Genomic DNA, 55144 nt, shown 5'->3' with positions numbered 1-55144 from the left:
ACGCGCTCGCCCCGGTCGGCCTCCTCGGGGCCCTGCGCTGGCTCGCCCGCGCCTGGCTCGTGCTGCTCTCGGCCCTGCCGCAATCCTGGCGGATCCTGAGGTCCTCCGATCTGCCGGCCCGCCGGACGCGCCTGGGCGCCGTGATGGTGCTCCTGCGCATCCGCGGCTTCCGCTTCGCGGAGGCCCACCGCCTCGCCTTTGGGCTCAGCCAAGAGGTCGTTCGATGAGCGAAGATCGTTCGATGAGCGAAGATCGTCCGATGAGGGATGTCGCGGTCGCGATCGTGGGCTATCGCTGCGCGGAGGCCATCCGCGCCTGCCTGGCTCAGCTGGACCGCTCCACCGTGCCGGTCGGCGCGGTTTGCATCTGCGAGAACGGCGGGCCGGAGGCCTTCGCGGAACTCGCGGCCGCGTTGCGCACCGAACTCGCCTGCACCGAGGCGGGGGCCGATCCCGGCGCGCCGCCCCCGGCCGCCGAGAGCCTCGTCCTGCGCCCCGGCCGGCCCGGCGGCGCGATCGGCGCGGTGCGGCTCTACCGGGCTCAGGGCAATCTCGGCTACGCCGGCGCCGTCAATCTGGTGATCGCCGCGCTCGCCGAGCGTCCGGACTGGACGGCGCTCTGGGTGCTCAACCCGGACACGCTGCCGACGCCGACCGCGCTCGCAGCCGTCCAGGCCCGCGCGGAGGCGGGCGGCTACGGCATCGTCGGGAGCCGCCTCGTGATCCAGCGCTCGGGCCGGGTCCAGCTCTACGGCGGGCGCTGGCGGCGCTGGCTCGGGCGCGGCTACAATATCGGCCTCGGTGCAGCCGCGGAGGCGCCCATCGACCCTGCGGCGGTCGAGAGCGCCCAGCACTACGTCTCGGGCGCCGCGATGTTCGTCAGCCGGGCCTATATCGAGGCGGTCGGCCCGATGCGCGAGGATTACTTCCTGTATGCCGAGGAGGTCGATTGGTGCCTGCGCCGCGGCACCTTCCGCCTGGGCTACGCGCACGATTCGGTGGTGCTGCACGACCACGGCGCCGTGATCGGATCGAGCGTCGACCGGCGGGCGCGCACCCCCCTGTCGGTCTTCCTCGACGAGCGCAACCGTCTCGTCCTGACCCGCCGCTTCTATCCGCTGGCCTTCCCGGTGGCCGCCGTGATGGCGCTGCTCTTCACGACGCAGTACCTGCGGGCCGGCGCCGTCCGCAACTTCCGGGTCGCGCTCGCCGGCTGGTGGGCGGGCCTGCGCGGCGAGACCGGATTCCCGCACCATCTCGGCCCGGTCCCGCGGCCCCGCTGAGCCGCGGCCGCGGGACCAGAGTGAGTCCCTATCGCCGTCCGCCCGCGACCCGCAGCGCGCGCGCAGGGGCCTGCGCGCCGTCCTCCTCGAACAGCTCGGCGAGCTTCTCGGTCATCGCGCCGCCGAGTTCCTCCGCGTCGATGATCGTCACCGCGCGGCGGTAGTAGCGCGTCACGTCGTGGCCGATGCCGATGGCGAGCAGCTCGACCGGCGAGCGCGTCTCGATGTCCTCGATCATCCAGCGCAGGTGCCGCTCGAGGTAGTTGCCCGCATTGACCGACAGGGTCGAATCGTCGACCGGCGCGCCGTCCGAGATCACCATCAGGATCTTGCGCTGCTCGGGCCGGCCGAGAAGGCGCTTGTGCGCCCAGTCCAGCGCCTCGCCGTCGATGTTCTCCTTGAGCAGCCCCTCGCGCATCATCAGACCGAGGTTCTTGCGCGCGCGGCGCCACGGGGCATCCGCCGCCTTGTAGACGATGTGGCGCAGGTCGTTGAGGCGGCCCGGGTTCGGCGGCTTGCCGGCGGCGAGCCACGCCTCGCGGCTCTGGCCGCCCTTCCAGGCGCGGGTGGTGAACCCCAGGATCTCGACCTTCACGCCGCAGCGCTCCAGCGTGCGGGCCAGGATGTCGGCGCAGGTCGCCGCCACCGTGATCGGTCGCCCGCGCATCGAGCCCGAATTGTCGAGGAGCAGCGTGACGACGGTGTCGCGAAAATTCGTGTCCTTCTCTTGCTTGAAGGAGAGAGGCTGGAACGGGTCGATCACCACGCGCACGAGCCGGGCCGGGTCGAGCTGGCCCTCCTCCAGGTCGAAATCCCAGGCGCGGTTCTGCTGGGCGAGAAGGCGCCGCTGCAGCCGGTTGGCGAGACGGCCGACCACGCCCTGCAGGTGCGAGAGCTGCTTGTCGAGATAGGTGCGCAGCCGCGCGAGTTCGTCCGGGTCGCAGAGATCCTCGGCGTGGATGACCTCGTCGAAGCGGGCGTTGAAGATCTTGTACTCGGGGCCCCGCGGCGTGTTGTCGGCCCGCTGCGGCGGGCGCCAGGACTCGCCGGCCTCCTCGGAATCGGCCTCCTCGGCCTCGTCGGGCAGCTCGCCGGACGGCGCGTCGGCCGCTTCCTGCGTGCCCTCCTCGATCTCGTCGGAGGCCTCCTCCGAGGTCTCGATCTCGGCGCGGTCGCCCTGGGACTGCTCCTCGGCCTCGCCCTCCTGCGGGCTCTGCTCGCTGTCCTGGGCCTCGCCCTCCTCGTCGGTCTCGTCGTCCTCCGGATCGAAGGGCGTCTCGTCCGCCATGTCGAGGGAGGAGAGGAGGTCCCGCACCGAGCGGGCGAAGGCGCGCTGGTCCTCGATCGAGCCCAGGAGCCCGTCGAGGTTGCGCCCAGCCTTGGCCTCGACGTGGTCGCGCCAGAGATCGACGATGCGCTGCGCGGCGGCCGGCGGCGCCTGCCCCGTGAGCCGTTCGCGCACCATCAGCGCGACGGCGTCCTCCATCGGCGCGTCGGCCCGGTCGGTGATGGTCTCGTACTTGCCGCCGCGATGATAGCGGTCCTCCAGCATCGCCGAGATATTCGAGGCCACGCCCGCCATGCGGCGCGCGCCGATCGCCTCGACGCGGGCCTGCTCGACCGCGTCGTAGACCGCGCGGGCGGGCGCGTTCTCGGGCGCGAGGCGGCGGTGCACCGCGACGTCGTGGCAGCCGAGCCGGAGCGCCATCGAGTCTGCGTTGCCGCGCAGCACCGCCACGTCGTGGGCGGAGAGCTTGCGGGGCGGCTCGGGGAGCCGCGCCTTGTCCCCCGTCAGCGCCGGCCGGTCGGTGGCGTAAGTCACCTCGATCTCGGAGCGGCGCGCGATGGCGCGCAGGCACCCCGCCACCGAGCGCTTCAGGGGCTCGGCCACGGGCTCGCGGCGCTCACCGGGCTTGCGGTTGGAGATGGACATGCGGGGCTACCGATCGGCCTCGTACTCGAAGGGACGGTTCAGGATGTCGTCCCAGCTGTGGGGACACTCCGCGGGCAGGGTCTTGGGGGAGCGCCGCATCTCGCGGGCGGCTCGCAACCGGGCGAGGCGGAAGCCGTCCTCGATCGCCTCCCCGACGCGCGCCTTGAGACCCGGGTTCCGGCGCAATTGCCTTTCGATCCGCACCCGCTGCTCGGCGATGGTCAGGGACCAGCTCCGGGTCCGATGCTCGGGCCGGTGGTCCCATTTGAGGGCGTGGGCCAGAAGCACGTCGATGGCGCTCTCGAGCTTGTCGTACTGCTCCGACCCCACGTCGCTCAGCTCCTCGGCGATGTTGTCGAGGTCGAGCGCCTCCACCCGGCCGGCGCGGAGCAGCGCCACCTGCTCCTGGACCCAGGTGTAGAGGTCGTCCGCGCAGCGGGTCCGGCCCTCGGCGCGCGGGGCCGCCGTGGCGTCCTCGCAGGTCGGTGCCGGATGCGCCATCGCGTCCTCCATCAGGTCAGCTGAGCGCGACGTTCACCGCGCTCTCGGGCAGGTCCTTGCCGAAGGCGCGCTGGTAGAACTCGGCCACCAGCGTCCGCTCCAGCTCGTCGCACTTGTTCAGGAAGGTGACCCGGAAGGCGAAGCCGATGTCGCGGAAGATGTCGGCGTTCTCCGCCCAGGTGATCACCGTGCGCGGGCTCATAACGGTCGAGAGGTCGCCGTTCATGAAGGCGTTGCGGGTGAGATCCGCCACGCGCACCATGCGGTTGACGATGTCGCGCCCCTGCTCGCCCTGGTAGTGCGTCGCCTTGGAGAGCACGATGTCGACTTCGCGGTCGTGCGGCAGGTAGTTCAGCGTGGTGACGATCGACCAGCGGTCCATCTGGCCCTGGTTGATCTGTTGGGTGCCGTGATAGAGGCCGGACGTGTCGCCGAGGCCCACCGTGTTGGCGGTCGCGAAGAGCCGGAAGGCCGGGTGGGGCCGGATCACCCGCTTCTGGTCGAGCAGCGTCAGGCGGCCAGAGACCTCCAGCACCCGCTGGATCACGAACATCACGTCGGGGCGCCCCGCATCGTACTCGTCGAAGACGAGCGCGACGTTGTTCTGCAGGGCCCAGGGCAGGATGCCGTCCTGGAAGGCGGTGACCTGCTTGCCGTCCTGCAGCACGATCGCGTCCTTGCCGACGAGGTCGATGCGCGAGACGTGGCTGTCGAGGTTGATCCGCACGCAGGGCCAGTTCAGCCGGGCGGCGACCTGCTCGATATGGGTCGACTTGCCGGTGCCGTGGTAGCCCGTGACCATCACGCGGCGGTTCCGGGCGAAGCCCGCCAAGATGGCGAGCGTCGTCTCACGGTCGAAGATGTAGTCCGGGTCGAGATCCGGCACGTGCTCGTCGGCTTCCGAGAAGGCCGGCACCTTGAGGTCGAGGTCGATGCCGAACACCTCGCGGACCGAGACGTGGCGGTCGGGCATCGCGGCGGGCTTGTCGTCAGAGAGCATACGGGACCTCGTGGGGGCGGGCTCCGACGGCGGGTGCCGGATGACCTCGCGGATTCTCGGACCGGGCGGGCCGCGGAGATCCGCGGTGCCGGCCTTCCTTAGCCGTCGTCGCGCCGGACCGCCAAGGGGGCGGCGGCACGCGGGACGCGACGTCCGGGATCACCCCCATATAGGGAGCCTCCCGGCATTGTCCGCCCGCGCCGCGCGGGAAGGCGTCGCGCGGTGCGTGCATCGATCGTGCCGGAGCCCGCCCGCACGCCTTCCGGCTCAGCAGAGCCCCGCGCCGCGCAGGACGTCGTGGGCGCGGATGATGTCGCGCAGGCGGTCCTCGAAGGAGCGGTCGCCGCCGTTGGCGTCCGGGTGGAAGCGCTTCACCAGCACCTTGTACTGCGCCTTGATGGCGGCGGCGTCGGCGGTCTCGTCGAGGCCCATCACGTCGAGCGCCTTGGCGACCGCGGGCGAGCGGCGCGGGCGCTGGGGCTCGGCCGGCGCGCGGCGGCGGGTCTCGCCGAGCCCTTCCGCCCGCAGGATGCCCAGCGGGTCCACATAGGCCCAGTCGCGCTGCGGCTCCGATTTCGGGTCGGCGCCCGGCTTGGCCGAGCCCGCCCGGTTGACGCCCATCGCCCAGGTCGGCCGGTGCCCGATGATGGCATCCTTCTGGTAGGCCTGGACGGCGGCGTCGTTCATGCCGTCGAAGTAGTTGTAGGTCGCGTTGTAGGCGCGCACGTGGTCCATGCAGAAGCGCCAGTACTGGCCCTCCGCCTTGCGCCCCTTGGGCGCGCGGTAGAGGCCCGGCCGGCCGCAGCCCGGCGTCTCGCAGACGGGCCCGGTCTCCTTCGCTTCCTCGCAGGAGGGCTTGATCCGGATGCTGTCGAACAGGCGCGAGTTGAGATCCATGACGGGGCGATTATGAGGGGGCGGACCGGAGACACAAGGCCGGCGGGCCTGATGACGCATGCGGTGGATCGGGCTTGACGGATCCGCCGCCGGCGCCTCCGCCGGGAATCGAGGGTTTTCAGCCGATGGCGACGTTGCGGGACTGGATCGAGGAGACGCTTCGGACGCAGCTCGCGCCGACGCGGCTCGAGGTGGTGGACGAGTCCCACCTGCACGCGGGCCATTCCGGCTGGCGCGAGGGGGGCGAGACGCATTTCCGCCTCGACGTCGTCTCGGCGGCCTTCGAAGGCAAGAGCCGGGTGGACCGTCACCGACTGGTGAACGGGCTCATGGACGATGCGTTCAAGCGCGGGCTGCACGCCCTGGCGCTCCGGGCGCGCACGCCCGGCGAGGCAGCCTGAACGGGCTTTCCGGCCCAACGGAGATATGGCGATCGTGGCCCTGGTCTGCACCCCTCAGATCGCCATCGACGAGGAGGAACTGGAGGAGACGTTCGTGCGCGCCTCCGGTCCGGGTGGGCAGAACGTCAACAAGGTCTCGACCGCTGTCCAGCTGCGCTTCGACGCCCGACGCTCGCGCGCCCTGCCCGATGCGGTGGCGGTGCGGCTGATGCGGCTGGCCGGCCACCGGCTCACCCAGGACGGGGTGATCGTCATCAGCGCCCAGCGCTTCCGCAGCCAGGAACGCAACCGGGAGGATGCCCGCGAGCGGCTCGCTGCCCTTGTCGCGGAAGCCGCCGTGCCGCCGACGCCGCGGCGAGCGACCCGGCCGACGCTCGCCTCCAAGAAGCGGCGCCTCGAAGCCAAGAGCCGCCGCGGCGCGGTCAAGCGCATGCGCGGCGGCCCGGGCGAGGATTGAGCCCGCGCGAGGGTTGCCCGCCGCGGGTCTCGCCTCAGGCGAGCGCCTTGGCCTTCGCCACCGGCTTGGCGCTCGGCGCGGCATCCGGGGCCGGCGAGACGCCCGAGACGAGTTCGCTGCCAGGCCTCGCGATCGTCAGGACCAGGGCGACGACGGCGAGGAGCGCCGCCACGGCCGCCGGGAACAGGAAGGCGGCCTCGCCGTAGCGCAGCTGCAGCACGCCGCCCAGGATGGCCCCGGCGCTCAGGCCGGCCCAGAGTGGCGCCTGGATCCAGAACGACGCGGCGACCGAGCCCATCAGCAGGTTGGCGAGGCCGGTCCCGAAGCGGACCACCGCACCAGTGACGTAGGTGAGCGCGAGGCTGCGCCCGCCCTCGTCCTGCAGGATCGCGTTCTGCAGACCGAGCGCCAGGATGATCGGGTAGGCGTGCAGCGGGTAGGCGAAGGTGCCCCAGGGCATGAGGAGGCCCACGGCGAGCAGCACCGCCTCGATGATCAGAAGCGCGGCCAGCCGCCAGCGCCCGAACAGGGCCGCCAGCAGCGTGCCCAGGAAGGCGCCGAAGCAGAACACGATGATGGTGCTGGCGACGCGGGTGACGTTCTCCCAGTCGCTGTTGGCGACCGCGACGCCGAAGCGGGTGGTGTTGCCCGACATGAACGACATGAAGAGCTGGGAGAATTCCAGGAAGCCGATCGAGTCGGCGCAGCCCGCCAGTGCCGCCAGCGCGACCGCGAAGGGGATACGCGTGGTGGGGCTTGCGGGGAACGACTTGTCCGCCGGCGCCTCTTTGCGCGTCTCCGTCATGCAATTTGTCCTTCGTTACACGTCCTTGGGGCCGCGTAATAAGCGCGGAAGACGGCGAAGGTTCAGTGTTCGTCGGCACACAACTCACTTTTGCGCAACACGATAATCCGGCCCGGAACATCCCGCCCCCGCTCGCGCCGGATCGCCGCAGGCACGCGCACAGCGGTCGCGAGGCCGGCACCGCGTGCCGCCGCCTCCACGTGGGCGTCGGCGTGGGCGAAGCGCCCGTCCGCGCCGAGGCGCACGCCCTCCGCCCCGGCCTCGTCCGGGGACTGCACCGTGAAGACGGCGAGCCCGGCCGGGCGCAGCACGCGACTGATCCCAGCCAGCACGGGGCCGAGGTCGGCGAGGTAGATGAACACATCGGCCGCGAGGCAGAGAGCGGCGGACGCACCGGGCTCGGCTTCCAGGAAGGCCGCGAGGTCGCCTTCTGCCAGCCGGTCGTAACAACTCTTGGCGCGGGCGAGCCGGAGCATCGCGGGCGAGAGATCGACGCCCGCGAGATGGCCCGCCCGGTCGCGGATCGCCGCGCCCATCAGGCCGGTGCCGCAGCCGAGATCGAGCACGGTCTCGAAGCGCGTGGGCGCATCCGGCAGTGCGTCGAGGGCCTGCCGCAGCAGTGCCGGGCCGCAATAGCCGAGCCCATCGACGAGGTGGCGCTCGAAACGGTCCGCGTAGCCGTCGAACAGGGCGCGCACATAGGCGCCCGACAGGCCGGCGGCGCCCCCATCGAGCCGTGCTCGGTGCAGGCCGGCGCCGATCCGGTCCTCCGGGTCGAGCCCGCGGGCGGTCTCGAAGGCGTCGAGCGCGGCGCGCCGCTGGTCCTCTGCGCCGGTCGCGGCGTGCAGGGCCTCGCGGGCACGCCCGAGCAGCAGCCAGGCCGGGGCGTAGCGCGGCGCCCGCTCGATCGCCTGCTCGGCCATCTCGGCGGCGCCCGCCGCGTCGCCCTCCGCCAGGCAGGCCTCGGCGTAGACGTAGCGGCGGTCGGCGAGAAGGTCGCCGGAGGAGAGCTGGGACATCGGTCGCGCTGAACGGGTGGATGGGCGCCCTATATACCGGCGCCCGGATACGGACCATCATGACGCTCCGCGCCAGCGACCTCCTCACCCTCACCCGAGAGGGCCTCTACTGCCCGCTCGGCGACTTCCACGTCGACCCGACCTGGCCCGTGCCCCGCGCGCTCATCACCCACGGCCACGCCGACCACGCGCGGGCCGGCCACGGCCGGGTTCTGGCGACGCCCGAGACATTGCGCATCATGGCGGTGCGCTACGGCGCGGAATTCTGCGGCACCCGCCAGGAGGCGGCCCTGGGCCGGGCGATCCGGATCGGCGAGGTCACCGTGCGCTTCGCCCCCGCCGGCCACGTGCTGGGCTCGGCCCAGATCGCGATCGAGCGGGAGGGCGTGCGGGTCGTGGTCTCGGGCGACTACAAGCGGGCGCCGGACCCGACCTGCCTCCCCTTCGAGGTGGTGCCCTGCGACGTCTTCATCACCGAGGCGACCTTCGGCCTGCCGGTCTTCCGCCACCCCGACACCCGCGGCGAGGTGCGGCGCCTGCTCGAATCCGTGCGGCTCTTCCCCGAGCGCGCCCAAATCGTCGGCGCCTACGCGCTCGGCAAGGCGCAGCGGGTGATGGCGCTGCTGCGGGAGGAAGGCTGGGACCGGCCGATCCACCTGCACGGGGCGATGGAGAAGCTGACCGAACTCTACAAGCAGGAGGGCGTGCCGCTCGGCGACACACCGAAGGTCGTGGCGGCCGAGCGCAAGGACCTGCACGGCGCCATCGTGCTCTGCCCGCCCTCCGCGATCCAGGATCTCTGGTCGCGCAAGTTCCCCGATCCGGTGACCTGCTTCGCCTCGGGCTGGATGCGGGTGCGGGCCCGAGCGCGCCAGAAGGGCGTCGAGCTGCCGCTGGTGATCTCCGACCATTCCGACTGGCCCGACCTCTGCCGCACGATCCGCGAGACCGGGGCCGGCGAGGTCTGGGTCACGCACGGGCAGGAGGACGCGCTGGTGCACTGGTGCGGCACGCAAGGGATCCGCGCGAAGCCCCTGCACCTGCTGGGCTACGGCGACGACGGCGAGGCCGAACCCTCCGCCGGTCCCGAGGAGGCGGCCGCGTGAACGCCTTCGCCGAACTCCTCGATCGCCTCGCCTACGAGCCGCGCCGGAATGCGAAGCTGCGCCTGCTGCAGGACTACTTCGCCCGGACCCCGGACCCCGAGCGCGGCTACGCGCTGGGTGCCATGACCGACACCCTGAGCTTCCGCGAGGCCAAACCGGCGCTCATCCGGGCGCTGGTGGAGGAGCGGGTCGATCCGGTGCTGTTCCGGCTCTCGCACAACTACGTGGGCGACCTCGCCGAGACGACCGCACTGATCTGGCCGTGGCCGGACGCGGGGGAGGCAGGGCTCGGCCACAACAACCCGCCCCCGCCGACGCTGGCCGAGGTGGTCGAGACGCTCGCCACCACGGCGAAGAAGGACCTGCCCGGTCACCTCGCCCACTGGCTCGACGCGCTGGACGAGACCGGGCGCTGGGCGCTCCTGAAGCTCGTCACCGGAAATCTCCGGGTCGGCGTCTCGGCGCGGCTCGCCAAGACGGCGGTCGGCGCGCTCGGCGGCCACGAGGCCGACGCGGTCGAGGAGGTCTGGCACGGGCTCGCGCCGCCCTTCGCCGGCCTCTTCGCCTGGGTCGAGGGCCGGGGCGAGCGCCCCGAGACCCTGAATCCCGCTCCGTTCCGCCCGCCGATGCTCTCGCACCCGATCGAGGAGGAGGCCGACCTCGACCGGCTCGACGCCCCTGACTTCGCGGGCGAGTGGAAGTGGGACGGGATCCGGGTTCAGCTCGTCGGCGGCCGCGACCGGGAGGGCGGCCAAGTTGCCCGGGTCTATTCCCGCACGGGCGAGGACATCACCGGAGCGTTCCCGGACCTCGCCGAGGCGATCAGCTTCACGGGGAGCCTCGACGGCGAGTTGCTGATCCTGCGCGACGGTCGGGTGCAGAGCTTCAACGTCCTGCAGCAGCGGCTCAACCGCAAGGCCGTCACCCCGAAGCTGCTCGACGAGTTCCCCGCCCATGTGCGCGCCTACGACATCCTGGCGGCGGACGGCGTGGACCTGCGGGCCGAGCCGTTCGAGACCCGGCGCGCCCATCTCGAAGCCTTCGTGGCGCGGCTCGACCACGCCCGCATCGACCTCTCGCCGGTGGTGCCCTTCGCGAGCTGGGCGGAGTTGGCGGCCGCTCGCGCCGATCCCGCCTCGGTCGGCGCCGGAGAGGACGCCGACGCGATCGAGGGCGTGATGCTGAAGCGGCGCGCGAGCCCCTACCTGCCGGGCCGCCCCAAGGGGCCCTGGTGGAAGTGGAAGCGCGAGCCCCACATCGTCGACGCTGTGATGATGTACGCCCAGCGCGGCCACGGGAAGCGCTCGTCCTTCTACTCGGACTACACGTTCGGGGTCTGGCGGGAGGGCCCGGAGGGCGACGAGCTGGTGCCGGTCGGCAAGTGCTACCATGGCTTCACGGACGCGGAACTCGCCAAGCTCGACCGCTACGTCCGCAACCACACCACCAAGCGCTTCGGCCCGGTGCGCGAGGTCGCCTACGGCCGCGACGCGGGGCTGGTGCTGGAGATCGCCTTCGAGGGCGTGCAGCGCTCGACCCGGCACAAGTCGGGCGTGGCGATGCGCTTCCCCCGGGTCAGCCGGATCCGCTGGGACAAGCCCCCGGCCGAGGCCGACCGGATCGATGTGCTGGAGCGCATCCTCGCCCGCGGCGAGCGCGAGATCGCGCCGGGCCAAGCGCTGGAGGAGACCCGATGAGACAGGGCCGGATCGGCGGGATCGAGGATTTTTCCGCGGGCGAGGTGCGGCGCCAAGCGAGTGCGCGCCTGACCATCGCCACGCAGGGCCAGGGCTTCACCGACGTCACCGAGGCGGTCGCCGCCTTCGTCCGGCAGAGCGGCATCCGGGACGGGCTCGTCTGCGTGTTCTGCCGGCACACCTCGGCCTCGCTGACGATCCAGGAGAACGCCGACCCGGACGTGCAGACCGACCTCCTGAGCGCGCTCGACAACCTCGCCCCGCGCGGGGCCGGCTACGTCCACGGCGCCGAAAAGCCAAACGCATTACAAAGTCGGACGCGCTACACCCACACGGCTGAAGGCCCGGACGATATGCCGGCCCACATTCGCACGATGCTGACCGATTCGAGTCTGTCGATTCCGGTGTCCGGTGGGCGGCTCGCGCTCGGCACGTGGCAAGGCATCTACCTCATCGAACACCGGGACAGACCGCATCGACGCGAGATCGTGCTGCATGTCATAGGTGCGTGAGGCTGATCGGTACCGCTCGCACCAAGATCGTCGCTACCGAAGCGAAGCTCTTCATCCGCTTCTCGGACGGTCGGCGCATCGAGCGTCCCAACGGCCTAACCTCCGCCCCCAACTAGCGCTTCGAGCCGAACAACCCGCCGGAGGACGTGCGGCATCGTGGCGCAGGCCGCACACAGTCCAAACCGATCACTCCACTGGTCCCCTGTCCGAGCCGGAAGCCCGCTCAGCCCGCGAACGTGGACGATCTCGTCCACCTCGAACGCTGGATCAGCTACAAGAACATCGGCAACTATCTGGAGAAGGAAGCCCGCGCGATCTTCGCGACTTTTGGCAACTCACCAACAACAAGCCGTGGTCCGAGTGCGACCGCGACGACGGGCGCAAGCTCGTCACCTACCTGTTCGAGATGAGGACGGACAAGAGCGCCACAGTTTTGAAGAAGGCTGGGCACCTCTACGCGGCATCGAATCTTGCCATGTCGGAGGGCAAGCTGAAGTTCAACCCGTTCAGCAGCATCATCCCGAAGGTGCGGGACGCGGAGAAGCGACTGCCGGTCAGCAGCCACGACATGACGGTAATCCGCGAGGGGCTGCACACCTTGAAGCCGGAGGAACGCCTCCCCTAAATGCTCTGCGCGGCCATCGGCATGCGGAGGAGCGAAGCCTACTCGATCAAGACCGAGCGTATCGTAGGCGATCTGCGCTGCGTCACGATCGGGCAGAAGACCGAGGCGTCCGAGCGCGAGATCCCCCTTCCCTCAGTCGTCCTGCCGTTCCTACCGGCCAAGATTACCGGGCCGCTGTTCAAGAAGGATCTGAAGAATCCCGGTCGCGAGACGCTGCGGTCGATCCGCCGGCTCGGCATCAAAGATCCGGACGCGTGTATCCACGGCCTGCGACACCGCGCGGCAGATCGGCTCCGCAACGCGAAGGTCAACGAGCAGCGCTGCCACGACTCAATGCGCTTCGCGATTCTGGGACACGAGAACAAGACCGTCGTGGAGAGCTACGGCAAGGGCTACCCGATGTGGGAGATCATCCCCTGGATCGATCAGATCGGGTACTGACGCGATCAACTTGACATCCTTCGTCTTTGACGCACATTGAGGGCGCATGTTGTGGATAACGTACAGATTCAATTTGACTTAACCACCAATTGGGCTGTGCTCTACTGCGCATCTGTGTGAGCCTTCCTTCGTGTTCGAAACACGACAGGAGAATCACGATGAACCAGCAGACCCTCAACACCCTTCAGACTTTGATGCCGAACGCCGTCCCGGCGCAACACTATATGGGCGACTTCGACAAGGCTCAGATGCACATCACCTCGTCCTTCGATCAGAAGGACGCTAAGGGCCTAACCACTACGCTCGCGGTGTTGGAGAGGTACGGCAAGAACGCCGTGGCGGTGCACCTAATGCCCACGGGCTTCGGCGGCTACTCCCTTGAGGTGCTGTTCGATGACGAGGCTGGGCACGATCCAATCGTCATGTGGAACGCGCTCATCTCCCGGCGTCCCCCGAAGCGAGCCGCGTGAAGCGCCGCCCTTCGACCCCGCCCAACGCTTTCGACATAGCCCTGATCATCGAGAGCGTCGAGGCGGCGATTCGAGCACACCGGATTGGCGACCATGGCGAGGCCGAGCGCCTGATGGATCATGTGGATCGTCAGGTGCGGGTGATGATTCTGAAGCTGGAAGCGCGAAATCTACAGTGATCAAGGCGTCTGTTTTATCGCGCCAGATATTCCTCTTGCTACAATCTTGACGATAGAACTGTATTGCTCGATTATAATGCCGCTCGTCAAAAGCCGAGAGCGCCTATGTGCAAACCGTCCGTCACGGCGGAGGAGCAGATCGCGATTCAGCGGGAAGCTCTTCGCGGAATCCTTGACACTCTCCAGAATCTCGATCCGGAGATGACCTCTCACGCGGAAATGGAGCGCTGCAAGAAGGTCATCACGCGGCTGCGCGCAGCCGTTAAGGCTCTGGAGGCGCCAGAGATTTTTGCTGCACCTACTGAGGCTTCCGTGAATGTGCTTGCGGATGCCATAACCGCCAAACGCCTTTCCATCGTGAGGCAACAGGAGGAGCAGCGGGAGCGGCCTGAGCCAGCACCAAGGAGGTGAGGCCGAACCGTTAATACATTTCAGCGGATCTGGATCTCCACTGTAAGCTCGGCAGCAGCGTGCTGCGACGCTTTGAGTTTTACCGTCTTGCGCGGACGACATAGAGTCAGCCTTCGAAAAATTCCTCATCGAGCCGCCTTACTGTCAGGGCTTCCTCCACTCGGCATCCCACGCTGTGTAGGATCATCAAGCGGGCAAGCTGCTGACCATCAATCAGCACGATCCGCTTACTCAGTGGCCGCCGAGGTATCAGAACAGCGATCTGGTAACCATCTGATTCCAAAAGGGATGCGGCCACCAAGCTGATATGAGATTCTGTGCGACTCGGTGGATTGTGGAGATCTGCTTGGTCGAACCTGCCGCTCTGCGACGTGTGCCGCGCTCTTTCGACGGCCCCTGCCTCGACGCTGCCTGCAAGCTTGATGCGGCTGCTCCGGGCTTCCTGAATCACCTGCTGTATGCGTCGAATCTGCGACGCGCTGCGACCTTCGCGACGCTCATCCAGATCGATTTCGAGCGCCCGGCCGCGATGGCAGAACGACTGCGGCCGTTCGCACCGGCCACTTGCCTGCCAGAGCTTGATCCCTGTGCTCAAGTCGTCCGTGCGTTGCTGATCCTGCGAGAGCGAGAGATCATAGCTGCGCTGTTTGGATCGGTGCCGGATGGATTCCTGGGTCTACTCGGACGCCTCGGCAGCCAGCCACTTCCCGATCCTGCCCAATACGCGCTCCTCCACGACCTCTTCGGCAACCCGGCTCATCAGGCTCGTGCCAAGTTACTGCGCCAGATTCCTGGCCTCGTCTCTCCGAGCAAGATCGTGGCCGCCGCGCACCTCGATCCGGTGCTCCTCCACCCGGCCATGCTCGCCCGCATGTCCGACATAGAGCGTGTCACAACAGCGAATGCGGCTGTGGCAGTCATCCGCTCGGTGGTGCCCGACGCGACCGACGAAGCGCTTCGCCAATCGCTCGATGGGCTCAGTGCAACCGGCCCAAGCCTGGGGGAGTGGGCACGCGGCTGGCTGCGGCGGCGGATGTCTCGCGTTCCGGTGGAACCGCCTATCCCCGCCAACGATCCGGAACTTCGCCTGATTCAGGGGCGTGAGATGGCCGATCTCGGACGCCGGTTCCAGAACTGCGCCGCCGATCGCGTCGGCTATGTCGCCTTGGGTAGCCGCCTCTACTACGAGTGGATTGGATTCGGGGAGCCTGCTGTAGCGGAACTACGAAGCTTGAGCGGCTCAAACGGCATCTACTTCGTCATTGAGGATCTGAAGGGCACGCGCAACAGCGAGCCTGACGCCGAGGTCGCCAAGGCAATCTGCAAGCGTTTTTCGGATGCAGGTGTGCTCACCTATCGTGATGAAGCCAAAGGACACGGCTTCGGAAGCGCTCTGCGCCACCTCCTCGGTGTCTGGGAATGCGAGTTCATCGAGCCGGATGCCGACATTTCTAACCTGCTGGATGAGGCTGCCTGATGCAGGAAATCCGTGACCGACAGGGCCATCTCCTGGGTACCCTCGATGACCGGGCTCTGGCCGACGCCATCGTGGCCCGGAATCGTCAGGGCCATATCGTTGCCATCTACGATGCGGCGTCCGACACGACGCGCCTGCCGAACGGCCATATCTACGGATCTGGGAATCTGCTCGCTGCTTTTCTCGTCTCCGGTTGCTGATTCAAGCACCCGGCATTTCATCTGTCTAGAATCTCGTGAGGAGCTTCGAAGGAGGCGACATGGCCGACCGGTTCGGGGTGGATCAGGCAGCAATCCTCAGCAGGATCTTCGACCGAAACGCCATCCGCCGCCAAGCGCTTCTGCCACCTCTGAACATCCGTGCGGTCTTCGAGCATGAGGTAGAGACCGCCCGGTGGCGAGCGATCTGTGACGCACATTACGCCCACGTTCGGGCAGAGGTGCTGGCGCGACTCCGGGAGCGCCACGGCTTAGATTTCGGGAACAGTGCCGGCGGACGTTGGGCCGTGGAGTTCCGCACTCGCCGCGCGTTGCATGAGCGGTTCTGGCTATGAGCCTGTTCTTTTCAAAAGCGCCGCATCGACAGCCATGACCTGCATCTAAACGCGCCAAACGCGCCAAAGTGTCTCGATTTGCTGGCCGCGTGACCAGATCCGTTTTCCGAACTTACAAATCTGAGCATATCTATTTACGCCTCCCCGGCACTCGAGGACGGAGAGACCAAATTTACGGCGCACCGCACATTCGGCCTAGCGATCGACCTTGTACATCGTGGTGCGATTCAGCTAGGTCTGTAGCCGCTTTCCACCATGTTGCAACACAGTGCGCTGAGCCAGGACCGATGAATCGCAGCCAAGCAAGACAGAGACTTCGGCAAAATTACCGCTGCAACTCTTCTATTTGATTTGGTACAGGCGGATCGGTATGATTAGTCCGGATGAGGCAATCAGTAGGGCAGCAACAATCTTTGAGATTTTTCAGAGAAAGGGATGGTTGAAGGGTGAGCAGCCACGGGTTGACTTGAAAAAAAGCTTCAAGAACTTCTGCACCATCGCAAACAAACTAAGCACTGAACAATTCGAAATGCTGTCAATCATGCTTAGAAATTATACTAAAATTGAATACGAGTCATATGTCCCAAGTATGATCATTGCACTTGACCAAGTTAAACTCAAATTTTCTGAAGGGACAAAATTCCGAGTAATACCTCTACTTGCGCCGAATGATGTCGGTAAAAGCAAGAGTGGCGCTGGCGTTCTATATTATTTCGAACACATCGTTTGGCCTCGATCGGAAGTTTTTTCAGAATACAATCTATCCAGCTACACGTCTGCATCCAAGCTTCCAAAGTTGTCGGGAAAGGGGGCGGCTCGCGTAACTTTTGTCGTTGACGATTTCATCGGAAGCGGCGGCACGGTAAAAAGGTTCCTAGACGAGTATGAGGCAACATATCTCGCACAAAATGAGAGTGTAATTTTCTTGTCTGTCGCGGCCATGCGGGCCGGACTGGATTATGTCCAGTCCAGGGGCTACAGCATCTTCACTGACATAATCCTGCCTAAAGGCATAGCTGATTGCGAGCACTTTCCCGACAAGGATCAAGCTTATGGGCTGATGGATCAACTTGAGGCCATGATATCGCGAGAAGAGAATTACAGATACGGCTACGACAAGTCTGAGGCACTGGTTACCCTAGTAAGAACACCAAATAATACCTTCCCGCTATTTTGGTTTCCGCGTGCCGCTGATGGCACCTCCTGGCCAGCACCCTTTCCAAGGTAGAAGCAATCATGTCCGTGCGACTTGCGAATCTGCTGCGCAAAATTCAACAAGGGAGAGCAGCTTCTGTTCTCCAAGAAGATGGAGAGCTTCTATATCAGGTTGCCCAACTCGTTACAGAAGCGTTGCAGAGGGATCTTGTTCGCTACGATGAGACTCGCCGCTTACGCCTGACTGGAGCCGGCAAGCAGTTCTTGTTTGACGCGGACCGAAGACGTGAGGGTGGGGTCAAGGGATGGATCGACCCTATGGACGAGCAACGACAGGCTACGCTTAGCGAGGGAGATATTTACATCCCTAGCAGGAGCGTGATAGCGAAGCTGCGTGAACGCTGATGGAAGACCACGTGGGCAACCACAGGAGCGGCGAGTCGCCGTTCTGGAGTGAACTGGCTTTCTAGCAGGGTGCCAGACTGATTTTGACCGGAGGTCAAAAGTCAGCCAGGCACCGCTCGGCTAAAGCCTCGCGAGCAATGTGAATATTACATTCACATTGCTGTTTATCGAATGATCAGTTCCATCAGGCACGTGAAACAATCTTCGAATTATGAAACTGAGTGGCGGCGTTATGCCGCCGCTTTTTTGTCTGCTGCAAAAGCAAAAAAATTGAGTCAAGATGACATCGATGCTTGCTTGCAATATGCGAAGCCTTTAACCCTTGGTGGCTTTCCTGTCATATACGATACCGACCATTTCTGCGGTTTGGTCGGATACACACCACACTATGTGCTTGGAGCTATCAAAAGCACAGATAGGTACTATCGGCAGTTCTCCATCAAAAAGAAATCTGGAGGAGACCGCACGATCCTCGAGCCACTACCGAGTCTGAAAGAGATTCAGCACTGGATTCTAAGGAATGTACTTGAGCGCGTTGCAATACACCGCGCTGCTAAGGCATTCCAGAAAGGGACCTCAATAAGAGATAACGCTCGGTTTCATCGCGGTCAAGCCTGCGTCTTGACCATTGATATCAAGGATTTCTTTCCAAGCATCGGAATCAACCGGGTCTTTTCAGTTTATCATAGAATTGGCTATAGTAAGCAAATATCCAGCCTTCTTGCTGATCTGTCCTGCTTCGAACTTAGTCTTCCACAGGGCGCTCCTACGAGCCCGTACATATCAAATTTGATTTGCCGCTCACTAGATGAGCGTTTCTTTGCGTATGCACGGAGCGCAAAGCTCCGATACACAAGATATGCTGACGACCTGACCTTCTCAGGGGCAGACATCGGGTCGTCTTTCGTATCAAATGCGTACGAGATAATTAGGGAATACGGTTTTGAGCCTAACCTTTCGAAAACTCGACTCCTCCGGCAGCATCAGAAACAGATGGTTACAGGTGTTGTAGTCAATTCGAAGTTGCAAGCTGACCGTGCCTTGCGTCGGCAGATAAGACAATACGCCTACTACATAGAAAGATTTGGGCTTGAAGGTCACGCTGCAGCGACTAGCGTGCAGCGTCGGAATTTTGAACGGCACCTCATGGGCCTCGCTCAATTCGTGTGCAGCCTTAACCCCTATGATCGAGATGCGCGTAACCTCATCGAACTTTTAAAGATAGATTAATTTTAAATTCGTATTGTTCGACCAACCACAGTAGTTCATCCGTCTTTAATTTTTGCCAGCAGATAAATTCATTGTAGGAATAGTTACAGATTGGATATTATCTATCGCAACGCAGCTACGCGCCTCCGAATCGTCACTTTTGAGCAATTTCCAAAACGAGTGCGCCAGTAGGCCAAGGCCAATTGGCAAAATCCATTCAGATCCACTTCACCACCGCGAAGCATGCCACACACGTTGAGCTTGAGCATTGGCACGGTTGTGCCAGAATCTCTTGAATCTGTGTGGCACGGAGGATTCCGGATGCTGATTGGCCTCGCCCGCACTTCGACCCTTGAACAGGAAGCTGGTCTTGAGGCGCAGAGGCGGGCGTTGCTCGCTGCCGGCGTCGGGAGGCTGTTCGAGGAGCAGACCTCGGCCGTTGGGCCTCGGCCTGGACTGGAGCAAGCGATCGAGTGGTCCCGTGAGGGCGACACCCTGGTCGTCACGGACCTGAGCCGGATCTCACGGAGCGTTCCCGACTTCTGCCGAATCCAGGCCCGCCTGGGGCAGAAGGGGGTAGAGATGCGCGTTCTGAATCTCAGCCTCGATACCGCGACGCCGACCGGTAAGCTGATGCTGAACCTGCTGGCCAGCATCTCGCAGTTCGAGCGCGAGATGATGCTGGAGCGTCAGCGGGAGGGAATCGCGAAGGCCAAGGCGGAGAAGAAGTACCGGGGACGCGCACCCACCGCGCGCGCGAAGACCCAGCAGGTCAAGGAGCTTGCCGCTGCTGGTATGAAAAAGGCAGCCATCGCCAAGGAGCTTGGAATCGGGGTGCGCAGCGTTTTCCGGATTCTCAGACCAGTGATCGCGGCGAATAGTCGAAACATCACCTGAGATCCTGATGCCGCGTAACGGCTTAGGCAGAGAATTTATGATGCAATACTTGCTTTCTCAGAATTCTTTCCTGCGGTCTTTGATAATATTCTTGCGCAGGTAGTGCGAGCTAGTACCTATTTTACCGTTTTTCAAGTTCCACCTGTACGGCAGAATGTCGCCTGTAGCCGCAGGGGCTGCAAGGGAGTTCCGAAATGCCTGTTGAGATCACTTTCGGCGGCACTTGCCGGGATGCTAGCCTGCTTCCTCAGGATGAGGCTGGACTAAAATCATTCTTCGACACAGACCTAGCTCCGGCTATATTTCAAGATCTGAAAAAGAACTTCTTGATGGTCATGGGTCAAGGCGCCGACACAACAAGAAATTTCCCTGGCGTTGTAGAAGAGAGAGGCTGCGAAGTTAGTGGATCAGTTATAATCAGAATATAGTTCAAGGTATGTTCTGATACACCTCAGATATAGTAAAAGTTCTTGCCAACCATTAGGGCATTCGGACGACGTTAAACTCGTTGATACTGAGGACATGCTATGGCTAAACGAGCGCTGATGGTTGGCATCAACACCTACTCAAATCGGAGCTTCGATTTGAAGGGCTGCCTAAATGATATCGACAGCTTGAAACGTCTTCTTGTCAGCGGGCCTTACAATTTCAACGTTGATGATATCGAATCTTTGACGGATACTTCTGCGACGAAGCAATCTATATTGAGCAGACTAGATTACATGTTGGGAACGGCCAGTCCGGGCGACACATTGATTTTTGCATTTTCCGGCCATGGAACTCAGGCGGCATCGCAAGATCAGTCGGAATCAGACAAAAAAGATGAATGTTTAGTTCCCTATGAGGGCACATTCACATCTCTCATCAGGGACAACGATTTGCATGGTATGTACAACAAGTACATTGATAGTCGGATCAAGTTCACCGCGATTTACGACATGTGCCATTCCGGAACCATGATAAGAGAACTCGATGTAATAAATGACAATATTGTAGAGGTCGTTAGCAACCGATGCTTGGATGTTTTCGATCTTAAGGGGCGTCCAGCGAGAGATAAAGAAATAGGTCCATACAATATTCTTTCAGCCTGCAAGGACAACGAAACTGCAGCAGATCTGCGCGCAGTTGGGCCGAGCAAACAGTCAAGAGGCGCCTTCAGCTACTCTCTGCATAATTTTCTGTCTTTGACGCCTGATCTACCCGTCGCTATCGCAGATGGTCAAATATTAGATGGTATAAAAGAAGTCAGCGATCACAAACAAAACCCACATTACGTTGTATATGACATTAACTCTCCTTTGATTAGATACTGAAAGCTTGACAGCTTGCTACGAAATTGATTCTTGCATGCCGGTTCCCTAACGTGCATGTTGGGATACCCCTGCTAGGTAATTTGCTGGATGACTTCGCCTCGCAGTGCTTCGGGCTGAGGAATCCCCGAGAACAGCCGATTCCCGACCGCAACCGAGGGGACGGCACGGATGCCCGCCTCCTGCGCCTCGCGCAACGCCGCATCGTGGCGCTCCGCGTGGAGCGGCGAGCCCAGCACTGCATCGACGCCCGAGGGATCGAGGCCGAGATCGTGCAAAATCGCCTTGAGCACGTCGGTTTGGCCGATATCGCGATCTTGCTGGAAGAACGCGCGCAGAACCGCATCGACGTAGGCGTCGCCCTGGCCTTGCTCAGCCGCGTACTGAAGGCCGAGGAACGCCTTTCGGGTGTACGGCTGCGGGGAGATGGTTGGCAGCCGGATGGTGATGCCCATACGCTCGGCGGCGGGGTAGACGCCCTGCTTCCACGCTATTGGCAGATACTCGTCCTCCGGCCGTAGGGTTGGAGTTGGGTAGGGGCGCAACTCGAACGGCATCCAGACGATGGCCACCTCAAGCCCCTCGGTAGCGGCTCGGATGACCTGCTCGCCCAGGAGACAATAGGGGCAGACGAAGTCGATCCACACGCGGAGAACCGCTCGGGCGCCTCGGTCTGCGTCGGTGCTGGCATCCTGGCTCATGTCGTTCGGTCCGGATTCTCGCGGCGGTGAGAAGGGGTGTATCGGAACAAGGCGCTACCCCGCTTCTAGCGGTCCTTCTAGCTGCAAGCTCGCTCCAATTGATGTTGGCATTCGGAGCCAGCATGGCGCGGTGGGGGCTGCCAGCGACTCGGCTGCCTGATTGCGCCTCTTTGAATAGGCGCCGGCAAAAGCCACCATGCCGAGCGCGATTTTTCGCGCTCAAGGCACGGAGTTGCGCTCCCCATTCGGCTTCGCATTTTGGATTGAGCGAAGGCTTGTCCTGAGCACATCTTGACCGTTTCCGGTTCCGAGAGCCTTGAGGCCGAGGAACCGATCGCCTTCGGAATCGAGCGGACGAACGACGCAGTCGTGAGCGCGCGAAGCGCGGCGAGATTCCGCGTTGTCTTGATTGAGGCCCTGCCGAAATCGTGAAATTTTCATTGTATATACAACGTTGTATCTTCTCTCTTCAAGGATACATATCAGACAATGAGAATTTTATTGAGTACGAATCATCCAGAGCTTATATTAAGTCCATACTTAAACAGACATTAGAGTTCATTTATGAAACCCAAAACAAACAAGAAGCCGCAGCCGCTGAAGCCGTGCCCGCCCATCGGTGTGATTCAGGTGATGCAGTTTCAGTTCTTCGAGAACGGCAAGGTGAAGCAGGGACAGTCTCAGCACACCATGATGCTGGAGGCGTACTGCGAAGGCCGGCTGAATCTGTTCAACCCGTATTGGAAGCGCACTGTTCAACTGGCTGAATCGAAGCTCACGTACAGGTGGGCGCAGCGCAAGCTGGAAGCTGGGGAGATGACTGCCGAGCAATTCGCTGAGTATGAGGCCGCGCACGAGACCTGCACTGCGATTGCGGTCTGCGAGGACACCGAGTGGGTGAAGGTCGGGCGGATCGGCTCGAAGCGCGAGAACATCAGCTACATCGGTCAGTTCATCATCGTGAGGCGCCAGAAGGCTGGGCCGATGGAATGCGTCGTCTTCCTCGACGGCGAATCCTTCGGTCCCGATCGATTCCAGCACGACCTCCGCTCAAAGCCCGGAACCGGACGGCGCAAGGCGTATGCCTTCTACGATCCCTCTGGCCTGTACGAGGCGATGAAGCGCGAGGAAGCCATGCGCGCTGAGTCGGACGCCAGGGCTGCTCAGCAGCCTCCTGAGGGGCTTCTCGGGGGTGATCCGTGGCAGTGATCCTCAGGTTCAGCACACTCGGCCGACTAGCTCAGATCGGGCAGGTTGCACATGATCGGTGAGGCCGAACTTGCAGCACTGTGTGCATACGTGTCCGAGCTTGAGCAGCAGGTCGATTTCCTGATGCGCGAGCGGATTCTCTACACCGAGGGTCCGCAAGCGCTTGAGGCGAAGGCACCGACCACCGAGCCGGCGCCGCCCGGCTACGCGTACGGCAACGCGGGGCAACTCGTCCTCGCGGATCACGAACTTGTGTACCGGCACCTCTGGGGTGACCTGCCGGTGAAACCGGTCGAGCGATTCCGCAAGCCGGACGCAGGGGGATCGTAAGGGCCGGGCCGTAGGGTCCGGTCCATGGCTATGATCATCCCCCTCTATGTTGACCACGATGATGACGCGGACACCCGCCAGTGGCCGGTCGCTCAGACATGGACCCTCGCTGAGGCCCGCGCGGATCAGCACGTTCAGGATTGGGTGGCTGAGGGCAGCTTCGGAGAGGACCGCGAGGAACTGTTCGAGTGGCTGGCCGAGCACATACCGGAGGCGACGTTCCGGGTGATCCGGGACCGTCCCGGTCGGTCGCTCGACATGGCCTTCGAGCTTGTCATCGAGAACGCCGACCACGCCTTCGCATTCCGGATGCGGTGGACGTGATGCGCCACCTTCACAGTTTCGTGATCAGCACCAGCGAGGACGATGCGACAGCCGGCGAGGGCTGGCCGATAGAACTCATCTTCGGCATGGCGGACCGGGACAACGAGGATCTGCACGTCTGGCTGCCCCATGATCCGGACGAATTTCTCGACTGGATGGCCGAGCATGCCCCTCAGGCGGAGTTCTTCGTTCGCATCAACGAGGCGGACGCCGAGTGCCACCGAGCCGAGGTGGTGATCGCGGACGAGAACGCGGCGCTCGCCTATCGGATGCGCTGGCCCGAGCCGCTGGAGTAGGGTCACGCGGCGTCCTCGTCCGCCTCGGCATGCTTCGGCTTCCACATGGGCTCAGCCTTCAGTTCCGCCTTTTCCCGCATCACGGCGTTCACGGCTTCCCGCCCCTCGGGTGTGGTCATCAGGAAGATGGTCGTCTCGGCCTCTGACTCGATCGATGCCTGGAGGCGCCGCCGGATCGCCGCCTCAACGAGCCGTCTCCGCTCGGCGTCCTCCTCAGCGATCCGAGCGGCCCGCTCCTCCCGCGTCTCCCCTTTCGACTTCACGGTAAAGCCTACGCGCTTGCTGATGGCCGCGTCCGAGAACGGGTCGCTGTCGTCCACGAGCCTGGGCTTGATCGGTCGGACAGCAGCGAGGCGTGCAGCGGCCTGTTGCTCGAACAGCGCCTCCATGCCGGCCACGGAGCCCGTGAGGGGACGCCCGTCAGGTGTGCGGCCGACTAAGGGGACTCCCCCGATCACCTCGTTCGATGGGATCACCTCGACCGGGGGAAGGTCGAAGCCCTCGGGAACGCCCTTTCGACCATGCTTGGTCGAAACTCGGTCGAAACGACCGCGTCCCTGATTTTCAGCGTAAGCCTTCGTGCGGGCTCGCCAATCTACCGAATCCCCGGAGAGTTTCGACCGAGTTTTGACCATAATATCCTCCCCTAAGGAGGATATATTTCTATTATAGTCGAAACCCGTCGAAACTTGGTCGAAATGCGTTGGCTGCATTTCGACCAAGGAGATATCCTCCGAGCCTTGCGGTTCACGCATGGCTGCCGGGAGGGTGACGGCGAGATCCGAACCAGCCAGATCCAGAACCTTCAGAGATTCCGAGGACCAGTAGTAGAGGTGCGGCATCTTAGAGTTGCGCGCCGTGTCCTCGACCATGCGGACGGTGAATCCCGCCTCGACCAGGGAATCCAGCGTGCGGCGCAGCCCGGAATCCGTGAGGCTGGGGAGGTGGGGCTTGAATGGGATCGCCGCAGGCTGCACAGCGGCATCGGCCAGTGAACAAATTCTTGAAGTGCCTGCCCTTAGCGCCACGAGAGTTCTTCGGAAGGATCTGGCGCTGGACCCGGAGAAAGAGATCTTTCGAAATAATATCAGGAAAGTGGTTCAAGATGGGCTCACCCATTTTGAGAACCCTGCCATTCTCATCTTCCCGATGGGGCTGCCACGTGCCTACTACCGCCTCGTTGCGTAGGGTTTTGGAGACATAACTCGATCCCCAATGCTTGGCCCCGCCGAAGGTCGGGTATCCCTTGCGGGTAAACTCGATTGCAATCCTGTACGAGCCGACCCCGCTCGCCGCGAGTTCGAACATCTCGCGGATGATCGCCGCCTTCGCCTCGACCACGATCCAGCCATCGCCGTTGTTGTCCAGCCAGCCCGGCCCGATTGTGGAGAATGGGATGCCGTCCACGGCCCTGCGACGCTTTGTTTCCATTACCTGAAGGCCACGGTGCGACTTCGTGGCGGACTCATTATGCGCCCTCTCCATCATCGAAAGCAGCGCTTGTAGCCGCCATGGTTCCCGATTCAGAACCTCCTCATCCAATTCCCAGCCAAGATCGAGCGGAACGACGACGATTCCCGCCTGGAGGAGGGCACGCAGAGTATCGAGCGCGGCAAGTGGCTTTTCACGGCTTAGTCGATCGACATTCTCGATCAGTAGGATCGAGCCCGCTTCTACGGTGCCGTCCTCGACCGCTCTGAAGAAACCGGCCAGCGCACCTTTGGTCTTGTTCCTCCCCCTATGAGCAGAGACGCCTATGTCGCGCAGACCATCATCCAAACGATATCCTTTCGCCTCAGCCCAGGTCCGCGCTGCCTCCAACTGTCGGCGGAGCGAATCGCCCTTAATCTGCCGGCCGGTGGACATCCGGATGTACGAGTACGCAATACGCATGGCTGAAACCTCAACACCTTGCGGGTATCTATAGCGTTTGTGGAATGCATATGGGAGCGAGGGTCCGGACGACATGCCGGCCCATATCCGCACCCTGCTCTCGGATTCCGGGCTGACGATCCCGGTCTCCGGCGGGCGCCTCGCGCTCGGCACCTGGCAGGGCATCTACCTGATCGAGCACCGCGACCGCCCGCACCGGCGGGAGATCGTGCTGAGCGCGGTAGGGGCCTGAGCCGGCATCCCGGGCTTCGCCCTGGTCCTGCCCAAGGTCTTGGGACCTTGGGGATCCCGGGCCTGTCAGAGCGTCCGGTACATCACCAGGGCATCCACGTAGCCTGCCGTCGGATGCCGGAAGGCCTGCGGCAGGCGGCCGACGGTGTCGAAGCCGAGCGACTCCCACAAGCGCACCGCCCGCACGTTCGTGCTCACCACGAAGTTGAACTGCACGGCCCGGTAGCCGCAGGCGCGGGCATGGTCCAGCGCGTGCTCGCACATCCGCCGCGCCACGCCGCGGCCGGTCGCGGACGCGGCCGTCATGAAGCCGAAATTGCAGACGTGCCGCCCGCCGCCGGCCTGGTTGGGACGGATGTAGGCGGTGCCGAGGACGGCGCCCTCGGCCTCCGCCACGAAGGTCACCTTGTCGGGCGCGAGCCAGTAGGCGAGCCCCGCCGCCCGGTCCATGTCGGCGTCGAGCGTGTAGGTGTCGCCCGCGCGGATCACCGGCTCCAGGATCGACCAGAGCGCGTCGGCATCCTCGGGGCGGGCGGGGCGGATCAGCATGACGTCGCGGCCGTGCCGCTCACAAGAACTTCGCCGGGTCCGTCTCCGGCGGGGGCACCGCCACGTCCACGCGGTTCCACCAGCCGCCGCCGAGCGCCTGGAACAGGGCCGCGGTGTCGGCGTACTGGGTGGCGCGCGCCGAGGCCGAGGTGACGAGCGCCGAGAGGTAGCTCTGCTGGGCGATCAGCACCTGCGTGGCGTTGATGGCGCCCGCCTCGAACTGCTTGCGGATCAGCCCGAGGCTCTCGCCGGTCGCCTTCTCGGCGGCCGACGCCGCCGCGACCGCGCTCGCGTCCGCCTGGAGCGCGCGGAGCGCGTCGGCGACGTTCTGGAAGGCGCCCACCACGGTGGCGCGGTACTGCGCCTGCGCCTGGGTCAGCGCCTCCTCGGAGGCGCGCTGTCGCCGGTAGAGCGTGCCGGCGTCGAAGATCGGTGCCGTCGCCTGCCCGATGATGGTGAAGAAGCCCGCGCCCGGGTTGAAGAGCTGGGCGATGCGCACGGCGCTGGCGCCGCCGGTCGCCGAGATGGTGAATTGCGGCAGGCGGTTGGCCACCGCGACGCCGACATTGGCGGAGGCCTGCTGCACCAGGGCCTCGGCCGCCTTCACGTCGGGGCGCTGCTGCACGAGGCGGGACGGCAGGCTGACCGGCAGCTTGGTCGGCAGGCGCAGCTGGGCCAGCGTGAAGGTCTGCGCGACCTCCTCGCTCGGCAGGCGGCCGGTCAGCGCGGTGAGCAGGTTGCGCTGCTGGGCGAGCTGCTTCTCGAGCGGCGGCAGAAGCTGCTGGGAGACCGAGAGCGCGGCCTGCTGCTGCACCACGTCGGCGCCCGCGATCTGCCCGAGCCTGAGCTGCTTGTTGTAGAGGTCCAGAACCTCGGTCTGGGCCTGGATCACCCGCTTCGTCGCGTCGATCTGGGCGCGCAGGGACGCCTCCTGGATCGCTGCCGTGACCACGTTGGCGGTGAGGCTGAGATAGGCGGCTTCCAGCTGGAAGCGCTGGTTCTCGGCCTGGGCCTCCAGCGCCTCGATCTGGCGGCGGTTGCTCCCGAATACGTCCGGGTTGAACGTGACCGCGACCTGCGGGGTGAAGAGGCTGTAGAGGTAGCGGTTGTCGTTCTGCAGCGGCGACTGCAGGTCGAGGCCCGGCGCGCGCGCGCCCTGCGCCTGCGGCGTGGCCGAGAGCGTCGGGAACAGCGTGCCCTTCTGGGCGAGCACGTTCTGCTGCGCGATCCGCAGGCTGGCCTGGGCCGCCTCCAGGTTCGGGTTGTTGGCGAGCGCCTCCTCGACGAGGCGGTTCAGCGCCTTCGAGCGGAACAGCTTCCACCACTCGCCCGGGATGTCCGCGCCCGCGACGAAGCTCTGGTCGGCCGAGCCGCCCTGGCGCGTGGTGATGTTGTCGGCCGCGGTCGGGTTCTTGAGCGCCTCCCGCGTGTAGCGGGTGACCGGCGGGTCCTCCGGGGCCACGAAGTTCGGCCCGACCGCGCAGGCGGAGACGCCCGCGCCGAGCCCGGCGCAGAGCAACCCGGCAAGCAGGCGGGACGCGCTGCGCGCCCTCCGTCCATCTCCTGCCACCATCGCGCCGCCGGCCCCCACCTTGGCATCGTGCCCCTCGTAGAGGGACGCCGGGACCGCCCCTGTCAACGCTGGCCCGCGGCGCAGCATCGCGGCCGCACGCGCCTGTTGCGCCCGCATCACGCCGCCGCCGTGTGGTGGTGCTGGGCCGGCACGGCGTCGCGGTTGGTCTTCCGCCGGGAGAACAGCGAGATCAGCACCGGCAGCACCACGAGGATCAGGTTCGGGGCGAGCAGGATGCCGCCGACCACCACCAGCGCCAGCGGCTTCTGGACCTGCGAGCCGATGCCGGTGGAGACCGCGGCCGGCAGCAGGCCGACGCAGGCCGCCACGCAGGTCATCATTACCGGCCGCATCCGCACGATCGAGGCGTGCCAGACGGCCTCGGCCCGCTCCATCCCCTCGTCGAGGAGCTGGTTGTAGTAGGCCAGCAGGATCACGCCCTCCATGGTCGAGATGCCGAAGAGCGCGATGAAGCCGATCGCCGCCGAGATCGAGAAGGGCGTGGCGGTGAAGAACAGCGCGAGGATGCCGCCGATCATCGCCATCGGGATCACCGAGAGGGTGAGCAGCATGTCGGTGGCCGAGTTGAAGTTGATGAACAGGAGCAGCGCGATCAGCACCAGCGTCAACGGCACGACGAGGCTGAGGCGGGCGACCGCGTCCTGGAGGTTCGTGAACTGGCCGACCCACTCCATGTGGTAGCCGGCCGGCATCTCCACCTCCCGCTCGACGCGGGCCTGCGCCTCCAGCACCGCGCTGCCGAGGTCGCGCCCGCGCACCGAGAACTTGACCGGGATGTAGCGCTCCTGGTCCTCGCGGTAGATGAAGGCCGCGCCCGAGACGAGTTCGACGGTGGCGATCTCCGAGAGCGGCACCTGCACCACGCCGCCCGACGGGTTCGGCGCGCCGATGGTGATGTTGCGGATCGTCTCCAGCGAGGAACGGTACTCGCGCGCCAGCCGCACCCGCATTGGGAAGTGCCGGTCCGAGCCGTACTCGTAGAGGTCGCCCGCGGTCTGGCCGCCGATCGCGGCCGCCACAGTGGTGTTCACGTCGCCGATCGAGAGGCCGAAGCGGGCGGCCTTCTGCCGGTCCACGTCGATGCGGACCGTCGGCTGGCCCAGCGAGGCGAAGACGGCCAGATCCGTGATGCCGGGGATCGTCGCGAGCACCGCCTTGACCGCCTCAGCGGTCTTGGTGATCTGCGCGAGATCGGAACCGTAGATCTTGACCGAATTCTCGCCCTTCACGCCCGAGGCCGCCTCCTGGACGTTGTCCTCGATATACTGCGAGAAGTTGAACTCGATGCCGGGGAATTCCTGCTCCAGGCGCTTCGAGAGGTTGCGGATCAGGGTCTCCTTGTCGAGACCTTTCCGCCACTGGTCGATCGGCTTCAGGGGCGCCAGGATCTCGCAGTTGAAGAAGCCGGTGGCGTCGGTGCCATCGGCGGGCCGGCCCTGGTGCGAGATCACGGTGACGACCTCGGGCACCTCCTGGAAGATCTTGCGCAGGCGCTGCACGTAGGCGTTGCCTGCCTCCAGCGAGATCGAGGCCGGCATGGTGCCGCGCACGTAGAGGTTGCCCTCCTCGAGCTTGGGCAGGAATTCCAGGCCCAGATTGCGCGCGGCGAGCCCCGAGACGAGCAGGATCGCGAGCGTCACGGCCAATGACAGGATCCGGTTGCGCAGGCCGAACTTCAGGATGATCTCGTGGCCGAAGCGCAGCAGCTTCACGATCAGCGTGTCGCGCTCCTCGACGTGCTTGGGCAGGATGAGCGCGGAGAGGGCCGGCGAGACCGTGAAGGTGGCGATCAGACCGCCCACCAGCGCGTAGGCGTAGGTCTTGGCCATCGGGCCGAAGATGTGGCCCTCGACGCCCGTCATCGTGAAGAGCGGCAGGAAGCCCACGATGATGATGGTGGCCGAGAAGAAGATCGCCCGGTTCACCTCGGCGCCCGCGATCGCGATGGTGCCGAGCCGGCCCGTGAGCCCGCCCGGCGCCCGCTGGCCCTTCGAGAGGTGCGGTTCGGCGAGGTGCCGGAACACGTTCTCGACCATGATCACGGTGGCGTCCACGATCAGGCCGAAATCGATGGCGCCGAGCGACAGGAGGTTGGCGGAATCGCCCCGCACCACCAGGATCAGGATGGCGAAGCCCAGCGCGAAGGGGATGGTCGCCGCCACGATGATGGCGCTGCGAAGTGAGCCGAGGAACAGCCACTGCACCACGAAGACCAGCACCACGCCGAAGACGAGGTTGTGCATCACCGTGTGGGTGGTGGTGTGGATCAGCCCCGAGCGGTCGTAGATGCGCTGGATCTTCACGTCTGGCGGCAGGATCGTGGAGTTGTTGATCCGGTCGATCTCGGCCTCGACGCGCTTCAGGGTCGGCAGGCTCTGGCCGCCGCGGCTCATCAGCACGATGCCCTCGACCACGTCCGGCTGGTCGTCGTGACCGACGATGCCCAGCCGCGGCGCGTTCGAGACGCGCACCTCGGCCACGTCCTTCACGAGCACCGGCACGCCGTTGACCTGCGTCAGCATGGTGTCGCGGATGTCGTCCATGTCCCGGATCAGGCCGATGCCGCGCACCACCGCCGCCTGCTCGCCGACGTTGAGCGTCTGGCCGCCGACATTGATCGAGGAGTTGTTCAGCGCGGTCACCAGCTGGACCAGCGTCAGGCCTTGCGCCTGGAGCCGGTTCAGGTCGACCGCGATCTCGTACTCCTTGGCCTTGCCGCCGAAGGCAGTGACGTCCACGACGCCGGGAATCGCCTTGAAGCGGCGCTGCAGCACCCAGTCCTGCAGGGTCTTCATGTCGGCGGACGAGTAGCCCGCCGGGCCGACGAGCTTGTAGCGCATGATCTCGCCGACCGGGCTCGTCGGCGAGATCTGCGGCTGGGCCCCGTTCGGCAGGGGCGGCAGCTGCGAGAGGCGGTTGAGGACGCGCTGCAGCGCCTGCTCGTACGTGTAGGTGTAATTGAACTGCACCTTCACGTCGGAGAGGCCGAACAGCGAGATGGTGCGCACCACCGTGGCGTTCGGGATGCCGGCGAGCGCGACCTCCAGCGGGATCGTGATGTAGCGCTCGATCTCCTCGGCGGACTGGCCGGGATTCTGGGTGATCACGTCCACGAGCGGCGGGACGGGATCGGGATAGGCCTCGATGTTGAGCTGGGTGTAGCTCGCGTAGCCGAGCCCCATCATCACCAGGAAGCCCAGGAAGACCAGGACGCGCTGGCGGAGCGAGAAGACGATCAGGCTGTTCATGGCAGGCCCCCCGGCTCCCTCAGGAGGCCTTGTCGCCGGAGGCGGCCCGGTCGATGAACAGGGCGCCGCGGGTGACGACCTCCTCGCCCGGGTTCAGTCCCTCGACCACCTGCGCGTTCTCGCCGTTGATCAGCCCGAGCTTGACCGCGCGGGCAACGATGCTGCCGTCCGCCTTCGCCACCCAGACATGGGCCGCCGCGCCCTCGTAGACGATCGCGGCCAGCGGCACCGCGGGCGAGGGCTGCGGCTTGCCGGTGACGATGGTGAAGGTCGCGAACATCTCGGGCTTGAGCAGGCGCTCGGGGTTGTCGACCTCGCTGCGCACGGCGAGCCGGCGCGTCGCCGGGTCGAGGCTGGCCGCCATGTAGTTGACCCGTGCCTTGAAGATGCGCGCGCCGAAGCCGGCCACCCGCGCCTCGACCTCCTGGCCGATACGGATCTTCGGGATCTCGCTCTCGCGCACGTTGGCGATCAGCCAGACGGTCGAGAGGTCGCCGATGACGAAGGACGGGTCGCTCGACGAGGAGAGATACTGACCGACGCCGACCTTCCGCTGCACGATGGTACCGGCGATCGGCGCCCGGATCTCGACCTCGGAGCTGAGCCGGCCGTTCTTCTCGAAGGCCGCGATCTCCGCATCGGTCTTGCCCATGAGGCGCAGGCGGTTCTTCACCGCGTCCAGCGTCGCCTCGGCGGTCTTCAGGTCGCTCTGGGCCGCGATCACGTCGTTCTGGGCGGACTGGTAGTCCTTCAGCGCCACGGCGCGGGCGGCGAACAGCTCCTGCTGGCGGGCCGCGATGGTCTGGTCGAGCTTCAGCAGCGCCTGCTGCTTCTGCAGGTTGTTGAGCGCGGCCTGGTAGTCGTTCTGCGCCTGGACCATGTCGGTGGCCTCCAGCGTCAGCAGCACGGCGCCGGCCTTCACCTCGTCGCCCGCCCGCGCCAGAACCTTCGTGACCCGGCCCGAATAGGGCGCGGCAACCGGCACGTTGTCGTCCTCGTTGAGCGCGATGCGCCCCTCCGCCGTGCCCTCGGGCCGGAAGGTCATGGTGGCGACCGGATGGATCTCGAAGGCGGCGCGCTGCTCCCGCGTCGGGCGGAAGATGCGCTCGGCCGAGGAGGCCACCTCGGCCCGCTCCGCCGCCTCCTCCGCGGCCTCGCCGCCACCGGTAAGGCCCTGAACGAAGGCGATCGCGCGCTCCGCGGCGTCGCGCACGGGCTGCGGGAACACGGCCACGGCCGCGACCAGCGCGACGAGGCCGAGCAGGACGGCGGCGACGGGCAGGAGACCGACGCGGCGCGGGGCGCGCGCCTCGCCGGTACGCGCTTCGGGCTCCAGAGGATTGCGGGCGTCCATCGGTGTCTCGGCGTCGGTCCGGGGCAGGTCTGGCATCAGGCGAGCCGGCGAAGGATTCGCGCGTCCGTTCGATTGCCCGCAACGAACCGACCCTTATCGCTTTTCTGTGGCAGAAGAACCGGTCCGGCGACGACTTTCGACAGCGGTTGCAATTTCGCATCGATGACGATTTGATGAATGCGGCTCGGATCTTAAGTCGATCCGCCCGGCGCCGCTGACGACGCGCCGGTCCGCTCTCTTACGAAGCCGTGATCGCCGGTCCCACGTGGGCCCGGCTGCACGGCCCCGCCGCTTCAGGATCCGGCATGTGCCTGCCGGGTTGGACCTCTCGGGGGAGATGGAACGAGAGCCGGAAGAGAGTCGATGGTCCAGCAGATCCGGGTCGATCCGAACGCGCGGGCGGACGATCCGCGCGCCGATGCCGAGCGCGACGACGCCACCCACGAGGTCCGGCCCGACCTCGCCTACCAGCGCCACGTCATCGTCAACGTCGCCTATATCGGGCGGCCCGGCGAGGCCGGCTGGGTGCTGGTCGATGCGGGCTTCCCTGGCACCCGGGCGCGGATCGAGGCCGCGGCCGAGGCCCGCTTTGGCGGCGCGCGGCCGGCCGCGATCCTGCTCACCCACGGGCATTTCGACCATGTGGGCGTGCTGGAGGATCTGGCGGCGGCCTGGAACGTGCCGGTCTACGCCCACCGCCTGGAGCGGCCCTATCTCGACGGCAGCGCCGCCTACCCTCCGGGCGACGCGAGCGTCGGCGGCGGCGCGATGGCGCTGGCCTCGCCGCTCTTCCCGACGAAGCCCGTGGACGTCTCCGCGCAGCTGCGCGACCTGCCCGAGGACGGCAACATCCCGGAACTGCCGGGCTGGCGCTGGATCCACACGCCCGGCCACTCGCCCGGCCACGTCTCCCTGTGGCGCGAGAGTGACCGCACGGTGATCGCGGGCGATGCCTTCATCACCACGGCGAGCGAGTCGGCCTACGAGTCGATCGTGCAGACGCCCGAGATCCACGGGCCGCCCAAGTACCTGACCATCGACTGGCCGGCCGCGCGCGACTCGGTTCGGGCGCTGGCCGCCCTGATGCCGGACCTCGCGATCACCGGGCATGGCCGGGCCCTCGCCGGGACCGAGCTGCGCCGCGGCCTCGACGCGCTCGCGGCCGATTTCGACCGCATCGCCGTGCCGGACCAGGGCCGCTACGTCGAGCGGCCCCGGCGCGCCGAGGACGGCTCCGCCTACCGGACGCCCTGAGGGCGGGCACCCGATCCGCGCTCCGGCTCATCGATCCGGGCGCGCGGACGCGGCATCACTCCGTCACGATCTTGTAGCTCTGGCCCGGCCGCAGGGCGGCGCCGCGCTCCAGCCCGTTGAGGACGAGGAAGCGGTCGAGGGCCCGGTCGGGCACGGCCATGCGGCGGGCGAGGTCTTCGGCGCTCTGCGAGGAGGCCTGGACCACCTGAAGGCGCAGGGGGCGCAGCGCCTGCGTCTCGGACGGGGAGACGGCCGCCAGGCTCGCGATCCAGCGCCGGAAGGCGGGATCGGGGTCGGTCGCGCCCTTGGCGGCCATGATCATGCGGTAGGTGGCATCGCCCACCCGGAGCGCCGCGAGCCGGAAGGTCCAGTCCTTGCCGCGCGACAGGGCGGTGGCGGCCGGGTAGGGGCCGACCTCGCGCAGCTCCACCGAGCCCGGCTCGATCGCGTCGTTCCACGTCGCCTTGAGCACCGCATCGAGGCCCTGGCCGGATTCCGCGTCCACCTGATCGAAGAGCAGGCGGCGGCTGCCCTCCGGCGTGGTGCCCAGCACGGCGTTGCGGGTGTTCTCGATCGCGAAGCCGTCCGGAACCTCGAAGGCGATGCCGAGGCTCGGATGGATGAAGCGCCGGCCCCGCACCGCGCCCTCGCCGGGATTGTCGCCGTAGGCGAGCCCGTCGATCGCCGCGAGGTAGCGCGCCCGGTCGTCCACGCCGATTCCCGGCGCGCCGCTGCGGCGGGCGGCCCGCGTCACCAGGGCGATGCGCTCGGCCGTGCCCGGATGGGTCGCCAGCATGTCGGGCTCGCCCGGTGCCCCGGTGCCGGTCTTGAGCGCCAGGGTGCGGTTGAGGCTCGTGAGGAAGCGGCCCGCGCCGTAGGGGTCGTAGCCCGCCCGCGCCAGCGTCCGGACGCCGACGCCGTCCGCCTCCAGTTCCTGCTCGCGGGAGAAGCGGGCGAGCGCGAAGCGGGACTGGTTCTGCAGCTGCGCGCCGGTCGTGGGGTCGTTCAGCACGTCCGCCACCACGCGGCTGACGAGCTGCGAGCGCAGCTCAAGCTCCGTGCGGGCGGTGGCGTGGGCGAGCGTGACGTGGGCGATCTCGTGAGCCAGCACCGCGGCGATCTCCGAGGTGTCGGAGGCGAGCGCCAGGAGGCCGCGGGTGACGTAGAGCCGGCCGCTCGGCAGCGCGAAGGCGTTGACCACAGAGGAATCGAGCAACGTCACCGCGTAGGTCTGGTCCGGCCGGTCGCTCGCCCGCACCAGCCGGTCGGTAACCTCGCCGAGGAGCTGGAGCGTGGCCGGGGAGCGGTACTCGCCGCCGAAGGAGGCGACGAGCTTGAGGTGGTCCGAATCGGCCGGGCGCTGCCGGCCGGTGGTGCGCGGGGCCTCGGCCGGAACGGTGACGGCGGCGGGCGCCAGCACGGCGCCGGTCTGCTCGGCGGCGCAGCCCGCCAGGACGCCCGCGAGCCCGAACCCGACCAGCAGCGCGCGGACCCTCGCCCGCACGCCCGCAGGCGCGCACGCGCGCCTCTCACCGGTCCCGGCCTGTTCCGCGCCCCTCTGCATGCCCCGAATCGGCGCCGCGGCGCCCGTCCTCCGTCCCGTCGAGCGGCTCGACCAGTTCCGGCACCGTCACGTCGATCACCGGCCCGCGCCGGATCTCGAGGATGCCGCGCACCCGCACGCGCCGGCCGGTGAGCCCCGCCGCACTCAAACCATGTTCCAGCACCCTGCGCCAAGTGCGTTTCGACACTGTGACCGTGAGCCCGTCCTCGCCCCGCCGTACGAAATCGAGGTAGGTGCGGGCGGACCGCTCGCCGACATGGCGGACCACACCCTCGACCACGACGAAGCGCCCCTCGAGCGCGCGCAGGGCGGCGGCGTCCCGGGCCTCCGGTAGCGGGACCTGCCAGAGACCGAGCCGGCGCGCGCGGGCACCGGCCTCGACCCGCAGCAGCGCCGGGCGGCAGAGCGCGTCGGCCTCGCCCGGATCGATCGCCGCGAGCCCGGCGGCGGCGAGGCCGCCCGCGAGATCGGGTTCGGTGCCCTCCGGCAGGCCGTCGGGAACGATGTCGGAAACGATGTCGGCGCGCTGGCGCCCCCACCTGTCGGGCGTCCCGCGCGGGACGACGGTGAGGTCCCGCCCGCGGCGCGCCTCCAGCCAGGACCGCGCCGCGCCCGCCACGGGTTCCGCCGGCCAGTGCAGCGAATCGAGGAGAACCCGGGCGCCGGAGGCGAGGCGGATCTCGCCGCGCGGACCGACCTCGGCGATTCGGTCCGTCCAGGCCGGACCCGCCCGGCACGAGGCCACGCTCTCGGCCGCAGCGGCCGGGCCATGGCCGCGGGATAGCGGCACGGCGAGCAGAACGGATGCGGCGGCGCACGCGAGCCGGAGGATCCGCACGACGCCTACCCTGCGGCCTCCCTTGCCCTGCCCCCTGCCGATCCGCACCGCCCGCCCGCGCTCCGACCCACCGGGCCGGCCACGGTTGGCCCGGAGGCTGGAGGATGCTATGAGAGCCGCGGTGTGTCTCCGTAGCTCAGCTGGACAGAGCACAGGTTTCCTAAACGCAAATTGGGCGCCGCGCCGGGAAACTGCGCGGCGGATCCGCTCAAAGTCGGGGAAAGCTCAAGGCGCCTCCCGCGCCCTGCCGATCCCGAGCCAAGCCGGACGGATGCGCGAGCATCGGCCGGAAGGTGTAGAGACTAGACGGGCGGCGCCTAAGGGCCGGACCAGCCGGATCCGCGCCTAGGGCGAAGGGATAGTCCAGACCACGAACGCCGCGGGCCGCGGCGGCGGCGGAAGCCGAAGTGGGATGAAACCTGGGGTCGCAGGTTCGAGCCCTGCCGGGGACACCACCCCCGATTTCATGCTAGGATGCAGGGGAGGCGGCGCTCTTCGCCGCAACTCTGTAACAGTTCGCGCCGTGACAAAACGCGCGACTGCGCCTAAGCTTGACCGTATCCAAGCCCGACGGCCGAGCCTACGCCGACCGGGCCGCAATGCGAGAGCGTGATGGCAGGCCAGAAGACCGATCAGCGCGATGTCTATGTCGGGCAGCGCATCGCCGAGCAGCGGCGCAAGGCTTCTCTGACGCAGAGGCGCGTGGCCGAGAGCTTCGGCATGTCGGCGGCGCAGCTGCAGAAGTACGAGAAGGGCACGAATCGCATCAGCGCGATCCATCTCGACATCTTCTCGCGCATGACCGGTGTCCCGCTGGAATATTTCTTCCAGGGCGCCCCCCGGCTCGACGACATCGCGCAGACTGGGTTCGGCGAGGGGCGGCAGCATTCCTATCAGGCGGAGGGCGAGCTTCAGAACTTGGCCGAGGCGGTGGCGCAGCGCATGACCGAGCACCTGCCCGAATCGGTCCGCAAGGATTTAGCGGCAGCCGCCCAGGTCTTCAGCCGCAAGCTGGGCGCCTGAGGGCGGCCGGACGATCCACGGGGCTGATGTTTCGGCCACTTCGTCCGGAATAACGGACGCGTTCGCCATTTCGGCTTGACCCTCGGCGGTGACGGGTGCGAGAACCCGCACCGTCAATCCGGGCCCGACGCCTCCGCAACGAGGATGCGCCCGCCACACGGGGTGCATCGCGATGCCGCGCTCAGACTACCTGTTCACCAGCGAGTCCGTCTCCGAGGGTCACCCGGACAAGGTCTGCGACCGGATCTCCGACACGGTGGTCGATGCCTACCTCTCGGCGATGCCCGAGGCCCGCCTCGGCGTCGAGACGCTGGCCACCACCAACCGCATCGTCATCGCGGGCGAGGTGCGCGGCCCCGACTCGGTGACGTTCAAGGACCTCGAGGAGCTGACCCGCGAGGCCGTGCGGGACATCGGCTACGAGCAGTCCGGCTTCCACTGGAAGAACAACGACGTCGCCATCCACCTGCACGCGCAGTCGGCCGACATCGCGCAGGGCGTGGACGCCGCCGGCAACAAGGACGAGGGCGCGGGCGACCAGGGCATCATGTTCGGCTACGCCGCCGACGAGACCCCGGAGCTGATGCCCGCCCCGATCTTCTACGCCCACAAGATCCTCAAGGACCTTGCCGACGCCCGCAAGGCCAAGGACGGCGACGCGGCCAAGCTCGGCCCGGACGCCAAGAGCCAGGTCACGGTGCGCTACGCCGACGGCAAGCCCGTCGAGATCACCCAGATCGTCCTGTCCACGCAGCACCTCGACGAGTCGCTCGACTCGGCCGACGTGCGCGCGATCGTGGAGCCCTACATCCTGAAGGCGCTGCCGGAGGGCTGGGTCAACGAGGGCACCGTCTGGCACGTCAACCCGACCGGCAAATTCGTGATCGGCGGCCCGGACGGCGACGCGGGCCTCACCGGCCGCAAGATCATCGTGGACACCTACGGCGGCGCGGCGCCCCACGGCGGCGGCGCCTTCTCGGGCAAGGACCCGACGAAGGTCGACCGCTCGGCGGCCTACGCGGCCCGCTACCTCGCCAAGAACGTGGTGGCGGCCGGCCTCGCGCGCCGCGCCACGATCCAGCTCGCCTACGCGATCGGCGTGTCGAAGCCGCTCTCGATCTACGTCGACCTGCACGGCACCGGCACCGTGGACGAGGCGAAGCTCGAGGCGGTTCTGATGGACGCCCTCGACCTCTCGCCCCGCGGCATCCGCACGGCGCTCCAGCTCAACAAGCCGATCTACGCCCGCACCTCCGCCTACGGCCATTTCGGCCGGGCGCCGGAGGCCGACGGCGGCTTCTCCTGGGAGCGCACCGACCTCGCCGCCAAGCTGAAGTCGGCCTTCTGAGCCTCCTGATGGACGGGAGGGATCAGCTCCCTCCCGAGCCGGAGGGCGACCACGACGCGGAAGGGGCGCCCGAGCGCGCCTTCTTCGGCCGCCGCAAGGGCAAGCGCCTGCGCGAGGGCCAGGAGCGCCGGCTCGCCGAGCTTCTGCCCGCGCTGCGGGTCACGGTGCCCCCTGACGGCGCGCTCGACCCCGCGACGCTCTTCCCCGCGGTCCCCGACCTTCGTGAGGTCTGGCTGGAGATCGGCTTCGGCGGGGGCGAGCACCTCGCGGCCCAGGCCGCCGCCCACCCGGATGTCGGCATCATCGGGGCCGAGCCCTTCGTCAACGGCGTGGTCAAGCTGCTGCGCGCGGTGGACGAGCAGGGACTGCGCAACGTGCGCGTGCGCGACGAGGACGTCACCGCGCTGATCGCCCGGCTGCCCGACGCGTGCCTCGCCCGGGTCTACCTGCTGTACCCAGATCCCTGGCCGAAGCGCCGCCAGCGCAAACGCCGCTTCGTCTCGGAGGGCTCGCTCGCCGAGATCGCCCGCGTCCTCAGGGACGGCGGCGTGTTCCGCTTCGCCAGCGACATCGACGATTATGCCGGCTGGACCCTGGCGCGGGCCGCCCGCTGCCCGGACCTCGCCTGGACGGCGGCCTCGGCAGACGACTGGCGGCAGCCCTTCCCGGGCTGGCCCGGCACCCGCTACGAGGCCAAGGCGATCGCGGCCGGCCGCCGGCCCACCTACCTGGAATTCGCCCGCCGCCCGCGCGGCTGAGGCATCCGCGACGTCCTGCTACCACCGGCCGCCCCAAGCGCGGCCTTGCCGCCGCGGCGCGCTCCGGCCATGGTGCGCGCCCGGGCGGGGGCGTCACCGGGCCGGAGAACCGGCCCGGGCGTTCGAGGATGCGGTTTGGGCGACGGCACTGACCACGATCCGGCGGGAGCCGAGGAGATGTTTCGCGCCGCCTTCGCGCGGGCGGATGTCGGCCTTGCCGTTCTGGACGAGACCGGAGCGCGGCTGCGCGCGGCGAACCCCGCCCTCTGCGCGCTCCTGGGCTACCCTGCGGGCATGCTCGCCGGGCGCCCGCTCGCCGACCTCCTCGCGCCCGGTGAGACGCCCGGCGACGGCATCCGCTTCTGGCGCCGGGCCGACGGCGCCGCGCTCGACGTCCGGGTACGCCGGAACGGGCCGGTCCTCACCGTCGAGGCGGTCGATCCCGACGCGGCGGCCCATTCCGAGGAGAACCGCGAGGCGCTCGCCGCCGCGGGCCTCGGCGAGTGGCGCTGGGTGCGGGCGAGCGGCCGGGTGATCCTGTCGCGGCGCGCGGCACAGATCCTTGGCCAACCGGCCGGCACCGCGCCGACCTGGGACACGCTGCGGCAGGCCATGCCCGAGGAGGCGATGGAGCGGCTCGCGGCGGCCGTCCGCACCAGCCTGGCGGAGGGCGCACCCTACGCCTTCGAGGGGCCCCTGCGCCGGATCGACGATGGGCGGACGGTGGTCGTGGCCACCCGCGGCCAGCCGATCCGCGGCCCGGACGGGGCAGTCACCGGCATCGCGGGCGTGCTGCAGGACATCACCACCCGGGTCCAGGCCCGGGACGAGCTGGTGGCCCGCGACCACCGGTTGCGCGCCGCGACCTCGATCGCCCGGCTCGGCATCTTCGAGTGGCACATGCTCGAGGACCAGGCGCTCTGGGAGAATGAGCGGATGTTCGAGATCTTCGGGCGCACGCCCGAGGATGGGACCATCGGCAAGTCCGAGTTCCTCGACGACATCCTCCATCCCGACGATCGCGACCGGGTGCGCAGCGCGATCTCGCGGGCGCTGCGGGAGGACGACATCCTGCACGTCACGGGCCGCGTCCGGCGCAAGAGCGACGGGGCGTGGCGCACCATCGACATGGCCGGGCGCTTCGAGCGCGACGCGCCGAACCGCCTGCCGCGCCGCCTGATCGGCGTGGTGGCCGACGTCACCGACCGGCGCACCGCGGAGGAGCGCCAGACGCTGCTGATCCGCGAGCTGCACCATCGGGTGAAGAACACGCTGGCGACCGTGCAGGCGATCGTCGGCTCGACGGCGCGCACCGCCTCCAGCATCGAGAGCTTCTACGAGGCCTTCGTCGGCCGCATCAAATCCCTCGCGCACACCCACACGGTCCTCACCGAGGACACCTGGCAGACCGCGAGCCTGCGCGACCTCCTGGCCAACGAGCTGAAGCCCTACGCCGAGGAGGACGGCGCGGCCGGCGCGGCGGACGAGCGCGTCGTCCTCCTCGGTCCCGATCTCGACCTGCCCTCCGAGATGGCGGTGCCGGTCGGCATGGCGATCCACGAGCTGACCACCAACGCGGCGAAGTACGGCGCGCTCTCCAACCGCCGCGGCCGGGTCACGGTGACGTGGTCGCTGGAGCCGGGCGAGGCGGCCGGCATCCTGCACTTCCGCTGGCGCGAGAGCGGCGGGCCGCCGGTGCAACCGCCCCGCCGCCAAGGCTTCGGCTCGCGCCTGCTGCAGCGGGTGCTGACCGCCCAGGTCCAGGCCGAGGTCGTGACCGACTACGCCCCGGAGGGCTTCTCGCTCACCATGCGGGCTCCGCTGCCGGTCCGGAACCGGACGCTCAACCCGCTGGCCGGATAGGGCGCGCCCTTCAGGCCGCGCCGCGGGCGCTGCGCTCGCCGCCCGCGTCCACGAAGGCCTTCAGCTCGTCGAGCGACGCGAAGGTGAAGCGGCCCTGCGGCGTCTCCGCCTCGATCGAGCCGTCCGCGAACATCACGTAGGTGTTGCCGCCCGAGGCGTACTTGCCCACGACTTCCTTCCGGGTGGCCTCCCGGGGCGGTTCGGGGGCCACCAGCGGCTCGGGAGCCGGCGGCTCCTGCTGGAGCGGCGCGGCCGGCTCCTCCACGGCATCGAGGCTCGGACGCAGCTCCGGCCGCTCGGGCTCCGTGGCGTCGGGCCGCGCGAACAGGTCGTCCTCCGGGCCGACGCCGTCGTCCGGCTCCGCGTGCGGCCGGGTCGCATCGCGTTCAGCGGGTTCGGCCGGGTGCGGCGCCTCCGCGGCGGGCCGTGGCAGAACGGACGCGTCGTGAGCCGGCGTCTCGGCAGTCTCCTCGGCCGGCTGCGGAGGCTTGGGCGAGAGCCCCGGCATCGGCAGCTCGGGCTCGCGCGCGGGCTCCGGGGGAGCGGGCTCGAACAGCGTATCCTCGAAGGTCGGCTCCGCCTGCCGGCGGCCGCCGGCCGCCAGGGCAGCACCGCCGAGCCCGGCCGCGCCGCCGAGCGCCGCCGGCAGGACCGGGCGCGGCGCGGGCGCCTCGGCGCGCGGCATCTCCGGGAAGGGCGGCAGCGCGGTCGGCACCGGCACGGGGCGGTTCCGCAAGCCGCGCTCGACCCGCCGCAGATAGACCACCACGACGCCGAGGCCGGCCAGCACCGCGCCCGCCGAGGCGGTCACCGAGCCGGCGATGACCATGGCGAGCCCGCTCTCCAGGCGCACGAACGGGAAGCCCTGGATGACGGCGGCGCTCCCGCCGATCACCATGGCAGCGGCGAGCGCGAACAGCGCAACGATCATGATACTCTCTGGAACAGGCCGGCCCTTGCCCGGATCCGGGCGCGGCGCACAGTAAGGCTCTGGCCCGGTTTTGCAAAACCGTCCGTTCCCGCCCCCGATCCGCGCCGCCATGCGGGGAAAAGCCGCGCTGCGGCGTTGCCGAGCCCTCCGGCCCGACTTACCTACCGGGCCGTCGATGCTCGGCCGGCCGAGGGCGGCCCTGGGAACCGAATCCGGGAGCGATCCTCGGAGCCCGGGGACCGGTGGCGAGCCGCCGGGATCGGGCCGCCCGCGCGCAACCCGCGCGGCGCACGGCCGAGGAGCCCGAGAGACCAGCCCCGAGAACGGAGACGGACCCGATGACCTTCACCCTGCCGGAACTGCCCTACGCCTACGACGCCCTGGCGCCCTACATGTCGAAGGAGACCCTCGAGTTCCACCACGACAAGCACCACAAGGCCTATGTCGACACGGGCAACAAGCTGCTCGAGGGCACCGACCTCCAGGGCAAGAGCGTCGAGGAGATCGTCAAGGCGAGCTACAACACGAACCAAGCGCTGTTCAACAACGCCGGCCAGCACTACAACCACGTCCACTTCTGGCAGTGGATGAAGCCGAACGGCGGCGGAAACCCGCCCGGCGCGCTGGCCAAGAAGATCGACGAGGATCTCGGCGGCTTCGAGAAGTTCAAGGCCGACTTCATCCAGGCCGGCATCGGCCAGTTCGGCTCGGGCTGGGCCTGGCTCGCTGTCAAGGACGGCAAGCTCGCCATCCTGAAGACCCCGAACGGCGAGAACCCGCTCGTGCACGGCGCCAAGCCGATCCTCGGTGTCGATGTCTGGGAGCACTCCTACTACATCGACTACCGCAACCGCCGCCCCGACTACCTCAAGGCCTTCATCGAGAACCTCGTAAACTGGGAGCACGTGGAGAAGATGTACAGCGAGGCCACCGCCTGAGGCAGCGAAGAGCGGCGCCCGGTCGGCGCCGCTCCTGGATGAATCCCGCGGGCAGCGCTTCAACCGAGGCGCTGCCCTTTTTGTTGTTTCAACTCTGCGGTGTGTTCGTCACCGAACGTTCAGAATCGCCTTGCCAGAAGCTCCCTGGAATATTTCTGATTTACCCCGTGCCCGTCCGTGGGCGCCGTGCCAGGAGGAGCTTAGCCGTGAGCGGAGCGAGCGACCGTGCCGATGGGGTAGCGCCCGTGCAGCCCGAGAACAGCGGCACGACACGTGACGGCGCGGGTGCCCTGCCCCCCGCCGTCCGGGACCATCTCGGCGCCCAGCTGCGCGAGAGCTACGCCCTGCTGATCGAGGAGCCGGCCCCCGACGCCTTCGTCGGCCTGATCCGCCGCCTCGTGGCGGCCCTCGACGGCCATGCGGCAACGGAGGAGAAGACCTTCGGTGAGGATCTCATCGCGGCGCTCCCGGCGCTGCGCGCCTTCGCCCTGTCGCTGGCGGTGAGCGCCGCGCGGGCGGACGACCTCGTGCAGGAGACCGTGCTGAAGGCCTGGGCCAACCGGGAGAAGTTCCGGCCCGGCACGAACTTCACCGCGTGGCTCTTCACGATCCTGCGCAACCAGTTCTACAGCGAGATCCGCAAGCACCGCCGCGAGATCGAGGACGTGGACGGCGCCGCCGCCGCGACCATGATCAGCCTGCCCGATCAGGTCGAGCGGATCGCGCTCCAGAACGTCTGGTCGACGATGGCGAAGCTCCCGGCCTCGCAGCGGGAGGCGCTGCTGCTCGTCGGCGCGCACGGCCTCACCTACGAGGCCGCCGCCGAGGTGATCGGCTGCCAGACCGGCACCGTGAAGAGCCGCGTCAGCCGCGCCCGCGCCTGGCTCGCCGACGCGCTCGGCCTCGACCGGGCCGAGCCGGGCCTGCTGTCGGGGTCCCCGCGAGTCTGAGGCTGCGGGGCGGGAAAATCCGGACCGCGCGAAACCCCGGCGGTGTTGCGGTGCCCGCGCATCGGCGGATGAGCCGATCTGCTAGGGCAGGGGCCATGTCCGCTCCGCTTCGCACCGGGACCCGCGCCCCGTGATCCGCTCCATCCTCTCGGTCGGCGGCTGGACGCTCGTCTCGCGCGCCACGGGCTTCGCCCGCGACGTGGTGATGGCCGCCGTGATGGGTGCCGGGCCGATCGCCGACGCCTTCGTGGTGGCCTTCCGGCTGCCGAACCATTTCCGGGCGATCTTCGGCGAGGGCGCCTTCAACACCGCCTTCGTGCCGGCCTATGCGGGACTCGCCGAGGCGGGAGAGCCGGGCGCGGCCCGGGCCTTCGCGGACCGCATCTTCAGCCTGATGCTCGCCGTGCAGGTCGTGTTGCTGGGCCTCGCGCTCCCGCTGATGCCGCTGGTGGTGCGGGCGCTGGCCCCCGGCTTCGCCGAGGATCCGGAGCGCTTCGGGCTCGCGGTCTCGCTCACCCGCATCACCTTCCCGTACCTGCTGTTCATGACGCTGGTGACGCTGACCACCGGCATCCTCAACGCGCACCGCCGCTTCGCCGCGGGCGCGGGTGCGCCGGTGCTGCTCAACCTCGCGATGCTGGCCGCGCTCGCGCTCGCTTTCCTGTTCCCGAACGCCGCATACGCCGCCGCCTGGGGCGTCTGCGTCTCCGGCATCCTGCAGTTCGGCCTGGTCTGGTGGGACGCGCGCCGCGCCGGCATCGCGCCGGGGCTCGCCCGACCGACCGTCCGCGACCCCGCCATGGCGCGCTTCTTCCGGGTGCTCGGCCCCGCCGTGATCGGCTCGGCCGGGTTCCAGATCGCAGTCTTCGCCGACACCATCATCGCGAGCCTGCTGCCGGTCGGCGCGGTCTCGGCGCTCTGGTACGCCGACCGGCTCTACCAGCTGCCGCTCGGCGTCATCGGCATCGCGGCCGGCACCGTGCTGCTGCCGGAGATGAGCCGGCGCATCGCGGCGGGCGACGTGGCGGGCGCGCACGCGGCGCAGAACCGCTCGGCGGGCTTCTCGCTCGCGCTGTCGGCGCCCTTCACGGTGGCCTTCCTCGCCCTGCCGGGGCTGATCATGGCGGCCCTGTTCCAGCGCGGCGCCTTCGGGGCGGAGGACGCCGCCCGCGCCGCCGAGGTTCTGGCCGCCTACGGGCTGGCGCTGCCCGCCGTGGTGCTGGTGCGCAGCGCGGTGGCGAGCTTCTACGCCCGGCAGGACACCAAGACGCCGCTCTGGGCCTCGCTCACGGCGATCCTGGTCAACGTCGCGCTGAAGCTCGTTCTGACCGGCCCCTACGGCGTCACCGGCCTCGCGCTCGCCACCGCGATCAGCCAGTGGGTGAACCTCGCCCTCCTGGTCGTGCTGGCCCATCGCAGGGGCTGGACCGCGCCGGGGCGCGCGCTCGGCCTCACCGTGCTCGGTGTCTGCGCCGCCTGCGCGGGCCTCGCGCTGGTGGCGGTCTACGGCCTCCCACTCGCCGACCGGCTGGTGCCGGCACTGCCGCACGGGCGCGAGATCGCGGTGCTGGGGCTGCTGGGTCTCACGGGCGCCGCCGTCTACGGCGCCCTGCTCCTGGGCCTGCTCCACCTGTTCGGCCTGCGCCTGCGGCGGCGCTGACCTGCCGACCCACGGGATCGGTGCCGATCCGCCAGGGCGGTCCTACGGGCTGAAGATCAGCACGATGTAGACGAAGAACAGGATCAGGTGCACGGCGCCCTCCAGCACCGTCGTGCGCGGCCCCGAGAAGGTCAGGCCGCTGAGGATCAGCGTGACGGCGAGCAGCGTCATGCCGGTGGGGCTCAGGCCCAGGATCACGGTCTGGCCCGACATCAGCCCGATCGCCAGGACCGCCGGCACGGTGAGGCCGATCGTCGAGGTCGCCGCCCCCAGGCACAGGTTGATCGCCCGCTGCAGTTCGTTGCGGGCGATGGCCTTGAGCGACGAGATGCCCTCCGGCGTGAACACGATGGCGGCGATTAGCACGCCGCCGAGCGCGGACGGGGCGCCGAGCGCCGCGATACCGTGGTCGAGGATCGTCGCGAGGCTCTTCGATAGGAGCACGATCGGCACGATGTTGGCGACCAAGAGCCCGATGTGCCGGACGACCGCGCCGGCCGAGGCGCGGTGCTTGGCCGGTGCCTCGACCGCCTCGGTCCGCTCGGCCTCGGCCCGCGCCCGCGGATCCTTGAAGAAGTCGCTGTGTCGGCCCGTCTGGATCAGCAGGAACACTCCGTAGAGCGCCACCGTGAAGGCCGAGAAGGCCAGGGCCTGGAACCGCGTCAGCGAGCCGTCGGGCGTCGAGGTGGTGAAATTCGGGATGATCAGCGCGATGGTGGTGAGCGGGATGATCACCGCCAGGAAGGCTGAGGCGCCCTGCAGGTTGTAGCTCTGCTGGTGGTGGCGCAGGCCGCCGACCAGCAGCCCGAGGCCCACCACCCCGTTCAGCACGATCATCAGCACCGCGAACATGGTGTCGCGCCCGAGCGTCGGCGCGGCCTTGGCGGAGAGCATCACCGCCGAGACCAGCGCCACCTCGATGATCACGATGGCGAGCGTCAGGATCAGCGTGCCGAAGGGCTCGCCCAGCATCTCAGCGAGTTCCTCGGCCTCGTGCACCACCCCGAAGGCGGCCCACAGGATGACCGCGAGCAGCCATCCGAACAGCAGGCTCGCCCAGAGCGGACTGCCGAGGTCGCCGAGCCAGTCCTTGCCGAACCACCAGAACGCCGCGACGCTCGCCCACGCCGCCGCCAGCCGCACAAGTCCGCTCATCGCCGTCTCCCTCGTCAGCGCGGTTAAGCTTTTGCGGCGCGGGAGGTTGCGTCGAACGACGCGCATGCGCGGGCTGCCCGCTCCGTCCCGGGATCGGCGGGGCGGCCGGAAAGCCCGTCGGCCGAACGCGCGAGCGCGGCCGTTGACCGGTGCGGCGCGGGCGGCCATCTAGGGAGGGCCCGTCATCCGCCAGAGGAAGCCCGGCCCGTCTGCGAGCGGTCCCGGGTTCTACGTCAGCCGCTTGCTCGAGCTTGCCATCGCCGTCGCCCTGATCGCGCTGAACGGCGTCTTCGCGCTCTCCGAGCTCGCGGTGGTCTCGGCCCGCAAGAGCCGCCTGCGCGCGATGGCCGAGGCGCGCCGGGCGGGTGCCGCCGCCGCGCTGGCGCTGGCCGAGGAGCCGGGGCGCTTCCTCTCCACGGTGCAGATCGGCATCACCCTGATCGGCATCCTGTCGGGCGCGGTCTCGGGCGCCGTGCTCGGCGACCGGCTCGCCGACCTCCTCACCGCGGCGGGGCTGACGCGCTCGCTCGCCGACACGCTCGGCTACGGGCTCGTCATCGCGGTGATCACCTACCTGTCGGTGATCGTGGGCGAGCTGGTCCCGAAGCACCTCGCGCTGCGCGATCCCGAGGGCATCGCCTGCCTGGTGGCGCCGGGGATGCGGCTGGTCTCGCGCGCGGCCAAGCCCGCGGTCTGGCTCCTCGACGCCTCGACCCGGGCGGTGTTCCGGCTGATCGGCCAGGAGACCGAGAGCGCGAGCGCGGTGACCCAGGAGGAGATCCGCGCCCTCGTGGCCGAGGCCGAGACGGCGGGCGTGATCGAGACCGGTGAGCGCCGGATGATCGCGGGCGTGCTGCGCCTCGGCGACCGGGCGGTGCGCGGAGTGATGACGCCGCGCACGGAGGTGCGCTGGATCGATCTCGGCCGCGACGAGGCGGAGATCCGCGCGCTCCTCCTCGACAGCCCCCACTCCGTGCTGCCGGTCATCGACGGCAACCCCGACGACGTGATCGGCGTGGTGCAGGTGCGCGCCCTGGTCGGCGCGCTCGCCTCCGGGGCGCCGCTCGACCTGCGCCGCCACGTCCGCGCCGCCCCCGTCGTGCCCGACACGATCGACGCCCTCGAAGCCCTGGACCGGCTGCAGGCGGCCCATGTGCCGATGGCGCTGGTGCACGACGAGTACGGCCATTTCGACGGCGTGGTGACACCGGCCGACATCCTCGACGCGATCGCGGGGGCCTTCCAGTCCGAGGCGGCCGAGCCCGAGGCGGTGCAGCGGGCCGACGGCTCCTGGCTCATCGCCGGCTGGATGCCGGCAGACGAGATGGCCGACCAGCTCGGGATCCGGCTGGAGGCGTCGCGCGCCTACGAGACCGCGGCGGGCCTCGTCATCCACGCCCTGCAGCACATCCCCGAGACGGGTGAGACCTGCGAGATCGCGGGCTGGCGCTTCGAGGTGGTCGATCTCGACGGGCGCCGGGTGGACAAGATCCTGGCGACGCGCCTCGCCGAGGTACCGGCCTGATCAGGCCGCCTCTCCGGCGAGCCGCCGCGCCGCCCGCTCCCGCCCGATCAGGGGCAGCAGCCCGGCGAGGTCCGGGCCGTGGTCGAGGCCGGTGAGCGCGAGCCGCAGCGGCATGAACAGGGCCTTGCCCTTCCGGCCCGTCCGCTCGCGGACGACGCCGGTCCAGGCCTTCCAGGTCTCCGGCCCCCAGGGCTCGGGCGGAAGGGTTGCGGCGGCGGCCTCCGTCACCTCGGCGTCCGCCTCGGCCAGCACCGGTGCCACCGGCCCCGTCACCACCCGCCACCACCCGGCGGCGTCCTCGACGCGGCCGAGATTGGCCCGCACGGCGAGCCAGAACGGCTCGGCCAAAGCCGCCGACACCCCGAGCGCGGCGAGCCTGTCGGCCGCCTCCGCGTAGGGCATCGCGTGGATGAGCCGGGCGTTGAGCCCGTCGAGCTCGTGCGGGTCGAAGCGGGCGGGCGCGCGCGAGATGTGGGCGAGGTCGACGAGCCCGGCGAGTTCGTCGAGGGAGGCGACCGGGCGCACGGCCTCGGCCGAGCCGGTGAGCACGGCCAGCGCGCGGACGGCCGCCGGCTCGTAGCCCGCCGCGCGGAGCGAGCGCAGCGAGAGATGGCCGAGGCGCTTCGACAGCCCCTCCCCGTCCGCCGTGGTCAGCAGATTGTGGTGGCCGAAGACCGGCACGGGCGCGCCCAGGGCCTCGAAGATCTGGACCTGCACGCCCGTGTTGGTCACGTGGTCCTCGCCGCGGATCACGTGGGTGATCCCCATCTCGGCATCGTCCACCACGGAGGGCAGCGTGTAGAGGTAGCTGCCGTCGGCGCGGATCAGCACCGGGTCCGAGAGCGAGGCGCAATCGACGTGGGCGGCCCCGCGCACGAGATCGTCCCAGCCGACCGTGCGCTGGTCGAGCTTGAACCGCCAGTGCGGGCGCCGCCCCTCCGCCTCGTAGGCGGCGCGCTGCTCTGGGGTGAGGCTCAAGCTCGCCCGGTCGTAGATCGGCGGCAGGCCGCGCCCGAGCTGGCGCTTGCGGCGGCGCTCCAATTCCTCGGCGGTCTCGTAGCAGGGATAGAGCCGGCCCGTCGCCCGCAGCTGCTCGGCGGCCGCGTCGTAGAGTGCCACCCGGTCGGACTGGCGCGCGAACAGGTCCGGCACGATCCCGAGCCAGGCGAGGTCCTCGCCGATGGCCTCGGCGAACTCCGCGGTCGAGCGCTCGCGGTCGGTGTCGTCGAGGCGCAGCAGGAAGCGCCCGCCCCGGGCGCGGGCGAAGAGCGCGTTGAGCAGCGCCGGCCGCGCGTTGCCGATGTGGAGGTAGCCGGTCGGCGAGGGCGCGAAGCGGACGAGCGGTGCGGGCGAGGTCGGCGCGATCATGCGCGACCCTCTACGCATCATCCCGGCGCCTGTCACATCGCCCGGGCGGGAAAATCGGGCGCCCGCCGAAACGCGGGCCGGCGCGCCGCGTTGAGGCACGGTGCCGCGGCGCGGCGCCGCACGCCGTGGATGGCATTCACCACGGCCACCGCCAGCCTAACAGGAGGTGATGCCGATGCGTCTCGCTCGCTCGATCCGACCCGTGATCGCCCTGCTCCTCACCGCCCTGCCCGCAGCCGCGCAGGATAATAAGCCCGCCCCGATCCGCCAACCCGGGCCGCCCCAGCTCGTCCCGCCCGGAACGCCGCCGAGCGCGACGGTCGTCCCTGGCGAGACCGGTAACAGCGGCCCGGCCGTGACGACCACGATCGCACCGACGGGCGTGGGCGCCACCACGATCAACACCGATTCGGCTGCGGCCGGAAACGCGGCGGATCCGGCCCGCGGCGTGCCGAAGGTGGGCGGCGGCGGCGGAGACGGCGGCGGCGGTCAGTAGCCGCGTCCGCGCCGACCGGAACCGTGCTCCGGCGGCACCACACCGGCACCTTCCGGAGCTGTCGCCGTCGGACGGCTCGGAAATTAGCGCCCTGTTGCAGCCCGCGCGGCTAGAAACCGGGCGCCGGACGATTCCCGCCCGGCTCCCCGGTGCGGGCGCGCGCCGGGCTGACCGCCGGACCGCGCACAAGATCCTCGAATCCCATGACCGTCATCGCTCTCGTGCTCGCCGGCAACCTGCTGCTCGCCGGCCTGTTCTCCCTCGTCGCCGTGGTGCTGGATTGAGGAGCCCGCAGCGCGCGGGGACCGGGTCAGCGCTTCGGCTTCTCGATCTCGGCCACGAGATCGGCGAGGCGCGGGCCCAGGGGAGCCGAGAGGGCTTCAGCGTAGAGGCCGCGCAAGCTCTCGCCGATCCGGCGCCGCACGACGGGCTTGAGCGTGGCGGGCGGCGGTTCCGGCAGACGGTTCGGCTCCTTCGGCATCACCCGTGACCCCCATCGCCCGCTGCACCGCCCGAGTGTCGCGAGGCTTGGTTAAGGCTCCGTCACCGCGCGTCCGATCCGTGCGTGAACCACTCGTGGAACGAGAAGGACCCGCCGGGGATGCCGGCGGGTCCTTCTCGCGGCGGCTCTCGGAAGCCGTGCCGGCTCACGGATAGCCGTAGCGGCTCACGGATAGCCGTAGCGGCTCTTGGCGGCCGCCAGCAGGCTCAGCGCCTCACCCGCGCGTCCGGCCGCGCAAGCTGACGCGGCGCGGTCGAGGTCGGCACCGAAGCGGTCGCCGACCGTCTTGGCGAGGTCGCCACTCGCCACGTCGGCGCTCACCACGGCCTGCGTGCGGGCGATGGCCGGACCGCAGCCGCTGCCCTGCGGCAGGACCGCGGGCGCGGCGATGGGAGCTGCAACGGCGGCGACGGGCGGCGGCGCGGCGGCCGTCGACTGGCAGGCCGCAAGGCCCCCGGCGGCGAGGAGGACGAGCGTCAGGCGGAAGACTTGCGTCGGCACGGCACGGATCCCTGAACGGCGCAGCTTGGCGCCGGCCCGGGTTGTGGGACGGGCTGTCCGGCCGGTCAACCGGCGGCCTACTTGGCCTTCTACTTGGCCTTGTCGGCGAGGCTCTTCAGGCCCGCCTCATAGATTCCCGAGATCGCGTCCTGCGCGACCGTGTCCGGCACGCCCTTGGCACCGAAGCTGCCCTGCCACGTCACCTTCGAGCCTGAGCCCTCCGGCGCGACCGCGAGCGTCGAGCGGTAGTCGGAGACCGGCAGCGGGCCCTCCAGGATAGTGTAGGTGTAGCTCATCACCTTGTCGTCGCGGGAGACCTGCTGCTCGACCAGGGTGCCGCCGCCCTTGAGGCTGAGCGTGCGGATCTTCTGCCCGTCCTTCTCGGAAGCCACGCATTTCTCGACCACCGGATGCCAGTCGGCGATGCCGCAGAAATCGCCGATCGTCTGCCAGACCTTGTCGGGATGGGCGGGGAGATCGGCCGACTTCTGCACCTCGATCGCGTGGCCGGGCAGCGTACCGGCGAGCAGAACGAGGGTGGGCAGGGCGAGGCGCAGCATCTGGCAGGTCTCCATCCGTTCGGGGTTTCGCGCGGGCGGGCCCGCGCCGGCTCTTCGGCCGGGACGGAGCTAGGACCGGGGCGCAGCCTGGCAATGGCCGGCACCGCGGCCGCACCCGATCGTGCGCGCCGTCGTCACGATTCGGCCCAATCTCCTCGACGGGACCGAACCGTGGGACACCTCGGGGTGGCGGGCCTGCGGGATCCCGCGGATCCGTTCAGGCGACCCGGTCGATCGCCGCGCCGACGATCTCGGCCATCTCGCGGATCTGCTCGCGCTCCACGGTCAACGGGGGCGAGAGCGCGATGATGTCGCCGGTCACCCGGATCAGCAGCCCGCGCCGGAAGCAGTCGGTGAAGACCTCGTAGGCGCGCTTGCCCGGCGCGTCCGCCCGCGGGGTCAGCTCGATGCCCGCGACGAGACCGATGGTGCGGATGTCGCAGACATGGGCGCGCCCGCGCAGGTCGTGCATCGCCACAGCCCAGTCCTCGGCCAGATCCGCCGCGCGGGTGAGGAGCCCCTCCCGGGCGTAGATGTCGAGCGTGGCGAGCCCCGCCGCGCAGGCCACCGGATGCCCCGAATAGGTGTAGCCGTGGAACAGCTCGATCCCCTCCGGCCCCTGCATCAGGGCGTCGTGGACCGCGCGCCGGGCGAAGACCGCGCCCATCGGCACCGTGCCGTTGGTGATGCCCTTGGCCGCGGTGACGAGGTCCGGCACCACGCCGAAATAATCGGCCGCGAATGGCGCGCCGAGCCGCCCGAACCCGGTGATCACCTCGTCGAAGATCAGCAGGATGCCGTGACGGGTGCAGATCTCGCGCAGGCGCTCCAGATAGCCCCGCGGCGGGATCAGCACGCCGGTCGAACCCGCGACAGGCTCGACGATGCAGGCCGCGATCGTCTCCGCCCCGTGGAGCGCCACCAGCCGCTCGAGGTCGTCGGCGAGTTCGGCCCCGTGCTCGGGCTGGCCCTTCGCGAAGGCGTTGCGCGCCGGATCGTGCGTGTGGCGCAGGTGGTCGATGCCGGGTAGCTGCGGGAAGGCGCGCCGGTTCGACACGATGCCGCCGACCGAGATGCCGCCGAAGCCGACGCCGTGATAGCCGCGCTCGCGCCCGATCAGCCGCGTGCGCGTGCCCTGCCCGATCGCCCGCTGGTAGGCGAGCGCGATCTTGAGCGCGGTATCGACCGCTTCCGACCCGGAATTGGCGAGGAACACCCGGTCGAGCCCCGCCTCGGGACCGCCCGGCGCGATCGCGGCGAGCCGCTCGGCGAAGTCGAAGGCGCCCGGATGCCCCATCTGGAAGGTCGGCGCGAAATCGAGGCTCGCGAGTTGGCGCGCCACCGCGTCGGCGATGTCGCGGCGCCCGTGCCCGGCATTGACGCACCAGAGCCCGGCCGTGCCGTCGAGGATCCGCCGGCCGTCGTCGGACGTGTAGTGCATGCCCTCGGCCGAGACGAGGATCCGGGGCGCCGCCTTGAACTGGCGGTTGGCCGTGAACGGCATCCAGAAGGCGTCGAGCGAGGGGGTGTTCGGGCGGATCTGCGACATGGATGCTCTCGCGGCGACGCGGTTTCGATGCGCGAGGGGACGCCTTTCACCAGCCCGCAACAAGTCCTTTTCTCGTCTGCCGCAAACCCTTGACGAACCGTCATGCCGGCGCGCACCGTTGCGGGATCCGCAACAGCCGCAACGGGGTCCGGCCGGGATGAACGTCGACGTGGGAGAGCGGCTGCGCTTCGTCCGGCTGCGGCAGGGCCTGTCGCAGCGGGCGCTCGCCAAGCGCGCCGGCGTGACGAACTCGACGATCTCGCTCATCGAATCGAACCGGGTGAACCCCTCCGTCGGCGCCCTGAAGCGCATCCTCGACGGCGTGCCGATCGGCCTCTCGGACTTCTTCGCGGTCGAGCCGGAGCGCGAGCGCAAGGCCTTCTACGCGACGCAGGAACTCACCGAGATCGGGAAGGGCAAGATCTCGTACCGGCAGGTCGGCGAGACCCTGTTCGGGCGCCAGCTCCAGATTCTGAAGGAGCGCTACGAGGTCGGTGCCGACACTGGCCGCATCCTGCTCTCGCACGAGGGCGAGGAGGGCGGGATCGTGCTATCGGGTCGCCTGGAGGTGACGGTCGGCGACGAGCGCCGGATCCTCGGCCCCGGTGACGCCTACGCCTTCGACAGCCGACGCCCGCACCGCTTCCGCTGCGTCGGGCCTGTTCCGTGCGAGGTCGTCAGCGCCTGCACGCCGCCGAGCTTCTGAGAGATTCCGACGTCCCACGCGGCCGCGGCGACGCGGCGTCGTGCCCGAGCGGGCGCAGAAACCCTTTCGAATTCAACATGCTGATCGATGAATGCCCGGGCCGGCCGTCCGATGCCGGCCCTTCCGGCCGGCTGCACCCGATGACAACTCGCACGTGCAGGCCAGCAGTTTAATCCCTGGCATATTGCATAATCGGAAATTTCTTGCATGATCCGGAGCGTCGGCCGCGGAATGCCGACGCACCACGACAAGGATCAGGGATGGAACGCCAGGACACCTCGTCCGCCAAATGGTGGCAGCTCGCCTTCGGCATCCTCTGCATGGCGATGATCGCCAACCTGCAGTACGGCTGGACGCTCTTCGTCGACCCGATCGACGCCAAGTACCACTGGGGTCGCGCCGCGATCCAATTCGCCTTCACCCTCTTCGTCGCCACCGAGACCTGGCTCGTGCCGGTCGAGGCGTGGTTCGTGGATCGCTACGGCCCGCGGATCGTGGTCTGCTTCGGCGGCGTGATGATCGCGCTCGCCTGGGTGCTCAACGCCCACGCCTCCTCACTCCCCATGCTCTACGCTGGCTCGGTGATCGGCGGCATCGGCGCGGGCTCGGTCTACGGCACCTGCGTGGGCAACGCCCTGAAGTGGTTCCCGGACCGCCGCGGCCTCGCCGCCGGTGCCACCGCCGCGGGCTTCGGCGCGGGCGCGGCGCTGACCGTCGTGCCGATCGCCAAGATGATCGCCACCAGCGGTTACGAGAACGCCTTCCTGTATTTCGGCCTCGGTCAGGGTGCCGTCGTGGTGGTGATGTCGTTCCTGCTGCGCAAGCCGAGCGTCAGCGCGCCGGTCCGGCGCAAGAGCCTGCGCCTGCCCCAGACGCAGGTCGACCGCACACCCCGCGAGGCGGTCCGCACGCCGGTCTTCTGGGTGATGTACGCGATGTTCGTGATGGTGGCCTCGGGAGGCCTGATGGCGGCCGCCCAGATCGCCCCGATCGCCCACGACTTCAAGGTCGCCGACGTACCGGTCTCGGTCCTCGGCCTGCAGATGGCGGCGCTCACCCTCGCGATCTCGCTCGACCGCATCTTCGACGGATTCGGCCGGCCGTTCTTCGGCTACGTCTCCGATCGGATCGGGCGCGAGAACACGATGTTCATCGCCTTCAGCACGGCCGCCTTCGCGGTGATC

The 55144-nt window shown here is 68.1% G+C and carries 58 protein-coding genes and 1 pseudogene (2 of these 59 running past the window's edge); 37 read left to right on the top strand and 22 right to left on the bottom strand.

All coding sequences use genetic code 11. The annotated features are described in order from the left end of the window. On the top strand, positions 1 to 227 hold the 3' portion of the coding sequence (locus DK427_RS06620) for a glycosyltransferase family 2 protein (RefSeq protein WP_162559709.1). It extends 703 nt beyond the left edge of the window; the window shows 227 of its 930 coding nt (coding positions 704–930); its start codon lies off the left edge, out of view; it ends in the stop codon at positions 225 to 227. Between the two features lie 14 nt (positions 228 to 241). Continuing rightward, positions 242 to 1282 (top strand): glycosyltransferase family protein, encoded by a 1041-nt coding sequence (locus tag DK427_RS06615; RefSeq protein WP_162559708.1) that lies wholly within the window; start codon positions 242 to 244, stop codon positions 1280 to 1282. 28 nt (positions 1283 to 1310) lie between these two features. Here the strand turns inward: DK427_RS06615 and cobT are convergent, their stop codons facing one another. From cobT to DK427_RS06595, 4 genes are all read right to left on the bottom strand, one after another. Then, on the bottom strand, positions 1311 to 3215 hold the full coding sequence (gene cobT / locus DK427_RS06610; protein ID WP_109950561.1) for a cobaltochelatase subunit CobT: 1905 nt from the start codon (positions 3213 to 3215) through the stop codon (positions 1311 to 1313). 6 nt (positions 3216 to 3221) lie between these two features. Continuing rightward, positions 3222 to 3716, bottom strand: coding sequence for a DUF29 domain-containing protein (locus DK427_RS06605; protein WP_109954043.1), 495 nt, complete (start codon positions 3714 to 3716; stop codon positions 3222 to 3224). 16 nt (positions 3717 to 3732) lie between these two features. Continuing rightward, on the bottom strand, positions 3733 to 4716 hold the full coding sequence (gene cobS, locus DK427_RS06600) for a cobaltochelatase subunit CobS (RefSeq protein ID WP_109950560.1): 984 nt from the start codon (positions 4714 to 4716) through the stop codon (positions 3733 to 3735). A 267-nt stretch (positions 4717 to 4983) separates the two neighbouring features. Beyond that, complete coding sequence (locus DK427_RS06595) at positions 4984 to 5613, bottom strand: J domain-containing protein (RefSeq protein ID WP_109950559.1); 630 nt, start codon at positions 5611 to 5613, stop codon at positions 4984 to 4986. 125 nt (positions 5614 to 5738) lie between these two features. Here DK427_RS06595 and DK427_RS06590 point away from each other — a divergent pair, with 125 nt between their 5' ends. After that, positions 5739 to 6014 (top strand): BolA family protein, encoded by a 276-nt coding sequence (locus DK427_RS06590; RefSeq protein ID WP_109950558.1) that lies wholly within the window; start codon positions 5739 to 5741, stop codon positions 6012 to 6014. 25 nt (positions 6015 to 6039) lie between these two features. Further along, the gene (gene arfB, locus DK427_RS06585) at positions 6040 to 6471 is read left to right on the top strand and encodes an alternative ribosome rescue aminoacyl-tRNA hydrolase ArfB (protein WP_109950557.1); all 432 of its coding nucleotides are present in this window, start codon (positions 6040 to 6042) and stop codon (positions 6469 to 6471) included. Positions 6472 to 6505: 34 nt separating this feature from the next. Here arfB and DK427_RS06580 read toward each other — a convergent pair whose 3' ends face one another. Next, positions 6506 to 7276, bottom strand: a complete 771-nt coding sequence (locus tag DK427_RS06580) for a YoaK family protein (RefSeq protein ID WP_109950556.1) — start codon at positions 7274 to 7276, stop codon at positions 6506 to 6508. A gap of 62 nt (positions 7277 to 7338) precedes the next feature. Next, entirely contained in the window at positions 7339 to 8295 is a 957-nt protein-coding gene (locus DK427_RS06575; RefSeq protein WP_109950555.1) for a class I SAM-dependent DNA methyltransferase, read from the bottom strand. A gap of 59 nt (positions 8296 to 8354) precedes the next feature. Here DK427_RS06575 and DK427_RS06570 point away from each other — a divergent pair, with 59 nt between their 5' ends. From DK427_RS06570 to DK427_RS06505, 15 genes are all read left to right on the top strand, one after another. Then, positions 8355 to 9401: a ligase-associated DNA damage response exonuclease gene (locus DK427_RS06570; RefSeq protein WP_109950554.1), complete on the top strand. Its 1047-nt coding sequence runs from the start codon at positions 8355 to 8357 to the stop codon at positions 9399 to 9401. After that, positions 9398 to 11098, top strand: a complete 1701-nt coding sequence (locus DK427_RS06565; RefSeq protein WP_109950553.1) for a cisplatin damage response ATP-dependent DNA ligase — start codon at positions 9398 to 9400, stop codon at positions 11096 to 11098. Before DK427_RS06570 ends, DK427_RS06565 begins: the two co-directional genes overlap by 4 nt. After that, a complete protein-coding gene (locus DK427_RS06560) occupies positions 11095 to 11610 on the top strand; it encodes a secondary thiamine-phosphate synthase enzyme YjbQ (protein WP_109950552.1) in 516 nt (171 codons plus the stop codon). The genes DK427_RS06565 and DK427_RS06560 overlap by 4 nt, the downstream gene beginning before the upstream one ends. Before the next feature lie 475 nt (positions 11611 to 12085). Further along, positions 12086 to 12235: a hypothetical protein gene (locus DK427_RS26115; RefSeq protein WP_162559707.1), complete on the top strand. Its 150-nt coding sequence runs from the start codon at positions 12086 to 12088 to the stop codon at positions 12233 to 12235. Further along, positions 12236 to 12676 carry a tyrosine-type recombinase/integrase gene (locus tag DK427_RS06555; protein WP_109950551.1) on the top strand — a complete coding sequence of 147 codons (441 nt, stop codon included), beginning with the start codon at positions 12236 to 12238 and terminating at the stop codon, positions 12674 to 12676. A gap of 158 nt (positions 12677 to 12834) precedes the next feature. After that, positions 12835 to 13146 (top strand): hypothetical protein, encoded by a 312-nt coding sequence (locus DK427_RS06550; RefSeq protein WP_109950550.1) that lies wholly within the window; start codon positions 12835 to 12837, stop codon positions 13144 to 13146. Further along, the gene (locus tag DK427_RS06545; RefSeq protein ID WP_109950549.1) at positions 13143 to 13325 is read left to right on the top strand and encodes a hypothetical protein; all 183 of its coding nucleotides are present in this window, start codon (positions 13143 to 13145) and stop codon (positions 13323 to 13325) included. Before DK427_RS06550 ends, DK427_RS06545 begins: the two co-directional genes overlap by 4 nt. Before the next feature lie 105 nt (positions 13326 to 13430). Next, on the top strand, positions 13431 to 13736 hold the full coding sequence (locus DK427_RS06540) for a hypothetical protein (protein ID WP_109950548.1): 306 nt from the start codon (positions 13431 to 13433) through the stop codon (positions 13734 to 13736). A gap of 346 nt (positions 13737 to 14082) precedes the next feature. After that, on the top strand, positions 14083 to 15213 hold the full coding sequence (locus DK427_RS26110; protein ID WP_162559706.1) for a hypothetical protein: 1131 nt from the start codon (positions 14083 to 14085) through the stop codon (positions 15211 to 15213). Then, on the top strand, positions 15213 to 15413 hold the full coding sequence (locus DK427_RS06525; protein WP_245930825.1) for a hypothetical protein: 201 nt from the start codon (positions 15213 to 15215) through the stop codon (positions 15411 to 15413). The genes DK427_RS26110 and DK427_RS06525 overlap by 1 nt, the downstream gene beginning before the upstream one ends. A 59-nt stretch (positions 15414 to 15472) precedes the next feature. Continuing rightward, positions 15473 to 15766: a hypothetical protein gene (locus tag DK427_RS06520; protein WP_109950545.1), complete on the top strand. Its 294-nt coding sequence runs from the start codon at positions 15473 to 15475 to the stop codon at positions 15764 to 15766. A 370-nt stretch (positions 15767 to 16136) separates the two neighbouring features. Continuing rightward, complete coding sequence (locus DK427_RS26105; protein WP_162559705.1) at positions 16137 to 16994, top strand: phosphoribosyltransferase-like protein; 858 nt, start codon at positions 16137 to 16139, stop codon at positions 16992 to 16994. Between the two features lie 503 nt (positions 16995 to 17497). Then, positions 17498 to 18556 carry a reverse transcriptase family protein gene (locus DK427_RS06515; protein WP_109950544.1) on the top strand — a complete coding sequence of 353 codons (1059 nt, stop codon included), beginning with the start codon at positions 17498 to 17500 and terminating at the stop codon, positions 18554 to 18556. A 300-nt stretch (positions 18557 to 18856) separates the two neighbouring features. Next, positions 18857 to 19432, top strand: a complete 576-nt coding sequence (locus DK427_RS06510) for a recombinase family protein (protein WP_109950543.1) — start codon at positions 18857 to 18859, stop codon at positions 19430 to 19432. Between the two features lie 545 nt (positions 19433 to 19977). After that, complete coding sequence (locus tag DK427_RS06505) at positions 19978 to 20745, top strand: caspase family protein (RefSeq protein WP_162559704.1); 768 nt, start codon at positions 19978 to 19980, stop codon at positions 20743 to 20745. A 71-nt stretch (positions 20746 to 20816) separates the two neighbouring features. Here the strand turns inward: DK427_RS06505 and DK427_RS06500 are convergent, their stop codons facing one another. Beyond that, positions 20817 to 21443, bottom strand: coding sequence for a DsbA family oxidoreductase (locus DK427_RS06500; protein WP_109950541.1), 627 nt, complete (start codon positions 21441 to 21443; stop codon positions 20817 to 20819). A 564-nt stretch (positions 21444 to 22007) separates the two neighbouring features. Here DK427_RS06500 and DK427_RS06495 point away from each other — a divergent pair. Genes DK427_RS06495 through DK427_RS06480 form a run of 4 tightly spaced genes read left to right on the top strand, consistent with a single transcriptional unit; the run spans position 22008 to position 23602 of the window. Further along, positions 22008 to 22652 carry a hypothetical protein gene (locus tag DK427_RS06495; protein ID WP_162559703.1) on the top strand — a complete coding sequence of 215 codons (645 nt, stop codon included), beginning with the start codon at positions 22008 to 22010 and terminating at the stop codon, positions 22650 to 22652. A 51-nt stretch (positions 22653 to 22703) separates the two neighbouring features. Beyond that, complete coding sequence (locus tag DK427_RS06490; protein WP_162559702.1) at positions 22704 to 22982, top strand: hypothetical protein; 279 nt, start codon at positions 22704 to 22706, stop codon at positions 22980 to 22982. Positions 22983 to 23006: 24 nt separating this feature from the next. After that, a complete protein-coding gene (locus DK427_RS06485) occupies positions 23007 to 23306 on the top strand; it encodes a hypothetical protein (protein ID WP_109950538.1) in 300 nt (99 codons plus the stop codon). Beyond that, positions 23306 to 23602, top strand: a complete 297-nt coding sequence (locus DK427_RS06480; protein WP_162559701.1) for a hypothetical protein — start codon at positions 23306 to 23308, stop codon at positions 23600 to 23602. The genes DK427_RS06485 and DK427_RS06480 overlap by 1 nt, the downstream gene beginning before the upstream one ends. A 2-nt stretch (positions 23603 to 23604) precedes the next feature. Here the strand turns inward: DK427_RS06480 and DK427_RS06475 are convergent, their stop codons facing one another. Together DK427_RS06475 and DK427_RS26100 are read right to left on the bottom strand one after the other, a co-directional pair. After that, positions 23605 to 24474, bottom strand: a complete 870-nt coding sequence (locus tag DK427_RS06475; protein WP_162559700.1) for a hypothetical protein — start codon at positions 24472 to 24474, stop codon at positions 23605 to 23607. Beyond that, the gene (locus DK427_RS26100; RefSeq protein ID WP_162559699.1) at positions 24446 to 25495 is read right to left on the bottom strand and encodes a recombinase family protein; all 1050 of its coding nucleotides are present in this window, start codon (positions 25493 to 25495) and stop codon (positions 24446 to 24448) included. Before DK427_RS26100 ends, DK427_RS06475 begins: the two co-directional genes overlap by 29 nt. A 49-nt stretch (positions 25496 to 25544) precedes the next feature. On the opposite strand from DK427_RS26100, the pseudogene DK427_RS06460 reads away from it, so the two are divergent. Beyond that, positions 25545 to 25727 (top strand): annotated as a pseudogene (locus tag DK427_RS06460) (YjbQ family protein); the annotation flags it as partial. A gap of 65 nt (positions 25728 to 25792) precedes the next feature. Here the strand turns inward: DK427_RS06460 and DK427_RS06455 are convergent. The 4 genes from DK427_RS06455 to DK427_RS06440 are packed head-to-tail and all read right to left on the bottom strand — an operon-like array spanning position 25793 to position 32507. Next, entirely contained in the window at positions 25793 to 26275 is a 483-nt protein-coding gene (locus tag DK427_RS06455; protein WP_109950534.1) for a GNAT family N-acetyltransferase, read from the bottom strand. A 19-nt stretch (positions 26276 to 26294) separates the two neighbouring features. Continuing rightward, complete coding sequence (locus DK427_RS06450; protein ID WP_245930824.1) at positions 26295 to 27965, bottom strand: efflux transporter outer membrane subunit; 1671 nt, start codon at positions 27963 to 27965, stop codon at positions 26295 to 26297. Further along, complete coding sequence (locus DK427_RS06445) at positions 27965 to 31117, bottom strand: efflux RND transporter permease subunit (RefSeq protein WP_109950533.1); 3153 nt, start codon at positions 31115 to 31117, stop codon at positions 27965 to 27967. Before DK427_RS06445 ends, DK427_RS06450 begins: the two co-directional genes overlap by 1 nt. Positions 31118 to 31136: 19 nt before the next feature. Continuing rightward, positions 31137 to 32507: an efflux RND transporter periplasmic adaptor subunit gene (locus tag DK427_RS06440; RefSeq protein ID WP_245930823.1), complete on the bottom strand. Its 1371-nt coding sequence runs from the start codon at positions 32505 to 32507 to the stop codon at positions 31137 to 31139. Positions 32508 to 32834: 327 nt separating this feature from the next. On the opposite strand from DK427_RS06440, the gene DK427_RS06435 reads away from it, so the two are divergent. Then, complete coding sequence (locus tag DK427_RS06435; protein WP_109950531.1) at positions 32835 to 33725, top strand: MBL fold metallo-hydrolase; 891 nt, start codon at positions 32835 to 32837, stop codon at positions 33723 to 33725. Positions 33726 to 33780: 55 nt separating this feature from the next. Here the strand turns inward: DK427_RS06435 and DK427_RS06430 are convergent, their stop codons facing one another. Further along, a complete protein-coding gene (locus DK427_RS06430; protein ID WP_109950530.1) occupies positions 33781 to 35289 on the bottom strand; it encodes a M48 family metalloprotease in 1509 nt (502 codons plus the stop codon). After that, complete coding sequence (locus DK427_RS06425) at positions 35255 to 36127, bottom strand: pentapeptide repeat-containing protein (protein WP_204165280.1); 873 nt, start codon at positions 36125 to 36127, stop codon at positions 35255 to 35257. Before DK427_RS06425 ends, DK427_RS06430 begins: the two co-directional genes overlap by 35 nt. A gap of 612 nt (positions 36128 to 36739) precedes the next feature. Here DK427_RS06425 and DK427_RS06420 point away from each other — a divergent pair. From DK427_RS06420 to DK427_RS06405, 4 genes are all read left to right on the top strand, one after another. After that, on the top strand, positions 36740 to 37150 hold the full coding sequence (locus DK427_RS06420; protein WP_109950529.1) for a helix-turn-helix domain-containing protein: 411 nt from the start codon (positions 36740 to 36742) through the stop codon (positions 37148 to 37150). Positions 37151 to 37322: 172 nt separating this feature from the next. Continuing rightward, positions 37323 to 38498, top strand: coding sequence for a methionine adenosyltransferase (gene metK, locus DK427_RS06415; RefSeq protein ID WP_109950528.1), 1176 nt, complete (start codon positions 37323 to 37325; stop codon positions 38496 to 38498). Positions 38499 to 38506: 8 nt separating this feature from the next. After that, positions 38507 to 39256, top strand: coding sequence for a tRNA (guanine(46)-N(7))-methyltransferase TrmB (gene trmB / locus DK427_RS06410; protein WP_109950527.1), 750 nt, complete (start codon positions 38507 to 38509; stop codon positions 39254 to 39256). Positions 39257 to 39433: 177 nt separating this feature from the next. Then, the gene (locus DK427_RS06405; protein ID WP_109954041.1) at positions 39434 to 41119 is read left to right on the top strand and encodes a sensor histidine kinase; all 1686 of its coding nucleotides are present in this window, start codon (positions 39434 to 39436) and stop codon (positions 41117 to 41119) included. A gap of 10 nt (positions 41120 to 41129) precedes the next feature. Here DK427_RS06405 and DK427_RS06400 read toward each other — a convergent pair whose 3' ends face one another. Then, positions 41130 to 42050: a hypothetical protein gene (locus DK427_RS06400; RefSeq protein WP_109950526.1), complete on the bottom strand. Its 921-nt coding sequence runs from the start codon at positions 42048 to 42050 to the stop codon at positions 41130 to 41132. Positions 42051 to 42388: 338 nt separating this feature from the next. Between DK427_RS06400 and DK427_RS06395 the strand changes: the two genes are divergently transcribed. From DK427_RS06395 to murJ, 3 genes are all read left to right on the top strand, one after another. Further along, entirely contained in the window at positions 42389 to 42988 is a 600-nt protein-coding gene (locus DK427_RS06395; protein WP_109950525.1) for a superoxide dismutase, read from the top strand. A 206-nt stretch (positions 42989 to 43194) separates the two neighbouring features. Next, the gene (locus DK427_RS06390; protein ID WP_425452556.1) at positions 43195 to 43938 is read left to right on the top strand and encodes a NepR family anti-sigma factor; all 744 of its coding nucleotides are present in this window, start codon (positions 43195 to 43197) and stop codon (positions 43936 to 43938) included. 130 nt (positions 43939 to 44068) lie between these two features. Further along, a complete protein-coding gene (murJ, locus tag DK427_RS06385) occupies positions 44069 to 45598 on the top strand; it encodes a murein biosynthesis integral membrane protein MurJ (RefSeq protein WP_109950523.1) in 1530 nt (509 codons plus the stop codon). A gap of 42 nt (positions 45599 to 45640) precedes the next feature. On the opposite strand, the gene DK427_RS06380 is transcribed toward murJ, so the two are convergent. Then, a complete protein-coding gene (locus DK427_RS06380) occupies positions 45641 to 46753 on the bottom strand; it encodes a calcium:cation antiporter (RefSeq protein ID WP_109950522.1) in 1113 nt (370 codons plus the stop codon). 241 nt (positions 46754 to 46994) lie between these two features. On the opposite strand from DK427_RS06380, the gene DK427_RS06375 reads away from it, so the two are divergent. Continuing rightward, on the top strand, positions 46995 to 48278 hold the full coding sequence (locus tag DK427_RS06375) for a hemolysin family protein (protein WP_109950521.1): 1284 nt from the start codon (positions 46995 to 46997) through the stop codon (positions 48276 to 48278). Here DK427_RS06375 and gltX read toward each other — a convergent pair whose 3' ends face one another. Continuing rightward, the gene (gene gltX, locus DK427_RS06370; protein WP_109950520.1) at positions 48279 to 49646 is read right to left on the bottom strand and encodes a glutamate--tRNA ligase; all 1368 of its coding nucleotides are present in this window, start codon (positions 49644 to 49646) and stop codon (positions 48279 to 48281) included. It lies immediately after the preceding gene. A 175-nt stretch (positions 49647 to 49821) separates the two neighbouring features. On the opposite strand from gltX, the gene DK427_RS06365 reads away from it, so the two are divergent. Together DK427_RS06365 and DK427_RS27320 are read left to right on the top strand one after the other, a co-directional pair. Continuing rightward, positions 49822 to 50142 carry a hypothetical protein gene (locus DK427_RS06365; RefSeq protein WP_109954040.1) on the top strand — a complete coding sequence of 107 codons (321 nt, stop codon included), beginning with the start codon at positions 49822 to 49824 and terminating at the stop codon, positions 50140 to 50142. A 149-nt stretch (positions 50143 to 50291) separates the two neighbouring features. Further along, on the top strand, positions 50292 to 50426 hold the full coding sequence (locus DK427_RS27320; RefSeq protein WP_281276979.1) for a hypothetical protein: 135 nt from the start codon (positions 50292 to 50294) through the stop codon (positions 50424 to 50426). Between the two features lie 26 nt (positions 50427 to 50452). Here the strand turns inward: DK427_RS27320 and DK427_RS26095 are convergent, their stop codons facing one another. The 4 genes from DK427_RS26095 to aptA all read right to left on the bottom strand — a co-directional run bounded on the left by DK427_RS26095 (position 50453) and on the right by aptA (position 53254). Continuing rightward, a complete protein-coding gene (locus tag DK427_RS26095) occupies positions 50453 to 50623 on the bottom strand; it encodes a hypothetical protein (RefSeq protein WP_162559698.1) in 171 nt (56 codons plus the stop codon). A gap of 186 nt (positions 50624 to 50809) precedes the next feature. Continuing rightward, positions 50810 to 51145 carry a hypothetical protein gene (locus tag DK427_RS06360; protein WP_109950519.1) on the bottom strand — a complete coding sequence of 112 codons (336 nt, stop codon included), beginning with the start codon at positions 51143 to 51145 and terminating at the stop codon, positions 50810 to 50812. 89 nt (positions 51146 to 51234) lie between these two features. Further along, positions 51235 to 51705 (bottom strand): SRPBCC family protein, encoded by a 471-nt coding sequence (locus tag DK427_RS06355; RefSeq protein WP_109954039.1) that lies wholly within the window; start codon positions 51703 to 51705, stop codon positions 51235 to 51237. A gap of 217 nt (positions 51706 to 51922) precedes the next feature. Further along, on the bottom strand, positions 51923 to 53254 hold the full coding sequence (gene aptA, locus DK427_RS06350) for an omega-aminotransferase AptA (protein WP_109950518.1): 1332 nt from the start codon (positions 53252 to 53254) through the stop codon (positions 51923 to 51925). Between the two features lie 157 nt (positions 53255 to 53411). Between aptA and DK427_RS06345 the strand changes: the two genes are divergently transcribed. Beyond that, positions 53412 to 53960 carry a cupin domain-containing protein gene (locus DK427_RS06345; RefSeq protein WP_109950517.1) on the top strand — a complete coding sequence of 183 codons (549 nt, stop codon included), beginning with the start codon at positions 53412 to 53414 and terminating at the stop codon, positions 53958 to 53960. 260 nt (positions 53961 to 54220) lie between these two features. Continuing rightward, positions 54221 to 55144: the 5' portion of an oxalate/formate MFS antiporter gene (gene oxlT, locus DK427_RS06340; RefSeq protein WP_109950516.1), read on the top strand. The gene runs 363 nt beyond the window's last position; only the first 924 of its 1287 coding nucleotides appear in the window; the start codon lies at positions 54221 to 54223; its stop codon lies beyond the right edge, outside the window.

Source organism: Methylobacterium radiodurans, from assembly GCF_003173735.1.
GTDB lineage: Bacteria > Pseudomonadota > Alphaproteobacteria > Rhizobiales > Beijerinckiaceae > Methylobacterium > Methylobacterium radiodurans.
The sequence above is the reverse complement of the archived record's forward strand: the minus strand, read 5'-3'. Positions and strand labels throughout refer to the sequence as shown.

Excerpts from the sequence above, each read along its gene's own strand:
- DK427_RS06540 (WP_109950548.1), top strand. The coding sequence starts at position 13,431 with ATGTGCAAACCGTCCGTCACGGCGGAGGAGCAGATCGCGATTCAGCGG.
- arfB (WP_109950557.1), top strand. The coding sequence starts at position 6,040 with ATGGCGATCGTGGCCCTGGTCTGCACCCCTCAGATCGCCATCGACGAG.
- DK427_RS26095 (WP_162559698.1), bottom strand. The coding sequence starts at position 50,623 with ATGCCGAAGGAGCCGAACCGTCTGCCGGAACCGCCGCCCGCCACGCTC.
- metK (WP_109950528.1), top strand. The coding sequence starts at position 37,323 with ATGCCGCGCTCAGACTACCTGTTCACCAGCGAGTCCGTCTCCGAGGGT.
- cobT (WP_109950561.1), bottom strand. The coding sequence starts at position 3,215 with ATGTCCATCTCCAACCGCAAGCCCGGTGAGCGCCGCGAGCCCGTGGCC.
- DK427_RS06395 (WP_109950525.1), top strand. The coding sequence starts at position 42,389 with ATGACCTTCACCCTGCCGGAACTGCCCTACGCCTACGACGCCCTGGCG.
- DK427_RS06560 (WP_109950552.1), top strand. The coding sequence starts at position 11,095 with ATGAGACAGGGCCGGATCGGCGGGATCGAGGATTTTTCCGCGGGCGAG.
- DK427_RS06520 (WP_109950545.1), top strand. The coding sequence starts at position 15,473 with ATGGCCGACCGGTTCGGGGTGGATCAGGCAGCAATCCTCAGCAGGATC.
- DK427_RS06420 (WP_109950529.1), top strand. The coding sequence starts at position 36,740 with ATGGCAGGCCAGAAGACCGATCAGCGCGATGTCTATGTCGGGCAGCGC.
- DK427_RS06450 (WP_245930824.1), bottom strand. The coding sequence starts at position 27,965 with ATGCGGGCGCAACAGGCGCGTGCGGCCGCGATGCTGCGCCGCGGGCCA.
- DK427_RS26105 (WP_162559705.1), top strand. The coding sequence starts at position 16,137 with ATGATTAGTCCGGATGAGGCAATCAGTAGGGCAGCAACAATCTTTGAG.
- DK427_RS06515 (WP_109950544.1), top strand. The coding sequence starts at position 17,498 with ATGATCAGTTCCATCAGGCACGTGAAACAATCTTCGAATTATGAAACT.
- DK427_RS06525 (WP_245930825.1), top strand. The coding sequence starts at position 15,213 with ATGCAGGAAATCCGTGACCGACAGGGCCATCTCCTGGGTACCCTCGAT.
- DK427_RS06400 (WP_109950526.1), bottom strand. The coding sequence starts at position 42,050 with ATGATCGTTGCGCTGTTCGCGCTCGCCGCTGCCATGGTGATCGGCGGG.
- DK427_RS06455 (WP_109950534.1), bottom strand. The coding sequence starts at position 26,275 with ATGCTGATCCGCCCCGCCCGCCCCGAGGATGCCGACGCGCTCTGGTCG.
- DK427_RS06440 (WP_245930823.1), bottom strand. The coding sequence starts at position 32,507 with ATGCCAGACCTGCCCCGGACCGACGCCGAGACACCGATGGACGCCCGC.
- DK427_RS06355 (WP_109954039.1), bottom strand. The coding sequence starts at position 51,705 with ATGCTGCGCCTCGCCCTGCCCACCCTCGTTCTGCTCGCCGGTACGCTG.
- DK427_RS06380 (WP_109950522.1), bottom strand. The coding sequence starts at position 46,753 with ATGAGCGGACTTGTGCGGCTGGCGGCGGCGTGGGCGAGCGTCGCGGCG.
- DK427_RS06430 (WP_109950530.1), bottom strand. The coding sequence starts at position 35,289 with ATGCAGAGGGGCGCGGAACAGGCCGGGACCGGTGAGAGGCGCGCGTGC.
- DK427_RS06570 (WP_109950554.1), top strand. The coding sequence starts at position 8,355 with ATGACGCTCCGCGCCAGCGACCTCCTCACCCTCACCCGAGAGGGCCTC.
- DK427_RS06595 (WP_109950559.1), bottom strand. The coding sequence starts at position 5,613 with ATGGATCTCAACTCGCGCCTGTTCGACAGCATCCGGATCAAGCCCTCC.
- DK427_RS26115 (WP_162559707.1), top strand. The coding sequence starts at position 12,086 with ATGTCGGAGGGCAAGCTGAAGTTCAACCCGTTCAGCAGCATCATCCCG.
- DK427_RS06445 (WP_109950533.1), bottom strand. The coding sequence starts at position 31,117 with ATGAACAGCCTGATCGTCTTCTCGCTCCGCCAGCGCGTCCTGGTCTTC.
- DK427_RS26100 (WP_162559699.1), bottom strand. The coding sequence starts at position 25,495 with ATGCGTATTGCGTACTCGTACATCCGGATGTCCACCGGCCGGCAGATT.
- DK427_RS06500 (WP_109950541.1), bottom strand. The coding sequence starts at position 21,443 with ATGAGCCAGGATGCCAGCACCGACGCAGACCGAGGCGCCCGAGCGGTT.
- DK427_RS06555 (WP_109950551.1), top strand. The coding sequence starts at position 12,236 with ATGCTCTGCGCGGCCATCGGCATGCGGAGGAGCGAAGCCTACTCGATC.
- DK427_RS06575 (WP_109950555.1), bottom strand. The coding sequence starts at position 8,295 with ATGTCCCAGCTCTCCTCCGGCGACCTTCTCGCCGACCGCCGCTACGTC.
- DK427_RS06605 (WP_109954043.1), bottom strand. The coding sequence starts at position 3,716 with ATGGCGCATCCGGCACCGACCTGCGAGGACGCCACGGCGGCCCCGCGC.
- DK427_RS06345 (WP_109950517.1), top strand. The coding sequence starts at position 53,412 with ATGAACGTCGACGTGGGAGAGCGGCTGCGCTTCGTCCGGCTGCGGCAG.
- DK427_RS06615 (WP_162559708.1), top strand. The coding sequence starts at position 242 with ATGAGCGAAGATCGTCCGATGAGGGATGTCGCGGTCGCGATCGTGGGC.
- DK427_RS06505 (WP_162559704.1), top strand. The coding sequence starts at position 19,978 with ATGGTTGGCATCAACACCTACTCAAATCGGAGCTTCGATTTGAAGGGC.
- DK427_RS06480 (WP_162559701.1), top strand. The coding sequence starts at position 23,306 with ATGCGCCACCTTCACAGTTTCGTGATCAGCACCAGCGAGGACGATGCG.
- trmB (WP_109950527.1), top strand. The coding sequence starts at position 38,507 with ATGGACGGGAGGGATCAGCTCCCTCCCGAGCCGGAGGGCGACCACGAC.
- cobS (WP_109950560.1), bottom strand. The coding sequence starts at position 4,716 with ATGCTCTCTGACGACAAGCCCGCCGCGATGCCCGACCGCCACGTCTCG.
- DK427_RS06495 (WP_162559703.1), top strand. The coding sequence starts at position 22,008 with ATGAAACCCAAAACAAACAAGAAGCCGCAGCCGCTGAAGCCGTGCCCG.
- DK427_RS06435 (WP_109950531.1), top strand. The coding sequence starts at position 32,835 with ATGGTCCAGCAGATCCGGGTCGATCCGAACGCGCGGGCGGACGATCCG.
- DK427_RS06475 (WP_162559700.1), bottom strand. The coding sequence starts at position 24,474 with ATGGTCGAGGACACGGCGCGCAACTCTAAGATGCCGCACCTCTACTAC.
- aptA (WP_109950518.1), bottom strand. The coding sequence starts at position 53,254 with ATGTCGCAGATCCGCCCGAACACCCCCTCGCTCGACGCCTTCTGGATG.
- DK427_RS06550 (WP_109950550.1), top strand. The coding sequence starts at position 12,835 with ATGAACCAGCAGACCCTCAACACCCTTCAGACTTTGATGCCGAACGCC.
- DK427_RS06590 (WP_109950558.1), top strand. The coding sequence starts at position 5,739 with ATGGCGACGTTGCGGGACTGGATCGAGGAGACGCTTCGGACGCAGCTC.
- DK427_RS06510 (WP_109950543.1), top strand. The coding sequence starts at position 18,857 with ATGCTGATTGGCCTCGCCCGCACTTCGACCCTTGAACAGGAAGCTGGT.
- DK427_RS06405 (WP_109954041.1), top strand. The coding sequence starts at position 39,434 with ATGTTTCGCGCCGCCTTCGCGCGGGCGGATGTCGGCCTTGCCGTTCTG.
- DK427_RS06580 (WP_109950556.1), bottom strand. The coding sequence starts at position 7,276 with ATGACGGAGACGCGCAAAGAGGCGCCGGCGGACAAGTCGTTCCCCGCA.
- gltX (WP_109950520.1), bottom strand. The coding sequence starts at position 49,646 with ATGATCGCGCCGACCTCGCCCGCACCGCTCGTCCGCTTCGCGCCCTCG.
- DK427_RS06365 (WP_109954040.1), top strand. The coding sequence starts at position 49,822 with ATGCGTCTCGCTCGCTCGATCCGACCCGTGATCGCCCTGCTCCTCACC.
- DK427_RS06485 (WP_109950538.1), top strand. The coding sequence starts at position 23,007 with ATGGCTATGATCATCCCCCTCTATGTTGACCACGATGATGACGCGGAC.
- DK427_RS06490 (WP_162559702.1), top strand. The coding sequence starts at position 22,704 with ATGATCGGTGAGGCCGAACTTGCAGCACTGTGTGCATACGTGTCCGAG.